Genomic DNA, 55718 nt, shown 5'->3' on the forward strand with positions numbered 1-55718 from the left:
ACAGAACCGGTCATGTTGGAGCCGTCCGGTTAGGCGGAAGATAGTTCCGTTGCGAATATGTTCGCAACACCAGCAGTCAGCTCACCCCAGTGATGGGCGGTTGTGGCGATCGCTGATTCCCGGTCGACGGGGGAGGGCCGCTCGGTGGTGATCCCGCCGAACACCCGGTGCAGCTCGCCGGCCAGGAACGCCGGCCGACAGTGCGCCATACCCATCGCCTGGGTGTCGGTGGAGCGCAGCTGCCCGGCCCATGGGTAGACGTCGTGGAGAATCCATCCGTGGATGTCGCGCAGGGTGTCGAACGTGAAGTCACCGGCGGCGATGGCGGTATCTTGTTCGAGCTCGGCCACCCGGACGTAGGCCATGCGGCGCTCGAACTCCTCGAGGTCGGTGACAGACGAGAGGCCGGGCAGGTTGTCGCGAACCTGCCCGGCCTCGTCGCCGGATGATGAGGACGTGGTCACTAAGAGTGGCGTGACCGAATTTCAGCGAGGACCGCGGCGGCTTCCTGCTCGGGGGTGGTCTCGCCGTGCAGCACACGCAGCGCGGCGGCCCGGTCGGCGTCGGTGGCCACCATGCCGGCCATCTCGTGGCCTGCGTCGGCGGCGGCGAGCATCTGCTCGTCAGTGCGTGTGGTGGTGGTAGCCATCAGCGATCACCTTCCTGTGGTGGTTCATGGTCGATTCTACCTGCTCACCGGTGTTACCGGGGCCTGCGGCGTTGCTGTTGTTGCCGGGGCCAGGTACCGGGGAGCTGCTGATAGAGGCCCTGACTGGGCCCGCCGATGTGTGGTGCTTCGGACCGGTCGCAGTGGGCCGGGTGGCCTGATTGCCCACCGGACTCGACGACGGGGTCCAGGATCTCGCCACCCAGGGCGATGGTGCCCGGGGGGTAGACGTAGCCGCAGTCCGGGCACGTGATCATCGGGGCGTCCTTCGGTTGTGTGCTCATGATGCTCGGCACTGTGTGTCGTGGTGGGTCAAGCGTCGTCGTTCGGCGGGAGAGAGGCCACCCCAGACTCCGAACCGCTCGTCGGTGGCCAGTGCCCAGTCCAAGCACTTCTCGGTGACGGGGCAGTGCGCGCAGATGCGTTTGGCGGCGGTGTCGCGTTCACCGATGTCGGGGAACCACAGGTCCGGGTCGACCTGGCGGCACAGTCCGTCGGTCTCCCACCCACTTTCGGTGTCGGTCGGATCGAACGGTGTGGTCATGGTGGTGCTCTCACTCGAACAGCGGTGGTTGCGTGGCGGCGACCGCGGCGTTGCTGCGGGCGATGTAGGCGGCGATCCAGTTCTGGATCTCGGGCAGCGACACGTTGAATTCGTCGGCGATCGCGGCCAGGGGCAGGCCGTCGATCTTGTGGAGGTCGTGGGCGAGGCGCTGACGGTATTCGTCTGTCTCGTGGCCATATTCGGTGTCGGTCATGGTCATTGTCATCACTCCACTTCGGTGAGGGCTTGGCGGCGGGTGAGCCATTCGGATTCGGCGCGTTGCTGGTATCGGGTGAGCTGTGCCCAGTGCCCGGACAGTTCCTCGATCGGTGCTTCTTGGCGGCGCTGGTCCATCGCGGTGAGCAGTGCGGTGTAGCCGCGGCGGTACCACCCGTCGATGACGGCGATGGCGAGGTAGGGCACCTGGCCGGCAACAGCGACCGGCCGGTGCGTGGGAGCGACCAGGGTGAGCATGGTTTGCTGCGCGCTTCGGGTGCTGAACTCACCCTGTCCACCGGTCGCCAGCAACTGCGCATTGACCAGAGCGGGAGAGGGTGCGGCGTTCGTAGCGACGACGGTGACGATCGCTGCGAAGATGCGTGCATGTTGGGGAACCCAGAAGTGTTTGGTGTCGAGCTGGGCGGCGACGGCGCGTGCGATGGCCGGCGGGGCCCACATCAGCGCGGACAGTAGTTCCTGCTCGAGGTCGGTGGCGACGGCGACCTCCGCTTCGGGGTCGTTTCCGAGTGATCCGACTGAGGTGTAGGCGTCGTCCTCGACGAGGTTGTCGACGTCGGCCGGCGGGATCTCCTCGACGGGTAGCTCGCTCAGTGAGGCGGTCATGTCGTCGTCACTCCTGTCGGGGTCCGGGTCGATGTCGGTGGGGTCCATGAGGGGAATTGTCAGGCAGCTAGGGCGCCTGGACGCCGGTGAGGTCTTCGTGTGCCCACGCGTCGCAGTGGGCGGCGATGTCGGCCAGCTCCTGGGTGAGTTGGGGATCCCCGGCTGCGTGAGCGTGCTCGGATTGTGCCCAGTACCGAATGGCGCGAGCGGAGTAGTCGATTGCCATGGTCGTCCTGTTCAGGTGGGGGTGTCTCTTCACGCTGCCGCACTGTGGGCGAGTGCCTTGATGCGGTCCAGCCGGAAACCTCCCCAGTGATGGTCTCCGGCGACGACGACTGGGGCCTGGAGGTAGCCGAGTGAGAGGACGTAGTCACGGGCGTCGAAGTCCTGGGTGACGTCGACCACGCGGTAGGTCAATCCTTGCTTGTCGAGGGCTTTGTAGGTCGCATTACATTGCACACATGCGGGCTTGGAGTAAACGGTGATGTCGGGGTTCTCATTCATTTTCGGTGACCTTCTTCCCGGGAGCGCGGACGTCTGCGATACACATTCTATTATAGAGCGTATTGTGTTGCGGCACAACATGTATTGACCATTTCGTGATGCCGTATTGTGCCTTTTCCTGTTGGCTGCCTATCATGTGCGAGTTGTGTTTCTGTCCATGTAATGGAGCCGGGTAATTGGCGCGAAATAAGCGGTATTGAGCGGTAGCGAAATAGAGCGCGTGCCAATTATTTGGTGGAATGTAATTGACAGGGGCGCGGCTCGTGCTTGTGATAATCCGGCGGTCAGGAAGGGGCGTCCGCGCTAGGCGAGGTGACCACAGGTGACTGCTGGCGCGGGCTCGATGCCCGCGCCAGCAGCCCCGGCCCGGCCACCTGGGAGGGGTGACCGGGCGTGGCTGGGCTAGAGGGCGTCTGTCGTGTCGTCGTTGTTGTCGGTGTGTGGTGGGCGGTGGCCTTGGATTTCCTGGTAGGGGATCGTGCGGCGGATGAGGCGGCCGCCGTAGGGTGCTGGGGTTTCGACGCTGACAGTTTTGGCGTTGGCGCGCAAGACGGGTACCCAGCCGTGGAAGCGGATCTCGCTCTGGTCGCCTTTGGCGATGGTGTCGCGGCTGTAGTCGCCGGTGTGGCCGGCGGCGATCTGGTCGGCGCGCACGGCGCGCCAGTAGGCGATGTCGTCGGCGCGTTGGGCCATGCGCTCGGTGATGGCCTGGCGGTAGTCGCCGGTAGCTGCGGTGGTGGTCTCGGTGAGTTTCTGACCTCCGGGGAGGTTGGCGACGGTGCGGGTGTGGCCGTCTAGTGTCCTGAGTCATTAATTCGTGTGCAGTAGTGGGCGATGGAGTCGAGGATCTGGTCAGCGGTCTTGACCCACACGTAGGGGCGGGGGTTGTCGTTCCAGGTCTCGATCCATGCTCTGATGTCGGCATTGAGTGCTCGTACGGTGCGGTGGGTGGAGCGTTGGAGTTTCTTGGCGGTCAGTTCGGCGAACCAGCGTTCGACGAGGTTCATCCAGGATGAGCTCGTCGGGGTGAAGTGGACAACAATCCGTGGGTGCGCGGTCAGCCATCGTTTGACCGCGGGTGTCTTGTGGGTGGAGGCGTTGTCCATGACCAGGTGGACGTCGAGCTCGTCGGGTACTTCGGCGTCGATCTTGCGGAGGAATCCGATGAATTCTGTTGCGCGATGCCGTGAGTGAAGCGAACCGATGACTTTTCCCGACGCGATGTCCAACGCCGCGTACAGGCTGGAGGTGCCGTTGCGCACGTAGTCGTGGCTGGCCCGTTGCGGGGTGCCCGGGAGCATGGGAAAGATCGGCTGGGTGCGATCGAGAGCTTGGATCTGGGTCTTCTCGTCAACGCAAAGCACCAGGGCACGTTCGGGTGGGTTCATGTAGAGCCCGACGACGTCGCGGACTTTCTCGGTGAACAGGGGATCTTTCGACAGCTTCCACGACTCCTGTTTGTGTGGAGCCAATCCGAACGCCCGCCACACACGCGAAACAGTTGACTGCGACATGCCGAGATGCTCAGCCATCGACCGAGTCGACCAGTGTGTCGCATTCTTCGGAGTGGTCTCGAGAGTTGCGGTGATCAGGTCTTTGATCTGCTCGTCGCCGACGGTTCGAGGTCGCCCAGGCCGGGGTTCGTCGAGCAACCCCTCGCAGCGGTGCTCGACGAACCGGCCTCGCCATCGCCGCACGGTACCTCGGTTGAGGCCGAGTCGTTGTGCCACTTCAGTATTCGACCCGCCATCAGCGGCAGCGAGAACGATTCGTGATCGCATCGCCAAACCCGAGGCCGTCGTTCGCCGACGCGCCCACCCTTCGAGCTCACGGCGCTCATCATCAGTCAGAACAACATCCACTGCTCGCGGACCCCGGGTTGCCATTCCCCAGTCTATCAACCGAATGACAATTAATGACTCAGGACACTAGTCGGCGTTGGTCGGCACGTTGTTCGGCTTCGAGTTTGTCGATGCGGTTGGCGACGGTAACCGGGTTGTAGCGGTGTTCGGTGGTGCGGCTGGCTACCTGGGCGCGGCGGTCGGCTTCGTCGGCGTCGTTCTGGGCGTGCACGGCGGTGCCGATGCTGTTCCATGCTTTGTCGAGCGCGTTGCGGTGGCGTCGTTCGCTGTGGTGGCCGATTTTGACGGGTTCGCCGAACGGTGGGAGTGCGGCGGTGGCGTCGTGGTGGAGTTGCCATGCGGCGTCGGCCTGGTCGTGGCGGCGTGCTGCCTTGGCGTCGAGGGCGTCGGCGCGGTCTTGTTGGCGTTGGGCGCGGTCGGCTTCGACGGTGGCGGTGTCGCGGTGGGTGTTGTCGATGTCGAGGGTGACGGTGTGGCCTGCTTGTTCGAGGGCGGTGCGGGCGCGGTCGATGATGTGGGTCTTCGGCTGGCGGTCGCGGCTGTGGGGGATTCCCCACGTGCCGAGGTTGCGAAACCACCGCCACCCGGCGCTTTTCAGGATCGCGTTGGTGCCGTCGCCTTTGCTGGTGCCGTCGATGAGGGTTCCGTCAGTGTGGGTGTGGGTGATGGTGAGGTCAGCCATGTCGGGGTGTCCTTTCGGTGCTGGGGTTAGTCGTCGGTGGCGTCGATCGCTGCGCGGAGTCGGCGCAGGGTGACGTCAGTCATGGGGCGCGCTTAGCGTGCGCTGGTGTGGCCGTGGTGGCACATGAACGGGTCGGCGCAGGTCTCGCCGCTGACGGTGTGTATCCATCCGCTGTCGGTGGTGGTCTCGACGTCGGCTGCGGTGGGGGTGTAGTCGTCGAGTGCTTGGGTGATTTGGCGGACGAACGCGCGGATCTGTGCGGGGGTGCCGGTGATGGCCAGGCCGTCGCGGTCGTGGCGGTTGTCGAGGACGAGAACCGGGGTGGTGTGGGGGTCGTCGGTGCTGAGGTGTTTGTCGGCTGCTGCGGGGGTGGGGTAGTAGGTCGCGGCGGCGTTCTCGGTGTCTAGGTAGATGAAAGTCATTGGCTCAGTGTCCTTTTCGTGAGTGGTCAGCGGTCGCGGCTGGTCTGGGCGCGGGCGTCGAGGATGGCGTCGTGGTAGCCGTGGGCGTAGTCGTTGGCGTCGCGGCTGAATCCGTCTGCTGTTTCGGCGGGTTGGCCGGTGTAGCGGCTGGGGATGCTGACTGCACCGGCGGTGATGGTGTGGGGGTCGCGGTGGTCGGCGGCTGCGCGTCCGGTGGCGTAGCCGTGCCGGTAGGCGTCGGTGTCGACGATGGTGACGGCGGTCAGAGTGGTTGCGCCGTTGTCGTTGTGCAGCATCCAGTGGGTGTGACCGTGCATCCATGCGGCGCCGGGGTCAGCGAGCTCGGCGCGGGGGCCTGCGTAGTTGTGTGCTCGTTTGCGGTCGTACTCGCGGCGGGTGATCTGCATGGGGTTTGTCCTCTCGTGTGTGGTGGGCTGGTGGCCGGTCAGGATTCGATGCGGTCGTGAACGGGAACGATGTAGTGGCGATACCCGGTCAGTTGCTCGGTGAGTTGACCAAATCGGGTGTCTCCGACGCCGCTGTAGTTGCCGCCGAACATGGCGTGTCGTCCGGCTGGGAGGTCGGCAGGAATGAGGTGAATTGCACGGCCGACGCCGTTCGGGTAGAGCGATGCGGAGTAACGCACGAGAACGGCGGGGGCGTCGTCGGTGGGTGTGAACACTCGGCACTCTCGCGGCAGCATGGTCGCGGCGCGCTGCGGTAGTACGTCCTCACGCAGTGATTCGCGGGTGGTGCTCTCGTCGCCGTCGGTGATGTAGCCGACGAGGGTCACGTCGGTGTGGGTAGCGGTGATGCCGCCCAGGGTGCAGTCGGTGCCGGCGGCGTTGCGATAGACGCTCAGGCGCAAGCCTTTGGGGGTGTCGGTGGTGGTGCTCACGGGTGGTCTCCTGGGGGCGTTGGGTCTGGTGGATTGCTTTGGTACCTGCCGTCTCGTAGCCGACCGTGGGAGTGGGCAAGGGTGTTCACAGCGGAAAAGTTGTTCGGGCCGGAGGCCTGTAACCCCTTGGGGCGAACTAGTTTTTTGCGGCCCTTGCGTGCGACGAGGGAGGTTCGATGATGGAAGGTCCAAAGCAATCCGCGGAGCGGAAATGGGTGCGGCGTAGCCGCTCGTTGGGTGCGGGTATCCGCGCCCATGGCCGGGTGGAGCGCAGCGGAGTCCGGACACCTCATCAACTGCTGGACGGTGCGTGGTTGCCGGTCAGTGACCGATGTCGACGTGACCCCGCAGTCGGGATCTCAATGCGAGAACGCAAGCCTGAGTGTCGGTGGGCCTAGTTATCCTGCGGACATGCACGCACATGTCAGTCATCGCGGCGCGATCTTGTCGGCAGAGGCTATGCACGACGGTCCTGCTATCGATCGATTAACCGCTTGGATCAAGGAAAACTGCACAAACACAGGCCAGCGTTTGACGATCCTGCCCCGGCGTGACACCCCGACCGACAACCATCCGTTCGTGAGACGTTGTGTGCGGCAGGGCGATGTGGGCATTCTCCGTAATCGCCCACATAGCCGTGGGGGCCCGGTATTTGCGATCTGGCCTTCGATCGAGCACATGGCGCACGCTGTCGCCGCCACGCCCAGCGACCAGGTCCTGGTTTGCCTTGAGTGGTCGGAGTCGTTCGCCGGTTGGGCGTCGGCAGTGGGAGCCTATGACGCTGCGGCTGACTCGGTCGTCCCGGCGCTAGATAGTGAGGTAGTTAGCGATTTCGAGTATCTGCTGATGTGGGATACGGAGATATTCGAAGGCGCAAAGCGTGGGTGGGGTCGGGAACGGATTCATCCTACTCTCCGGAAGCTGAAGACCGCAGGGTTGGATGAGCAGTTTGTAATGACGTATGCCCTGGGCCTAGGTGCGAGCGCGAACCTTGCGAGGCATCTCGCGAAGCACTACGGCGTGGTCTAGCTCAAGCGCTAGTTGTGCGTCGAGCTGCCCAGCGGATCAGTCGCCGGCGTTGCTCAGCTGTGCGCTCAGGGTGCCGTTCTGCCTCTCGTTCGGCAGCGATAGCTTTTGCCCATGCCCGTCTCATGTCGGGGTCATCAAACAACGGTGCCGGTTCGAGATTCTCCACCTGGGTCACACCACCTTTCATGCCTACTCCCTCGAACACTAGCGATGGCCACTGACAGTCACCGCGAATCCAGCTGATTGCGAATCTTGTTGATCTTGCCGGTCGACAGTGCGGTGGCCTCAGCCGTAGCTAGTAGCTGCGCAAGTACTTGCATCATGCCGATATCAGAGTCGGTGAACCCGTCGGTCTCCATGGTGTTCGCAGTCAGCATGCCGAAAGCTAGGCCGTCCGCACGTACCGCAACTGAGACGAACGACCGGTACTGCCTGTTGGCGTTGGTGTCCCATGTATCGGGGACGCTGGACCTAGTGTCGTTGCTCATGAAGACCTCGCCGGTGTCGATGAGTTCCCATACCGCCTGGTCAGGATGGCCGACCCCTTCGACGAACTCGGTAGTGAAGGAGTCTTCTCGCTTGCGCGAGTGGGTATAGGTTCCGGTGCGCATGACCCTGTTAGCCGCTGTCAGGTCGACCACTCGAAAGTAGCCGGCCCGTGGCGCTTCGCTCTGAACCAAATCGCACACCTTGCAGACGATCGAGGCACGAAGTCCGCTGATCAGCTCGTCTTTCGTGGGTTGATCGGCTACTGCCAGCTCGCGTAGCTGCACAGCAGTCCCTAGCATGGCGCCGTTGACTATCAGCATCGTGCGGCGCGCCTCGGCCTTCAGAGTCTCGGTGAGAGACGCCTTCTCCTGCTCCTGCTGGTTTTTGAACGCGCGCTCGTTACGGAACTTGAGAAATCCAACGAATGCGGTCAGAACACCAAGAAGAAGAGCAGCGGCACGCGCCGCGTTCTGAGCAGTGTCAGACGTGACACTGATGCAGAAAGCTGTGAGCGCGGTGAGGGCTGCGAGCACGCTGACTGCGGCCGTGTAGATCACCGCACGGTCTTTTACCTGCTTCCTCTCGACGTCCCCCACTAATCAGTCGCTGTCCGAACTATTAGGCAGGGGAAGGTCGCGGCGCTCTCGGCGTTCCCGGACTCGCACGTGGTACGAGATGGGCGTGACAGACAGCAGGTGGTCGATCATCTCGGTGAAGAAGCTCGCTGGGCTGATGTCATTGGGTACCAATTCTGGATATGCGGTGACGCGAGGGTCGGTAGTCGACCCATCCCAGTCGACCAGCAACAGGGCAGTTGCGGTGTAGCCGTTAATATCTCCTCGGTGTCGGAGCTTTCGGACCATGTCGATGGTGCGCTCGAACGCGTCTGGTTCATCACGGATGATCGTTGCTCGCTGAACGAAGAAGTAGCCGACGGAGGCGAGGGGATAGCGTCCGCGGAGATTGCTGGCGTCGCCGTAGGATTCCTCAAAACGGTTGGGCAGGTTCTTACCGAAGCTCGAGAGTTGCGCTTTGGTTGAGACGAGCAGTTCTGGTCCCCGGTCCCATCGCGCGATCACAACATCGACCTGTTTGGGGTAGGCCTGACCAAGTACACGAGCATCGACGGGCGCGACGGCGGCGATCGACGGTAGCCGCTCAGCCACCTGTTCCCTGAGTAGTGCCGGGAGTTTCTCGAGCAGCACGCTGATGTCCCGCGGAAGCACACGCGGTCTGGATGCCCTGGGCCACACTTCATCTCGCTCGAATCCTGCTCGGCGAAACTCGTGGGCGATCCATGCATCGATTCCATTGGCGAACTTGCCGCTCTCCGAGGCCGCGCCTTCTACCACGGGTATTCCGAGTAGCTGCTCGAGCAGCCGGTAGTCGGGGGTGTAGGCAGGAGTTTCACCGCGGTGGTGCGACCAGGGGTCGGTTGGTTCGTCTCCGAAGAGGTGATCGAACTGGCTGAACGAGTCGGTGCGCGCCATCAGCTACTGCGCCGGGGGTTGGCGGCTCGAGCCAGGCGGCGTGCAGACATGCGGGCATGCGCAGCAACGAGTTCAGCGTGTTGGTTGTCCGATATGCCCATCCCGTCGCGAAGGACAGCATGGTCGACGAGCCTGACGGCGCCGAGTAGATCGCCGCTGCGGAGCGCTTCGCGGACCGGAGCTCGCAGATGCCGTAGGTCCGGCTCCAACCGCTCTACTAGCTGGGGCGAGGGGAGCGGTAGATGGTCGGCCTCTCGCGGCTCGATCTTGAGCATGCCGCCACCGTAGGCACGTCCGACGAGCTCGGCCCCGAGAAGAGTCACGGTGTTGAGCGACGCTATGGGCAGTAGCGCGGCCCCAAGAGGTCGATGCTCGGGTTTCAGGTAGATCCCATGAACGCTGTTGAGGTGCACCGCCCTACTGGAGTTGGTGGTCATGCGCGGCGTGTCAGCGTTCATGTAGGTGAGCAGGAGGTCAGCGGGTTCGCTGATCGGCACCTGCCACCACGGCGAGCGGACGCGGCACTTGTAGGCTTCGTGCACTCCGGACTGTTCACCCTCGTCCAGGTAGCGCCGGGCCCCTGGCGACATCGCGGAACGCTTGACCCCGGGGCGGAAGAGTAGTGTCTGCGCTCCTTCGGCACCCAGCCTGTTCAGCGCTTCAGTCGACAGCGACAGACCACGTAGGTGACGACTCCCCGGAGGGGACAATCGCACTGTCTCTGAGTCGCGGAGGCGCAGTTGCCGTGCTTGCGCAGGTGACAGGGCGAAATACTGGTTGCGACCGGTGACCGCGCCGAGAGTGGTCTCTCCCCACTCGTGTAGCACCTCGAACCCGGTGCTGTCGGCGAGATTTGAGTACGCCTCGAATGCGGTGGCGGGCAACAGTGCAGGCGTCCACTTCGCCCGCGCGTGTGCGGGTCGCCACCGGTGCTGTGCCGCACCGGTTGACAGTTCATCGTCGAGGTCGTCGATCGACCGGACTTGGTGGAGTTCGCAATGGTCCGTGCCGCCCTCTGCGAGGGCGTCCTCGGCGAGGAGAAGCACGACCTCTTCCTGGACGCCAGGGAATACCCGTTCTGTGAACATGATGAGACGCACCCGCCCAAACCGCTCCATCAGGTATCGGCGGACCTCTGCGGCGTAGTTCACCGACAGCAGTTCGGCAGGCACAACGAGGCCGAGACGTCCGCCGGGGCGTAGGAACTCGGCCGCGTGCACTGTTGCAGCCGCCCACATAGAGGCGAGGCCGGTCAGACCAACACCACCACGAAGAGCCGCACGCCGGCTCGCGAGGCGAGCTGCGCCAGAATGATCCTGGTACCGAACGTAGGGCGGATTACCAATAACAACATCGAATCTGCGCTCGCTGGGGACTTCGAAGAAGTCGCCTACCCGGATACTGGCTGAGCGTCCGGTCGCTTTCACCAGACTGGCCGCAGCCCGAGCGCTTGGCTCGTGAATCTCGATCCCCTCGAGCTGGGCGTGCGTACGTGACGCCCCGAGCTCGTCCAGTCGACCCGCCGCCGATGTCAGGAACGCAGCTTCGCCACACGAGGGCTCCAAGACGCTGTCGAGAGGATCACGGACTGCCCAACGAGAGACGAAGTCGGCGAGCGCCGGCGGTGTGAAGAACGCACCACGGGCCTTCCGCAGCGCGAGGGTGTCCTTAACCTCGGTGGCGGCGGTCTGTACAACTTGAGTCACGCTACTGACCCTTCGCGCAGTGCTTCTGCAAGGATCGCGGCAGCGCACTCACTGACAGACGTGCCGCGACTCGAGGCTTCCGCGGCGAGTTGCTCGGCGAGCCCGACTGGCACTCGGACCAACACAGCCTTGCGCTCACCGCGCCAGTGGCGTCGACGCTCTGACGCAGCCACCTCATGTTTCGATTGCACCCGAAAGTTGTATCAACTTCCGCCGACAGCTTTCGTGAGGCGCGCTCGAAAAGAGTGACCTACGCGGCGACCGGTGAGGTCGTTGGCGGAGCGACGGGTTGGGAGGTCCACAACCGTCCATCTCGAATAAGTGCCCACACGACGTCGACGAGGCGTCGGGCGAGTGCGATGAGCGCGTGGACGTGGGAACGTTTCTCGCGTCGTTTGCGCTGGTAGAACTCGCGGGATGGCCCGTCGCGTTGCGAGCTGTTGAGTGCTGCCATGTAGAACACCTTGCGTAGTCTGCGGTGGTAGCGCTGTGGTCTGCGCAGGGTGCCGTGGCGGTTGCCTGAATCATGCGGGACAGGTGCAAGTCCGGCGTAGGCGGCGAGTTTGGCGGCCGAGCCGAATGAGGTGAGATCACCGCCGGTGATCGCGACGAGCTCGGCCCCGCTTCGGGTGCCGATGCCGGGCACGGATTCAAGAATCCGTGCGTGACGGTGTCTGCGGAACACCTCAGTGATCTGCTTATCCAGGACGGCGATCTGGCGAGTGAGCGCCATCAGGGAGGCCGCTGCCTGCTGAACCAGCATTGCCGTGGTCGCCTCGCCAGGCAAGGTGACGGTCTGCGCGGCCGCGGCGGCACGAGCTCTGTCGATCATCTTCGGGATCGTGGGTCGGCGGACGCCGTGCCCGCGTAGATGATCGAAAATCTCGCCGTCGGAGGCCGCAGCGATCGATGACGGTGTCGTGAACTGGATGAGGAAAGCCAGGCCGGTCAGTGTTGAGTAGTCGAAGCACCGTTCCAGTGCAGGGAAGATGCGGGTCAGTAGGCCGCGTAGGCGGTTGATGCCTCGTGTGCGTTCAGCGACGAGGTCGTTGCGGTGGCCGGTCAGCAGATCGAGTTCAATCGCGACGTCGTCGGGCACCGAGACGGTGGCGAGATCGCCACGTAGGCGGGCTGTCTGGGCGATCACCACCGCGTCGCGGGCATCGGTCTTACCTTCGCCAGCGAAGGCGCCGGTCATGCTGTGCACGACGCGACCGGGCACATAGCGGATGTGCTGGCGCCGTACGGCCAGCACACCCCGCAGCAGCGCCGATTCCGGCGCGGTCATGTCGATCGCCCACACCACGGTTTCGACACCAGCGACCCGGTCCACGAGCGCCTCGATCGCCGGTTGATCGTTGGGAATCCGCCGAGACCACAGCACCGTGCCCGCCCCGTTGACCGCGGCGGCGTGGTGCGCATGCCGACCGACATCGATTCCTACCCAGACGGTTTCGTCCATACTGCCACCTTCCGTAGCGTCTGGCTCGTCAGGGCGGTTTCGCCGGCACACCTTTACACAGCGACAAGTTCGCGAACACATCTCAATCAGCGGCCGAAACGACCCGTCACGGTCCGGGGTGGCCTTCCCACGCCAAGCCACCAAGGCAACAGGTGATTGTCGAGCCACGCCCCGAACCGCGGACGAGCACCCGAGGCAACTGCCCCGGACGTCCTCCAACGTAAAGGTGATTGTGCGGGAGCGACGCGGGTCCGGGAGGGCGTGGTGTCGCGGCAGCGCAGAATATCCGCCAGCAGGGTGACGAATCACATGCGACGCAACATTTTTCGCCGATAACTACGTTACGTCATCACTGCGGCTACCAGGACAGCCGAATGGCGGGGCCTTCGATGGCCGTCCCCGCCCATGGCGATCTGACAGAGGGGGTGCCCGGGCAACCTAGCGGTTGTCGCGAGGAGTGGGTGAGATCTAAAACGCTCTTCCGGATCTCAGTCGCCTCCTTCCTTCGTTGCTCCCCACGAGTCCGTTAGCTGAGCGTGTATAGCGATTGCCCATTTGCGGCGTATGCAGTTTCGGCGTCTCTGGCGACCAGCGCGGTGACACTGCTGATGGTGCTGCGTTGTTCCCAGTGTGTGCCGTCTGGGCTGCGCCAGACGGTGTTGGCGGTGTCAATGCCCCAGAGCGTGCCATCGGGTGCGGCCGCCAGGAGGGCTAGGGCTGGCGCATCGGGGACGATTGTGAAGGTCTGGGCGTCGTCGGTGCTGTGTTGCAGCCCTGCAGGGGTGGTCGCCCAGACGCCGTGGTCGGTGATCGTGAGTGCTGCTGCGGCCAGGGACGCGCCGGTGGTCCAGCTTGTCCCGTCGTCGGTCGATACGAGCAGGCGGTTGATTCCGTCGAAGCCTACGAGTAGTTGTCCGTTGGTGGCGAGCGCGTGGAAGTCGATTTGGCCGGCCACCGATCTCGGTGTCCATGTCTGCCAGCCATCTTCGCTGGCGACGAGTCCCAGCGGGTTGGGTGCCGAGCTCGTTGGACCTGGATGGCCGGAGGCGAAGAGCCGGTCAGAGCCGGGTACCCCGGTCAGTCCCATGAAGTCGTTGTCGGAGGCGCCGACCCGGCTGGTGGTTCCGTCAGCGGTGAGAGCGACTACGCCGGTGTGAGTTCCGGCCAGGATGGTGCCGTCGGCGCGGATGTGCAGGGCGTGGAGGTGGTCGAGTTCTGGGGTCAGTGTTGTGGCTGTCTCTGCTGAGATTGCCGGCGGTGGTAGAGATGTGGGTTGTTCCTGGGTGGCACAACCGGTCAGCACAGTCAGCGTGGCGATGACTACGACCGCAACAGTGCGGATGGACAGGCTCGAGGCAGGCAAGCGGCTAGGACTTTCGTGTGGATAGGGCCGTGTTCGGTGGTGGCGGCGCTGGATGGTGTGCTCGGTGTGGCGGCGAGACCGGGATAGAGGGTCGGTAGAGAGCCACCCTGGCCCTCTGGGGCGTCGTGGTCGTGGTCACGACTTCTGGATGGGGATGGAAGCCTGCGAAGGTTGTTGGCCGCAATGTCTTTGGAGGACGAGGGAGGCAAGGACGGTACCGAGGTGGTGACGCGCCCCGGCGAGGTCGCCGATCGCAGCGAGGTGGCGGACGAGACCGATGTGTGCGGCGAGGTGGCGGCGTCGGTTCGAGGTGACGCTGAGGTGATGGGCGCGGTGGAAGAACTGGTGGGCCGAGTATGGCGTGGGTGCCCGGTAGACGTCGCGCATGGCATGCAGATACTGACGACGGTGGTCGTCCGGGGGCGAGTGCGTCCCCCTCGGGTTCTCGGTCACAGCGCATCCCTCGAACTAGTACGCGCAGGCTGGGTCAACCCGCGTCATCTAACTACTATAGAGCCTAGTAATTGGCGGCGCGGTGGGTGCTGGAGTTGCGGCGTCACGGACGAGCCCCTGGGGCATACTGGCTGGTGGTGCAGGTGGCGGACCGCCGGGAAGGTGTATTGAGCGTGGGTCTCAGCGAGCACGACGGCGGGCGTCGAGGATCGAGGCGAACGATGGGTGAGCATCCATGAGTGCAGCGGTGGTGTTAGTTGTTGCCGCAGGTGTGCTGGGCTGGCTGTGGCCTCGATGGATGGTCCGGGTGCAGGGCCGTATCGATGCTCGTTGGGTGTTGGTGGCCTGGCCGGCCGCGCAGGTCGTGTTTGCGTTGTTGTGGGTGGGAGCTGTTGTGACGCTGGCGGTTCCCGGTCATTTCGGCATCCATTCGTTGTCTGAGGTGGTGTCGTGTCTGCGGGTGTTGTCACACGGCGCATCCCCGCGGGTGGAAGCGATCTCTGGTGGCGTGCTGGCGGTGGTGACCGTGGCAGCGATTGTCCGAGCGGTGACGATCGCGGTGCGATCGGCGGTGCGGATGCGTGGTGCTCGTGAGGAGTATCTTCAGTCGTTGCGGTTGGTGGGCGCCCGCAGTGAGCGTTATCCCGATGTGTGGTGGCTCGCCGACGGGCGGCCGATGGCGTTTTGTCTGCCGGGCAAGGATGCCGGCATTGCCGCCACGACCGGGTTGCAGGCGGCGTTGTCCGGTGAGGAACTCGATGCCGTCGTTGCTCATGAGCGCGCACACCGGCGGCAACGTCATCACACCGTGGTGTTGGCGGCCCGCGCTCTCGGGCGTGCGTTCCCGCTGATTCCGTTGTTCAGCCGCGCGGGCCGTGAGGTCGCCGGCTTGGTCGAGCAAGCCGCCGATGCCCGCGCGGCCCAGCTGGTGGGTGCGTGGGCGGTCTGCTCGGCGTTGGGAACGTTGGCCCGTTCGGGACCTGTAGCGGGCCCGGTGGGTGTGTTGTCGATCAGCGATTCGTCGTCGGTGGGGCCTCGGTTGAGCCGCTTGGACTCCGGTCACCGGTGCCGGTCGCGACGTCATCATGTGGGTGCTGCCGCGGCGGTGGCTGGTGTGGTGGCGGTGCCGACCACGCTGGCGGTGTCCGGTGTCGTCTCGGCGATGGTGATCGCGATGTGTGTGTAGCCGAGACCGACCCGGGCAGGTCCGACCGCTAGGGGTTGTTGAGAAGCTGCTGCATCCTCGCGATTTCGCTCTCCTGATCAGTGACGATCTGACGTGCCAGAGCGATCGCCTCGGGCGATTGGCCGTCTTGAATCTCGGTCTTGGCCATGGCGATGGCGCCGCGATGGTGTTCGATCATCTGCGTCAGGAACAGGCGCGACGCCTCGGCTCCTTGCGCGTCGCGTAGCTGCTGCATCTGTTCTGGCGACATCATGCCCATCATCGACGGCATCGGGGAGGAACCCGGCGCCATCGACGTACCCATGTCCATGTTGTGTCCCTGGCCCTCGAGTGGGGCTCCCCATTGCTTCAGCCACGACTGCATCTGCTCGATCTCGGGCTGCTGAGCGTCTTTGATCTGCTGGGCCAGACTGACGACCTGGGGGTTGATGTTGTCCTTCTCCAACAGGATGTCGCTCATCATGATCGCCTGGGTGTGGTGCGGGATCATCTGCTGGGCGAACGAGATGTCCGCGCTGTTGTGTTCGGCAGAGGCCGCCGCTGACGATTCGGTACTGACCGTGCTGGTACCCATCCCCGACATCGAGGAATGATCCTCAGTCGAGGTGTCCGAACACGCGGCCACCACTGTCAGAACAGCCGCCGCGGCAGCAACGACGACACCGGTTCGTGTGACTCTCATCGATCTCCTCCTCAAGAGTGATACTTCGCTACCGCCCGGCAGCGCTTCGATAACAATTCTACTAACACCGATAGTAGTTAGTCGCCTGCCCGGCACCCACAAAACGGGCGGTGAACTGCGCAAACAAAGCCGCTAATGCCTGATTAGTTCGCTTCGTAGTGGAGCCGCGTGTGACTGGTGGGGCACAAGTGACTTGTGGTGTGATCTCGCGGGTACACGCATGGCACTCGTGCGTGGGTCTACGACGTCCGCGGGAAAGGTCCGACCGCATGCAGATGGTGTTGACATCGCTACGGGTCAAGGCGGGGCAGCAGTGGGGCCCCAAAGCGCTGGGGGTGGCAGCGGCGGTGTGCGTGGGCGTTGCGCCTGTGATTGCCACCGCACCGGCGGCGGCCTCGACCGATGGACATGTGGCCGGGGAGCTGATCGCGATCGTGCAGGACTCGGTGAAGGCCGCTTTGGGTGGTGCCGCGGCGGCGAATTTGGGGAAGCCGATCACGCAGACGGCGTCCTGCCTGGGCGCTCAGGCCCAGTCGGGCAGCGTCGGCGATGCGGGCAGTGCAGCCGCACTGCAGTGCTTCGGCACGTTTTCGCTCATTGATCCGATAGACGGGTTCCGGATCATCGACGCGTTACCGCTGGCTCGGCTGGTAGCCACCCTGATCGCCGCAATCGTGCCGCACGATCCGAACGAGCCGCATGGCCCCCAGCCGCAGGAACCCGGAACGCCGACACCGCTGCTGCCCGGTAGTGGCGGTGCGGTGGCGCCGACTGCGGGCGAGATCACGTCCACCTTCGGTGACGGACGGGGCCATCAGGGCATTGATATCGGCAATGATCTGGGCGCGCCCATTGTCGCGGTAGCTGACGGGGAGGTCATCACCTCCGGACCTGCCGAGGGGTTCGGGTTGTGGATGCGGATCCGGCACGATGACGGCACGATCACCACCTACGGCCACAACGACGAGAATCTGCTCGAGCAGGGCGCGCGAGTACGGATGGGCCAATCGATCGCCACAGTGGGCAACCGTGGGGTCTCGACCGGCCCGCATCTGCATTTCGAGGTTCTCGACCCGACGGGAGTCAACGTCGATCCGGCACAGTGGCTGGCCGATCGCGGGGTGGTTCTGGCGATGGCCGCTGATGCAGACGCCCGCGCGCCGGGGCCGGTGGTGCCGCAGTGGGTCGGCGAACCACGCCTGTGACGAACCCGGCGTGGTGGGTGGCTCAGGAACGAACGAGGCGAGCGATGGCCGCCGAGGCTTCAGCGATCTTCTCCTGCGCCTCGTCCCCGCCGGCGTGGGCGGCATCGAGCACACAGTGGGTGAGATGGTCGTCGAGCAAACCCAGCGCGACCCCCTCCAGCGCCTTGGTCAGCGCCGAAATCTGGGTCAGGATGTCGATGCAGTACTGCTCCTCATCGACCATCCGATAGATACCTCGGGATTGCCCCTCGATGCGCTTGAGACGGGCCAGGTATTTGCCCTTATCGCTGATGTAACCGTGGGAAGAGTGTTCCGAGGCAGAGGATTCTTCCGGGGTGGAGGATTGTCCCGGTGCGGACGCAGCGGTCATGGACTCACCTTCTCAATGGATCTCGGCCGGTTGTGCTGCAGTCCACGCACTGTACTCGCGCCTGGCTGCAGGTCGAGTCGGCGTAACAGTTGCGCGTTGAGTGCGACCACGACCGTCGAGGCTGACATCAGAATCGCTCCGACCGACATCGGCAGGACGAACCCGATGGGCGCGAGAATTCCGGCGGCCAGCGGTACAGAGATCAGGTTGTATCCCGCTGCCCACCACAGGTTCTGCTTCATTTTTCGGTAGCTGGCGTCCGACAGCTCGATGACCGACAGCACCGAGCGGGGGTCGTCGCTGGCGAGGATGACCCCGGCCGAGGCGATCGCGACGTCGGTGCCGGCCCCGATCGCGATGCCCACATCGGCCTGGGCCAGGGCGGGGGCGTCGTTGACGCCGTCGCCCACCATCGCCACCTTGCGGCCTTCGTGCTGCAGTTCGGCCACCTTGCTGGCTTTGTCTTCCGGCCGTACACCGGCGAACACCCGATCGATACCGAGGTCGTGAGCGACGGTGTGCGCCACTGCTTCGGCGTCGCCGGTAATCATCACAACCTCGACCCCGCGGGCGTGCAGCACCTCGACGGCTTGGCGGGATTCCCCGCGCACCTCATCAGCAAGTTTGAGAGCTCCAATCAGCTCAGTGTCGCGGGTGACATGCAGGATGATTGCGCCGTCGGCGCGCCAGCGATCAGCGATGGCCAGTTCCTGATGGCCCTGTTCCTCGAGCATGCGGGGCCCGCCCACCCGCACTGTGGCGCCCTCGACGCGAGCGGTCACACCGACCGCCGGTGACGAGGTGAAGTCGGTGGCCGCCGGCACCGGCCGCGCGCGGTCTCCGGCAGCTGCGACAATCGCTCGCGCCAACGGGTGCTCACTGTCGGCTTCGGCGCTGGCGGCCAGGGCGAGCACGGTGTCCTCATCGACGCCGTCGGCGGCCGCGATCTCGATGACCGTGGGCTCACCCTTGGTCAGGGTTCCGGTCTTGTCGAACAGCACCGCATCCACAGTGCGCATGGCCTCAAGTGCCAACCGGTCTTTAACCAGCACGCCGCCGCGGGCGGCGCGTTCGGTGGCAATGGCCACCACCAGGGGGATAGCCAAGCCGAGTGCGTGCGGGCAGGCGATGACCAGCACGGTGATGGTTCGAATCACCGCCTGGTCGGGTTGGCCGATGACCGTCCACACGATGGCGGTGATGATCGCTGAGCCGAGCGCGAACCAGAACAGCAGCGCTGCAGCGGAATCGGCCAGCCGCTGGGCGCGGGAGGTGGAGTTCTGCGCGTCTGCCACCAGGCGCTGAATCCCGGCCAGCGCCGTGTCATCGCCGGTGGCGGTGATCTGGACCCGCAGCCCCGAGTCGGTGGCCACCGTGCCGGCCACCACCTGATCGCCGATGCCGCGGCGCACCGTGCGCGATTCTCCGGTGACCATGGATTCATCGAGCTCGGCCGAGCCGTCTACGACGCGACCGTCGGCCGGCACGCTGGCCCCCGGGCGCACGATCACCACATCTCCGACCTGCAGCTCACTGGGAGCAACCGTGGTGATCTGGTCGCCATCGACGCGTTCGGCCTCATCGGGCAACAGCGCGGCCAGCGAGTCCAGGGCCGAGGTCGTCTGGGCCAGCGACCGCATCTCGATCCAATGCCCCAACAGCATGATCACGATGAGCAGCGCCAGTTCCCACCAGAAGTCCAGTTCGTGATGCAACACACCGATGCTCGCACCCCAGGACGCCACGAAGGCCACCGTGATCGCCAAGGCGATCAACAGCATCATTCCCGGTGCACGCGACCGCAGTTCTGAATAGGCGCCTACCAGGAACGGCCGCCCACCCCAGCAGTACATCACCGTACCCAGCACCGGTGAGACCCACTTCAACACTTCACCATCGGGTAGGTCATAGCCGATGAGCATCGCGAACATGGGCGAAAAGGCCACGACCGGCACAGCCAGGGCCAGCATGATCCAGAACAGCCGCCGGAACTGCCCGACGTGATCACCATGCCCCCCATGCCCAGCGTGATCATGGTCTGCGCGGGCGCGCTCAGCATGGTGATCGTGGTGGTTGTGTGACGCTGCGGCGAGTTGGCCGTGGTGGCGTTCATCGGCGGCGTCGTGACCGACGTGCTCAGGGGAAGAGTGCTCGTTCATGCCGCTACCTTATACCCCTGGGGGGTATACGTCGAGGGGTTGGTGGGTGGAACTGTGGACGATGAGTGGGGCGGGCTGGTGAAGGCGCGCAGCCGCAGGCTGTTGCTGACGACGAACACGCTGGACAACGCCATGGCGGCCCCAGCCAGCATGGGGTTGAGCAGTCCCAGCGCGGCCAGCGGTATCGCGGCGACGTTGTAGGCGAATGCCCAGAACAGGTTCATTTTGATCGTTTTCAGAGTGGTGCGTGCCAAGGCGATCGCGTCGGCGGCAGCGTTGAGGTCGCCGCGGACCAGGGTGATGTCAGCGGCATGCATGGCGGCGTCGGTGCCGGTGCCCATCGCCAGCCCGAGATCGGCGTGGGCCAGGGCAGCGGCGTCGTTGACGCCGTCGCCGATCATGGCCACAACCTTGCCGTCGGATTGCAGGTCGGTGATGACGGCGGCTTTGTCGGCCGGCAAGACGTTAGCGATGACGGTGTCGATACCGACCTCAGCGGCCACGGCATCGGCGACGGTCTGGTTGTCGCCGGTCAACAGGATGGGCGTCATACCCAGTGCGGCGAGCCGGGCGATGGCGTGTGCGCTGGTGGGTTTGATCGCATCGGCGACCGCCAGGACCGCATGGGCGCGGCCGTCCCAGGCGACGAGTACGGCGGTCTGTCCGGCTTCTTCGGCGGCGGTCTGCGCCTCGTTGAGGTGAGGGTCATCCACGGCGATGCCGTGTTCGGCCAGCAGCGTCGGACGCCCGACGGTGACCACACGTCCCTGGACCAGACCGCGCACGCCTCGACCTTCGAAGTTGCGGAAGTCGTCGACCTCGTCGAGCGGCCCGACTTCGGCGGCTGCACCAGCAGCGAGGGCGGCCGCGACGGGGTGCTCGGAGGCATTCTCCACCGCCCCCGCGAGGGCGAGCACGTCTTCGCGAGTGGTGGAGGGAGCAGTGGTGACCTGGACGAGTGTCATCTGTCCCGTGGTGACCGTGCCGGTTTTGTCGAGGACAACGGTGTCGACGGTTCGGGTGGATTCCAGGACTTCGGGGCCTTTGATCACGATGCCGAGTTGGGCTCCGCGGCCGGTACCGACCAGAAGTGCGGTCGGGGTGGCCAGTCCCAGAGCGCAGGGGCAGGCGATGATCAGCACAGCGACCGCGGCGGTGAACGCCGCTTGCAGGGGATAGCCGGCGCCGATCCACGCGCCGAGGACAGCGATGGCGACGGCGATGACCACCGGCACGAAGACACTTGAGATCCGGTCGGCCAGTCGCTGGGCGTGGGCTTTGCCGGTCTGGGCGCGTTCGACCATCGCGGCCATTTGCGCGAGTTGGGTGTCCGCTCCCACGCGGGTCGCCCGCACCCGCAGGTGCCCGCCGGCGTTGACCGTTCCGCCGGTCACGGTGTCGGCGGGGGCGACCTGGACTGGCATCGACTCGCCGGTGACCATGCTGGCATCGACTGCCGAGGTGCCGGACACCACCACACCGTCGCTGGCGATCTTCTCGCCGGGGCGCACATTGAACTCGTCGTCAATGGCGAGCTCGCCGATCGGGATCCGATGCTGGTGGCCGTCCCTGATCACTGTGACGTCTTTGGCGCCCAGCTCCAACAAGGCCCGCAACGCCGCACCGGCGCGCCGTTTGGACCGCTTCTCGAAGTATCGGCCGGCCAGGACGAACATCGTGACCCCCGCGGCTACCTCAAGGTAGATGTTGCCTGCACCGTCAGAAGCGCTGACCGTCAGGGTGAATCCGTGGGTCATGCCTGGTTGTCCGGCGGTGCCGAAGAACAACGCATACAACGACCACAACAGCGCCGCGGTGGTGCCGACCGAGATGAGGGTGTCCATGGTGGCCGCACCGTGGCGCAGGTTGAGCAACGCGGCGCGATGAAACGGCCATGCCGCCCACACGATCACTGGCGCGGCCAACGTCAACGACGCCCACTGCCAGTAGGTGAACTGCAACGCCGGGACCATTGCCAGCGCGATCACCGGTACCGAGAGAACCACCGCACCGATCAGTCGGTGACGCAAGGCCACGAGCTCCCCGTCGTCGTCCGAAGGGTCATCGTCGGGGGCGGCACCTTTGGTGGGAGTGGCGGGCAGCGCAGCGTGGTATCCGGCCTGTTCGATGGTCTCGATCAGCAGGTGTGGGTCGACACCGGCGGGTGCGCTGACGTGAGCTTTTTCGGTGGCGTAGTTCACCGAGGCGCTCACTCCGTCGAGTTTGTTCAGTGTGCGTTCGATGCGTGCCGCGCACGATGCACACGTCATGCCCGACACGGCGAGTTCGACATCGACGGCGCCTGTCTGCTCGGCGGTGGCCGCAGGTGGGTGGATCGGAGCTGAGGTGGTCATGGGGGAGTTCCTCGTGGGTGAATGCCTCGGCGCAATGCCCCGGGTGGCGCTGGTCAGCGAGTTAGTGTCCGGCGTGCGGATCGGCCGAGGGGGCCGTGGAGTCAGGTGTCGGGGCAGGGGTGCCGGTGGGGGCATCGAGAACGAAGGTGGCGGTGTGCACAGCGCCGTCGACCTGGAAGTCGAGGTAGAGCAGATAGCGGCCCGGGGTGGGGGCGGTGGTGGCGAAGCGGACCTGTGGTCCCGCTAGTTGACCGGCGGTCGGTGCCACGCCCTCAGGGTGAACATGCAGGTAGGCCAGGTCGCCTTGACGCAGGGCCACCAAGTGACCGAAAGCGCCCAGATACGGCTGCAGGGTGGTAACCGGTTGTCCTGCTCGGCGCACGGTGACGGTCAGTTCGGACTCGGCGCCCGCGCGCAGATGACCGGCCAGCTCGATGTCGAACCCGTCGACGGATGACTGTCGTGATTCGGCGGTGGGTGGGGCCGGCTGGTAGTCACCGCTGACTTCGACGGTGCTGGTGAGGGTGAGGGGTTGGCCGGTGGCGGCGGGCACGAAGTCGGCGTAGATCCGGTAGCTGCCTCCCGTCGCCCACTGCCAGGGCAGCGTCCAGCGCCCTTCGGGCGAGAGGGTGGGGTGCACGTGTCGGAAGTGGGTGCCATCCGCGCGGACGACGATCAGGTGCAGCTGCTTGTCGTGCTCGGTGGCGAAGTCGGTGACCGCGGTCCCGGCGGCATCGAGGATCTCAAAGCTCAATGGAGCCTGCACCCCGGACGCATGGGGTGCCACCACATTCCCCAGGATGAAGCCGGCTGCTGCCATCGAAACTCCGCGAACCTGATCGGCCCCCGGAGACGAGGCGGATGTTCGCGACTGTGGTGCAGCATTGTGATCGGCATGGGCGGACTCAGCCGGGGAGGTCGACGCCCTGTCGGGAGCGACACCAGCGGCGATGGCGTACGCCGCAGCGAAAACTATCAGCAGGGCCGCGGCGAAGACGCCGAGCTTGGTTGGAACATTCATCGCTGGATTCCTGTCATCGGTGGTGGCGACACCCACGCCGCCCGGGAGAGGCTGAAGTCGCCAGTGGGGCAGACACTTCAGCCCCTCGTCGGCTACTGCGCCAGGTGGTAGCCGGCCTCTTCGATCGCGCCGCGGATCGCGTCGGCCTCGATCGGGGCCGAGCTAGAGATGGTGACTCGCCCGCTGGCCACGTCGACGTCGACGTCAGTTACGCCGGCCAGTGCGCCGACTTCTTCACGCACCGACGCCGCGCAGTGCCCACACGTCATTCCGGAGACGATCACTGTCGATGTGCTCATGAGATGTGCCCTTTCGGTACAGCAGTGGTGCCAACGACCCTCAGGGGGTCTGTCGCTGTGGCGTCTCGCCACACCACCGTTATACCTTACCCCCCTAGGGTAATCAATGGGTTGTGGTGGGCTGAGCTTCGGTGGGGGCGGCGACACTGAGCCATCCGCGGCGGTGCAACAGCAACAGGGCAGACGCCGCCGCCATGCCGGTGAGGACTAGAGCGATCCACACCAGTTCGGGCATGTCGCGGGTGGTGGCCGCGCTGAACAGCCACCCGGTCGCGGCGTTGCCGAGCAGAATCCCGATCCCGACGATGGTGTTGTAGAGCCCGTAGTGGGTGGCGACAAGCGTGCCGCGGGCCAGTCCCACCACCGTGTCCATTTCGAATGGGAACACTGCTGCGGTGGCGGCGGCGAGCAGAGCTGCGGTGAGTAGCAGGGCGGCGATGTTGAGGGCGATGTTGCGCTGATGCGTTGCGGTGCTGGCGACTAGGGGCAGGAAAGCTGCAGCCATCAGCGTCATTCCCACGCTCAGGCTGCCGGTGCTGCCCCAGCGGTTGCCGAACCATGTGGTGATGCGTAGCTGGCCGGCGATGGCCACCAGACCGGTCACCACGAACATTGCGGTGACAACACTGGTGGCGAGGGTGGGGTTGTCTGCTATGCGGTCGGCATGTAGGGGCAGGGCGAGGTAGACCTGGAAGGACAGCACGTAAGAGCTGGCCATCGCCGCAGCGAACAGCAGGAATCGCCGGTTACGGACGACGCTGCGCCAGTCCTGAATGATTGAGGTGCTGCTCGGCGCCGGTGTTGTTGCGGGTAGCGCTTTGATCTGCACGAGGGTCAGGACCGCGAAAACTGCTGCCGCACAGAGAGAGGTGAGCCGGAAGTCCAGGGCGGTCAGGGCTAGTCCGACCAGCGGCCCGAGCAGGATCCCGGCCTGGTAGAACACGTTGAACACGGCGAATGCTTCGATGCGGCGCTCACCGGCGTCGGCGGCCAGGTAGGCCCGTACGGCGGGGTTGAACAGCGCCCCGGCGAATCCCGTTGCCGCCGAGGCGATCAGGATCGCCGGCAACTACCGCACGCGCGTACCCGATCGCCAGCTCGGCACCGAGTTCACCCAGCTCAGCCGAGCTATCAACCAACTTGCACAACGGCTGGATTCACAAGACGACATCCGTAAGCGGATGCTGTCAGACCTTGCCCACGAACTGCGCACCCCACTGACCACCATCGGCGCGATCACCGACGCCATCGAAGACGGAATCCGGGCTCCCGACTCACAGACCTTTGACGTCGTGCGCACCGCCACCACCCGCCTGCAGCGTCTCGCCGAGGACATCGCGACCGTATCCAGCGCCGACGAGCATCAGATGCCCCTCCACCCGGCGACGATCACTGTCAACGAACTGCTCATCGCGACCTACGAAGAAGCCGCCGACCTGTTCACCGACGCCAAAGTCACGCTAGGCATCGTCACCACCGCCGCGCGCGTACACATCCATGTCGACGCCGAACGAATGAGCCAAGTACTGCTCAATCTGCTCACCAACGCGCTGCGACACAGCTCCCCGGGCCAGCGAGTCGTAGTGAAAGCCGACACCGCCCCGGCACACGCGGTGCGCATCAGCGTCGTCGACTGCGGTGACGGCATTCCCCCTCAACACCTTCCACACATCTTCGACCGCTTCTACCGCACCGACTCCTCACGCACCAGAGACGCCGGCGGCAGCGGAATCGGCCTCACCATCGCCCGCTCTATCGTCGAAGACCATGGGGGCACCTTGCTCGCCGAAAGCCTGGGAGCCGGACACGGAGCCACCTTCACCATCACGTTGCCGACCACCACCCGACGTCACATCCACCGCAGCACCCCTGGAACCGAATTCTCCGTGGCCTTCAAACACCGCCCGCGTCGCGGCGCTGCCGATGCGCTCCAACGGGACCAAGCTACTAACTGAGGTAGTCCGTCGTAAGATTGACCCGCATCTAGAGATGGTGGGTGAAAATGACTGGGCTGGGTTCACTGGAACGCGCAGTGATGGACGTGCTGTGGTCAGCCGGTGCGGCGATGTCGGTGCACGACCTAGTCGAGGAACTCCACGACCGCGAACCGGCCTACACCACAGTGCTCACCGTCGTCACCAACCTGCACAAAAAAGGGTTCGTCGGTCGAGAAAAAGTCAGCCGCGCCTACCGGTACTTCCCCATGCAGACCCGTGAAGAGGCCACCTCACGCACCTTGCGTCAAGTCCTCGACGCCAGCGGGGACTCCGCGGCAGTACTGATGCACTTCGCCCAGACCGTGACACCCGCCGAGCGTGAAGTGCTCAGCGAATACCTCACCCTTAAACCTCGCCACACCCGCGGCGGCGGCACCAAAGCCTAAGCCATAGAAACCCTCCGACAAGGGAAACTCCGGCGAGGCCCAGGCCCGACTACTCAACCGGTCGCGCGCCCCTTGACTGCTGGGAGTAGACGCGCCACCAGCGCACCGGCCACACCCGCAGCGAAGGCCGCAGCACTCAGAGCCGACACCCAGTCGTGCACATCCACAGCGGTCAGCACCCGCAGCTCAACCGGATCACCGCGCCCGACTCCTGAGCGGGGGTCGGATGGCACGAGATCCGACGTTCGGAGCAGCATCACCAGCCAGAACGCGGCCACCGCCTCAAACATCACCACAGCAAGACCCACCGCACGGGAGATCGTACGGGCAGGACCGCGCGGGCCGAACCGACCCGCACGCCGCACCGCGACACCGTCAGTCATGCCTCACCACCTCCCCGCACACCCGCATCACACCCCACTTCTACTAACCACCTTCGTATTTTGTGGCCATCGGGCGTGGGCGCCGGGAACGAGGGTCTCGAAGCAATCACCACAGGAGGCCGGCCGGGCCAGGCGGAAGACTATCGCGGCCACCAGACCGAAAATCGCGATCACACTGCCAGTACGGACCCACCTCGGGGGTCGATTGAGCTCGGCCCTCAACGCCAGTTCGGCAATCGGATCAGCAGGCACCACACCACCCTCGATCGGCCCGCCCGTGGCGGCGAACACGATGAACACCCACATCGCCGAGGCCATCCACACGAGCGAGTCCACCATCACCGCCAACGACGCGCCGTGCAGACGAGCAGAAAACAGCATGAACGCCCCAACACAGAGCAGCGCCAACACGATCGCCGCCGCGAAAAAGCCCTGGGGAGCAACCACCATCACGCCGCCGGCCGCACTCACAGCAAGCGCACTCGAAACGAGCGCCCGCCAAGCCTCCCCACCTCGACCCGGCCGACGGGCAGCGGCGACACCACACGCTACGACCGCACCGAACAGCCCCAAGAGTGCCCCTTGGGCCACAACGCTTGCGATCACCGCACCTCCAACAGCCATCTTGAAACTATTCCAAATAGTAGTTCAGATGAGCCGGAGGACGCTGAGCGGAGGGGGAGCAGCTCTACCCCATGGATGGACCGAGGCCTCCCGAGGCGAGGAACCCTGGGCCGCTCGCTCGGGGTCGCAGTCCTCGGCAGCGTCGGAACAGCGGCCTATCGCAGCAGCATCGAGTCCTCCCTTCCCGACAATCTGCCCGCCGACGCAGCAGCCGCGGCCTCCGACAGCATCGACGGCGCGCCCACCTACGCCGACGAACTGCCCGGAGCGCTCGGGCAACAACTGTGGCGCATCGTTTCGTCACTGGTGACGAATCATGCAGCGCGGCAACATGTTTCGCCGATAACGATGATTATGTCAAGTAAACCACTGCATATTGCAGCAGATGAATCGCAGCTAGACCACCGCCCGCCCTGTCCGATGAGTGAAACGGCGATACGTTGTGGTTGCAAAGTCTATCGAGAGGATCGAGCCATGACGGCCGCACCTCCTGGAAGACCCAAGCTTCCGAACCGTCTGTCTCAAGGAGTGCTTCACATCGATCTGGACTTCTTCCTCGTCCCAGAATGCCGCGACAGTTTCGACGAAATCCTGCTCGTCCCCGTCGGCGTCGGACTGAGCGTCGAGAACCTGACTGGGCGTGGGCTTGCGAGGCGAACGCTTGCGTACACACGTCAGAAACCCAGACTTGCAACGGTCCCAAATCGCCCTCACGCATCCGGTGTCGGTACTCGCCGAACCCTGTCCCTCGCTGCCGCGCCTCGCTATTGAATACAACGCTGCCGCGCGGCCAGGCTGTGCACCTGGGTGCGAATATGCAGCGATCGAATACGCAGGATTACCAGTAAGCCACTGCATACTGCATCAGATGCATCAACTCGCCACTCCTCCTGATCCTGACCGCGGTCACGAACACCATTGTTTCGCAGCGGCATTCGAGCAAGCGACACAACTTTGACGCGAGGCCCAGCGCTTGAGGCCGGGCCGCGTTGCCACGGAGTTCAACCCGATGACCTGCGGAGTGGCGTCGGATGCACCGATCTTGCCAGTTGTGTAGGACAGCCCGGACTGTCCACGCGATCTGCGTGTCGAATGCTGGGGCCCACCCGCGATGGGCGGGATAGCCGAAGCCATCCCGCCCATCGCGGGGGCTACCCAATGGGTAGATGCCAGGGGCCTAGCTCGCAGCTGTTCGGGGTCCGCGGCGGGCTTCGACCTGCGCCTTGCGGCGGTTCAGGCGCCGGCGGATGCTCTCCCCGAGTTCGGTGGGCTGACCGCACAGGGTCGCGGCCGAGGCCCAGGTGCACCCACCGTCGGCATGCACCTCGATGATGGCGATCTCGATGTCGGTGAAGTGGCTCAGAACGTCCCGGAGCCAAGGGTCGGTGTAGGTCTCGGCGAGCTTCGTATCCGGGGCCGGGGTGATATCCAGGAGGCTGGGCCCATCGGCGGTCACCCGCGCGTCGAAGGGCTGCACGAGCCGGCCACCGATCTGGGTCTCGTCGCTCGGGCGCCACAGGTTGTGGTTGGCCTTGCTGCGCGCACGCAGATGCTTGATCAGCGTGTCGTCGTCCATCGGCGTCGTATCCCAGCCCGGCTCGAGCAGAGCGGCGATGACCGCCTCGAGCATCGTCGCGGGCAGCCGCGCGAACTCCAACCAATCCCGGGCGAAGGCCTTCACCGCCTCGGTGTCACCGTGCAGGACCGCGTTACGGGCGCCGCGCGCTGCCCACAGTGCGAGCCGTGCGAGACGGTGACCGGCCCAGGCCAGGGTGTGCCAGTCCCGGAACAACGAACCGATGCTCTCCTGCAACCCGGCCAGCACGCCGCCGCCGAGGAGCCCCGCCGACAAGTCCGGGATCACGAGGTGACCGCTGACCATCTCCGACACCGACCGCGCGACCGCGGCGACCTGGGCCTGGTGCGGCAACCCGATCTTGGGCAGCAACGAGTTGATCTTCATCGCACCGACAGCGTGCACCTGCGGAGAGACGTCGTTGAACAGCTTCTGCACGTCCACCTGCGGCAACACCACATCCGGCAACATCTTCGGCATCGGCGGGAGCAGCTTGGGCACCACGACATCCGGGAACACCTTCGGCACCACCACATCGGGCAGCAGCTTCGGGGTCTCGGGCATCGCGTGCCGGCGGATCGTTCGCAGGACGTCGTCGTAGGCCGGGCTCGCGATGAACTGGCGAAGGAGGCCACGGGTCGCGGCATCCATGCCCGGCGTGATCGGACTTCGCGACGCAGCCCGGTAATCAGGGCGGGTCGTAGGCGGGTCGGCAGGCCCTTCGGTCTCGGCAGCACCCTGGCCGAGGTTCTGGTCCGGGTCCTGTGTGCCGTCGTCGCTGGGTTCGATGTGGTCGGTCATCTCGCGGGTTCTCCTTCGTGTCTCGAGGGAGGTCGCTTCGGTTTGTGTCGACCTCCTACCTCTTAGGTGGGAGAACCTGCGATTTCGACCACCACTCGCATGTGTTCTACATCACAGTTTGGGGTCCTGTATTCCCTGGCCCGAGTGTCGCGGCCGCCGTCGTCACTCCGACCACTCCTCCAGCTCGGCTGTGAGGTCGTAGTCGGCGGCACCACGGACAAGCGTCTCTGCGTTGGCACGGGACACGCTGTGCCCGTCGGGCCCGTAGTAGCTGGCGATGACGTCGGGCGGGGTGAAGCGCCCACCGAGCGGGTCGCCTCCGTCGCGGCGCACCTGCCACCATCGATCCAAGGCACGATCCTGCGCGACATGTTCGGGCACCTCAACCAGGATCACCCGGACGTGGGTGTAGCCGGCGTCCTGGAGCTCGGTGAGCAGAATGTCCCCCAGCCCGGACCACGTCAGGGTGCCCTCGATGATGATCGGCTCGCCGTTCGTGAGGACGTGGCGGCGCACCGCATCGGAGATCTGGGTCGACTCGACGTGCACCAGCGCCGCCAGCTCGCGCGGCGCCACGGGCTTACCGTCAGCGAGCCGTTTTCCCAGCAGGTCCGCATAGAGATCGCTGATGACCGCGTGCTCGAGCAGTGTGTCTTTGATCTTGTCGGCGTCCACGCGACGGTACTGCGATGCCTCCGGTCCCAGGATCGCGTTGACCGCCGTCGACTTGCCCGCGCCCGGAACGCCGGCGGTGATCACCGCCTCACGCACGCCCCCGCCAGGCGCCAGCTCGTCGGCGAGGTAGTCAGTGATGATCTCCTTGCGCACCCGGGCGCGGTTCGGATCGTCCGCGAATTGCTCATAGGTGGCGCGGGGACTCTTGGTACCCGCGGGGCCGCCGTTTGCAGTCAGGGCAGCAAGTTCGGCGGCTACCGCGTCACGCAGCTCATCAGCAGCACTCACCCGTCGTCAGATGCAGCGTTGCGCTGCCGGTCGCGGCGAGCTGCGAACAACTCGGAGTACTCCTCGAAGGTGAGCCGGTCGCGCTGGAAAGCGAACTCGATGTCGTCCCAGCTACCCCGCACATAGGCGTCGGTGGCGACACCATTGACCTCAGGGACATGCCCGTCGGTGTAGTCGAGTTCCTTGAGTGTCTGCATCATCTGTTCGTCACTGATATCGCCGGCGTCACGCTCATCGATGATGTCCAAGGCCGTGGGCGGGATCTCTCGCAACGTCCCGGCGTTCTCCCGCTTGGCCGCTTTCAGCGTGCGGCTGATGTGCGGCTGCGACACGTCCAGAGAGTCCGCGATGAGTTTCTGGTTCAAACCACCCAGGGCCGCGTTAATGATGGCCTGGCGCTCCTGGCGGACGGCAAGCCGTCGCCGCGCGCCGATCCTCCGCAGCTCAGCGATCTTCGGAGGCTTGATCTTCGTCGCCATCGCGTTCCCCATTCTCGTGCAAACCGCGATTCAAAGCTTATGCAATCAGTATACTCCCACGTAGACCCCGATCTCTAGGCTCCCGGCTCGGTCCTCAGCACGTGGCGCGCAGGCCGGTGTAGGCCAGGAGCACTTCGTTGGTGGTGGTGGTAAGTTCACCGCGTGCGCCCGCGGGTGGGCTACGTCGGGCTCGGCGCCGAGCAACCGGACCGGCATCAACAGATGCCGCACCCCATCGAACTCGACGCGGCCGCAACGTCGTCGAGGCGGCCGTCGAGTGGACCCCCGCATAGACCGACCTGAAACAGGCTGTCCCGCAACGCCGAAAGAGCATCAGTCTCGCTCGACCAGCCGCGGTAATGCCTACGACCGTCTCTTCGACACCGGGATCGCCCACCTGCACCGCTACGCCGCTGAGCATGGATCGAGCTCGCCACTGCGCGACGCGACGATCGACGGGTTCGCGATCGGTCAGTGGGTCGTCAACCGCCGTGCCGAGTACCGGCGGGGCCATCTGTCGGCCGAGCGGATCGTCGCATCGAAACCGAGTTCCCGGACTGGCGGTGGACGGTACGGCCCGCCGCCACGAAGAGCAGGCGGTGACCTCGTGCCCAGCGAGCACGACTCCCCGACCGCTGGCCGCCGTCGTGCGGACAATCGGCGGTTCGACGCCGGGATCGCACACCTGCACCGCTACGTCGCTGCGCATGGATCGAGTTCGCCGGCTCGCCACGCAACGATCGGCGACTTTCGGATCGGCGCCTGGGTCGACAGCCGCCGCACCGACTACCGGCTGGGCAGGCTATCGTCCGAGCGGATCCACCGTCTACATCGCCGGCGCCGGCCCCGTCGGGCGCTGCGGAGCCGCGGCGGCACGACTGCTCGGGGCCTCGTGCATCATCGTCGGCGACTACCATCAAGACCGGTTGGACCTGGTCAAAAGCAACGGCTGCGAGACAATTGATCTCAGTCAAGACATCCCCCTCACCGACCAGATCGAGGCAATCCTCGGCGAACCCATGGTCGATTGCGCCGTCGACTATGTCGGCACCGAAGCCCACGGTATCGGTGCCGACGCGCAGTCCATGGACCCCGCAAACGCGATCAACCAGGTCCTCGACGCCACCAGGGCCGGCGGAGCTACCGGCGTTATCGGCGTCTATGGACCCGACCCACTTGCCGCGTCGAAGGATGAGCAACAGGGCACCTATCCGATCGACTTCGGTAAGGCCTGGATCAAGTCGCCACGCGTGACGGCAGGGCAGGCACCGATCATGCACTACAACCGCGAACTGATGATGGCCATCCTCTGGGACCGCATGCCCTACCTCAGCGCAATGCTCAACACCCAGGTCATCAGCCTCGACGAGGCGCCCGCCGCCTACGAGACCTTCGACCAGGGCTCGCCGAACAAATTCATCATCGACCCCCACGGGATGCTCTCAGCCTGAGCGCTACCAGCTACCTAGACGTGGTCGGCCCTGTGTCTGCACAGAAGCGCAGACACAGGGCCGATGGTTTACTAAAGCGAGAACCTAACCCACTGGCGGTGATCACGAGATGGTCGATACACACGACATTGAACTCCCAGTGTTCGAACATTGGTCTACGGCCGACACCACCGACGACACTATCGGCGACCGATGGGCGCAGATCCGTCGACACAGTTACACCGACGTCGCTACCGATCCCGTTCTTCCAGGCTTCTACGGCGACGTTGCTCTTGGCCGATACACCAATTTCACGTTGTCGACCAAGCGCGCCAACGCCGAGGACGCCCGTCGCTCGGCAACCCGCATCGCGCGGGGACATGACGCCGATGAGTATCTCTTCGCAACGTTCCAGATCCGTGGTAGCTGCCTGATCGAGCAGGCCGACCACACCCACCTCGCCGCACCCGGATCGCTGTTCATCTACGACAGCTCCCTGCCGTTCCGCATGCGCGCCGATGGACCCTACGAGCAGGTGGTCGTCCAGGTGAGCGCCGATCGCGCCTTCGCACTGGCCGGCATGGACCGCACCACCGATATCCTCGCCACACCCATGGAGTGTTCCGGAGTTCTCTCCGCTGTGTCTGCATTCTTCACCCAACTGGCCCACTACCAGGCCGACGACCCCGTCGCAGCAGCCCGACTCGAACCGCACGCAGCCTCATTAGCCGTGTCTTTGCTACGGCTGACTAGCCCCCTACGCCCGCCGGCCGAGATACCCGCGCTCCTTCGTCGCGATCAAGTAATCGCCTACATTCATGCACACCTCACCGACCCCGACCTCGACGCCGACCGCATCGCCGATGCGGTGAGATTGTCCCGCAGAAGCCTCTACCGACTCTTTCACGACACCGACTACACGCTCATGGACTACCTGCGCAGGGCCCGCGTTGAAGCCGCACAGAACCTGCTCCGCAACCACCCCACAAAGTCTATTTCTCACATCTCGCGGGAAGCGGGCTTCAACGACGAACGCTCGTTCTACCGCACCTTCCGAACCATCACAGGCATGACGCCGAACGACTACCGCGAACAGTTCCATTAGCCGCCCGGCCACGCAGTCGTCTCCCCCGCTCGCCTAACCGAACCAGCATGCACGCCGCCTGGTTTCCCGACGTGAGCGCGCCCCAAAGCGAGCTTGCATCAGGGTCGCGCCGACGGAATCCCGGGTGTTGACACCGGCTTTGGCCAAGGCGTGAGCGTGTCCCGTTTCAGTTACGGTGACACTGGACCGTAGCGGGATCGTCCCCGTCAAGGCGCGGGTAGACCCATTCGATGCGAGTCATCTCGGTATCGGGGCTCACGCCGCGATGGGTGGCGCAGAAGAACTCGACAAACTGCGCTCGCGTCAGCTCCGGAAACCCTTCGGCGACGACATCGGAGGCCGTTGCTCGCCCTGGCCGCAATCGACGACGGCCTGCCGACGAGATCTCGTACCGCTGTGGCGATCGCGTCTCTACTTGGGGCATCGGTGGGGTTGCCCGCGTACCTGCTGCTGCGTGAGCGCGCCCAACCGCTGGGCGCGACGAGGGCAGGTGAGCCGAAGTCGAGCACATCGAGGGCGTCGGTGACTATCTTTCGTCTGTGGTCAGGCAGCTCGACGTGTACCTATTTGCGGAGCTGCTCGACGACGCCACCTGTCGTCGCCGCGTAGTCATCGGCGTTGGCCCGCTCGTCGTCTGTGAACGCCTGCACATCTCCAGGCCGGCCGTATGGTCGCACAATCAACGTCAGCTCAGAAAGTTGCACGCGGGCGCGGATCGGTGATCGACGATCGGCGGCCAGCCCTGCCGCTGCGACGTTGGGTTCAGCCACTATGCTCCTACTCCCCTGTATTCGGATTAGTGAGCCACGTGACGTGACCGCATTCTTTGCATGACCAGCACAAGGTTGGCGCTGGTACTCGGTTATCCCATCCGACAAGCGCTCCCCCATGATCCAGGGAATGCCCGTTCGCGCATCGGACTGGCGCAGCGAGTGACCACCCTTGACGGGTTCGTCGCAGCGATGCTGGAAAGACGGTGGGATGAGGCACCGACGGTCTTCCCGTAGGCAACTCGCCTAACCCGTGTGGCGCCTCATCCACGCCTAGATCATATCGCACACACGTTCGCATAGGAACCGCCGCTCCCCCAGCAAGCCCTCGCGACGATTGCGCGTAGACATCTACGTTTCGTCACAGTGACATAAATCATTGGCACGGGTTCCAGTGCGGAGTTCAGGATGTCGGATGAATGAAGACGGTCTGTGTTGTTTACCGCGGTAAACAACACAGACCGTTAGGGCTTATGGACGTCGCGCCCGGGCGTTACTCTCCACTGAGCTCGAGCTGGAGTGCAGCGACGAGTGCGCGGAGCTCGGACTCATCGAGAGCTGCTCGTGCTGCCTCGGCGAACGCTTTAGGTCCGGCCGCATAGCATTTGGTGACAGATTTGGTGATGGTGTCGACGGACGGCACTCCCCTGTCCTGTTTGCTCTCGGTTCGGTTGGGATCTTGTTTTTTGTCGAGGGCAGCTTGCCATGCTTTGACTTGCGCCTCACGCGGGACGTTGGCCAGTGCTCTAGCTTCCCGTACTGCATACTCCCCCGCTCTTAGTGATTGCTGTATCTGCGGGTCGAGCTTCAGTAGGGCTAGTCTTTGCGATACCCAACCTTTCGTCTTTCCGAGTAGCGCTGCGGCGTCGGCGCTTTTGCCGGTCTCTTCGACCAGCAGTTGAACGGCTCGGGCTTCCTCGATCACGTCGAGGTCGCGTCGGCCGATGTTCTCGATTACGGCAGTTCTGATGACTTCGGCCGATGTGCTTGCCAGTGAGTCGCGGATAACGATGTCCAGGCCTGGGCGACCATACTCGTGGGCAGCGGCAAGTCGCCTGTTGCCCATGACGACGACGTACTTGGCGTCGCCTAGCTGGGGCTCGTCGTCGGGCCAGAGGCGCAGGTGTGCTGCGCGACTGATTGCCGTTGCCGGTTGCAGCTGCCGATCTTTAATGCTTGCGAGATCGTCGAGGGAACCGACAGAGTCGCGTGGGTTTCTCGGGTTGGGCGCGAGTTGGTCCAGAGGGACGTTTGCCCTGAATAGTCCGTCAGTGCCTATGTCGCCGTCGACGGGCGACTTCTCACCAACTGTTTCCACAAGATCGGCAAGGCTGACTCTACTTCGTGCCATGTCAGGCCTCCGCCATTTGAAGCTCAAGGCACAGATCCTTGATATCTTCGCGTGCTTGTAGGGCTACTCTGTTCGCTGGATACTCGGTCACGACCAGCCCCTCGGCGCTTGCGCGTGCGTGGATTTTGTAGTGCCGCACTACGGTCTTTGCGCTCGGCCAACCCTGTGCGTCGATGAACTCTCGGGTTTGGTCGAGGTCAGTGTGTCCGTCGCGGGGATCCCAATCGTTGATAACGACGACATAGGGGACATCGCGCGGCTCTACAACCTTGCTGATGGTTCGAGCGGTGGGATCGAAGGAGAGAGGCAGAGGCGTGATGGGGACGACTACGAGTGTCGATACTCCAAGAACGGCGTCGAACATCTCGCCGAGTCCGGTATCTGCTGCGCCGGGAGTGTCGCCAATCCAGCCAGGCGTGTCGATGGAGATGTGTTTGACACCCCCTCCAATCTTTCGGAGCGAGCGCAGGACGGCCGGGTTGGATTCTTGCGCGATCCGGAAGGGCAGGTCGGAAACGCGATCAGCCCACCATAGAGCGGAGCCTTGAGGGTCGGCACTGACCGCGAGGACCGGGGATTCGTCCTGGGTCTCCGGGCGGGGGAGGAGTGCGGCTTTGCTTGCCGCGAGGTTGACGGCGAGCGTCGTCTTGCCGACGCCACCTTTCTGATTGAGAAATGTCCACACTGCTGCACCCATGACGGGGTACGTCCTTTCCGTATGCTTCACCTCCACACTGAGTGGCCGGCTACTTCGGGGGATTGTGCTCGCGTGTGGTTTACCGCGGTAAACCACCAACCTGCTCACTATGAAGCAGGTAATCGAACGCTAGAAGTTTACCGCGGTAAACCCTCCCGAACCGTCAGGCCGCACCGACGCAACCCAAGAACCGAAAGGCTGCGCGGCAAACCTTGATGTATCTTATAGTCTACAGTTACGTAGACTATAGTCAACAACTGTGTCGACTAAGAGTGAGCGAATTCGAACGGTAGGGGCCCGCGTCCGCGCCGCTCGAGTCGCAAGCGGCCAGACTCAGACCGGTCTAGCCAGCAAGGTCGGCATTCATCGGACCCGACTGTCTGCGATCGAAGCAGGCCGCGCCAACATGACAGTCGCGACACTCTATGGCCTTGCGGACAGTCTGGGCGTACCGATCACTGACCTGTTAGCTCCGTAGCGTCTTTGCTCGTGTTACCAAAGGGCACCATCGAACGTTCACGGAGGCTGTCGTCCGGGGCCACTACGTGCAGTCCGGCTATGCCCTCTCACTCGCGCTGCGCGGTGGCTAAATGCCGCAGCGAAAGGTAGCTCGGGATGGCCGCCAGCAGCCTCAAAGGCCCGGGTGGGGCTTGACGGTGTGGGGGATCGGCGAGTGCGCCGACGTAGCCGTTCCCTGATGACAAGGCTGCGGCGCACTGTCGGCGCGTGCCACGCCTCGCGCTCAGCCGTGATCACCCGCGACCGCTCTGTGCAGATCTCGGTGGCACCGCTTGCATCGGCTGCCGCTGCGAGCGTCTGAGGCCCGCGCAGCCACCTGGTACCGCGGCCCTGGCCCTGCCGTATAGCAAGGCCCAGCTTTTCAAGCACCGCTAGGAGTCGTCGGACACCGTGGGAGAGGGTGCCAGCGGGCAGGCCGGTGAGTGTGCTGAGGGTGGACGTGCTGGCTCCTGCGCCGGAGGCGGGTAGATGCGTCCAGACGGACCAGCAGGGGTGGCCTAGCTCGCCCCACAGGGCGTGGAGGATGGGGTGACGGGTTATACCCTCATTTGTGACGTCATGGCGCACATCCGTGCGGTAAATCTCAGCGGGTCGTTGGAGGCTGTAGCAGGTAGCTGAGTGCGGCGATGTGCTGCGGTCATGGGGAAGCGTGACTCTGAGGAGCCCCCGGTCGACAAGTGCGCGTAGTCTTCTGCCGGCCGTGTCGTGGCTGACGTTGAGCCATAAAGCCATATCGCGCCAGGCGATAGGACGGCTGTCGGTTCCGTGTCCGTCCGCGAAACGTTTTGTCACGCATGCGTAAGCGGCCGCGACCAGCGCAGGATCATCCCATGTAGCTATCTCGGTGAGCACGGTCCGGATCAAGTCGTCGGCCGCTGGGTCGGCGGGACGGTAGGTGGTGGCGCGTGACTTAATTGATTCCCAGTGTGCGCGGCCGCCGTCGTCTCGGGAGGCAAACTTCTCGAACGCGGGACAGCTGCGGTACCAACCTGCCGCACGTCGCCATCCACGGATTCCGTGACGCCACAACACCCACGCACCTGCTGTTGCAGCGTGTGATCGGTATCCTTCCGTCGCCGTGCGATGCAGCGTTGCCCATTCCGCCGACGTGAACGGACGCTGCGGGCGCCAGGCGCGCGGTTGATCGAGGTCTCCGTCTAACGTGGCATCGTTGCTGTCGTCAACGTTGTCGTAGCGACGCAGTGGTGCGGGTTGGGCGACGGTGCCGAGAGTGCGGCTCCGACGACCACCGGTGCTGCGGCCAGATACAGGTACCAGCACGGCGGGCAGCTCTCGGATGGCGCGATCGGCCCGCATGATCGCTGCGGTAACGGTGATCCGATTCCCGCCCTCGTCGATGGGATAGCACCAGCTCCCACCCGGCTTCAACGGTGCCGACCCCGGAAGGCGCAGAAACTGGTCTCTAGTGCGGAGGTCGAGCTCCGTAGGGGAGAGACACTCCCATGTGCGGATAGTGGTGATGCGCTCGATCAAATAGTCACGTGACGCTCGACTGGGGCAAGCGATCGCGATATGCACCGAATCCGGTGACCCCGATGCGGCGAGGTAAGCAAGTTGGGCGGCCGCGTCGTCGATGCTGTCCAGGATCGAGGTCAGCACCCGATCAGCGCAGCGGTCGACGTCGACCACGACAAGGTCGGGGCGCAAAGGCGCAACGATCGCCCACACCGCCCGGCCGCCACCCGCGTGCTCCGCTTGGGTGATGAGGTCCGTCGGATCACCCGATGCCTCACGTACTGGGGCACTGCCAGATATCGGGCGTAGGGCGTACCCTTCGGCGTCCGGGGCAAGGAGGAGCCGATAGAGCTCAACCCATCGACTACCCGACGCTGAGGCGTCTGTATCGAATTCGTGATCCGACACGCATTCAGAAGTAGCGCGGCCAGTAGGGTGCGCGCTACCCTGAGACCAGTCCGCCAAGACTGTCCCTTCGGGGATATGAGAGTCAGCTGACCACTGGCTCTCGGAACTTCACGAACGCCCTCGGTGACCTCCGGGGGCGTTCGTCGTATTTAGTTACGCGGAATCTTGCAGATCAAGCACCTCCTGTAGCGGCGGAACACCGGGGAACTCGCACCCAGAATCGGCCGCGGCGAGCGCGCAGATGTAGTCGACGATCGACATACCGCGTTCTGCGGCGCGCCTTCTGATCGCCGTATCCGCGACGCCCGTGACAGCGATGCTGATAGGCACCAAGCTAGCGCCGCTGGGGTCCTTCCTGGGTCTTCCCGCCACAGCGACCATTGTTTCCTTAAAAAATTCGCATGCAGGTTAGACACGCCGTACAGGGCGCAAGTTTTCACCGCCCGCCCCTCGGCGCGACTCTCGCCGTAGGTCTGCCACCCTGGAACACATGGTGAAATCACTGACCGATCTGCCGTTCCCTAATGGCAGGATTCCTTTCCTGGGCGATGTCAGATCGGTCGACCGCAAGAATCCAACACAGCACGAGATGCAGCTCGTCGACCAGCTCGGCCCGATTTATCAGCGACTCTTGCTACGAGACCGACTGATTGTGGTCGGCGGCGGTGAACTTGCCCGTCAGTGTCTCGATGAGAGGAACTGGGCACGTGCTCTCATCGGGCCAGGGGCGAAGCTCAGAAGCGTAGCAGGGTCCGGCCTGTTCACGGCGCGGTCGAGCGACCCGTTGTGGGGGCAGGCTCGGCGGATTCTGACCCCAGGGTTCTCGCAAGAAGCGATGCGCGTCTACCACCGCGCGATGCAGTCTGTCTCTGACGATCTGACGGCAAAGTGGAATGACCTAAGCGACGTCTCAGTGCATGAGGACATGACCGCCGCGACTCTGGAGGTAATCTCGCGGGCGGGATTCTCTCAGTCGATGGGGCTACTCGGAGAGCCTGCACAAGCATCCGAGACCAAAGAGTTCCTGTCCGCGTTAGAAAGGACCCTTGATTGGGCAAGTCAATCCAGCAACGATCTTCCTATAGTCGGGTGGGTGCGTGGCCGGCACGCAAAACCGCAGCTGAGCAGAGATGTGGCATTTGCCCAGAACTATGTCGATGATCTGATCAAGGTGCGTCGGCGAACTGGTGTAGCTAGAGCCAACGGCGGAGAAGAAGGTCCCGACCTGTTGGACCTCATGATGAACAGCGAAGATCCCGAGACGGGGCAGACTCTCCCCGACGAGAATATTCGAGACCAGGTGTTAACCTTCCTGGTCGCTGGCCATGAGACGACTGCCGCTCTGCTGGAAGTCGCCCTGCATTACCTCGCTTCCGCTCCCACAGTGGCCACGACGCTGCGATCGTCACTAGATGCTGGGAGTACCACGTACGAGTCGATAGCCAAGAACCGCGTCCTAAGAGCGTTCCTCAGCGAGTGTCTACGTCTGTGGCCACCAGTTCCTGGCTTCTTTCGTGTCGCACGGACAGATCAGAACCTTGGGGGATTCGAAATTCCTGCAGGCCGTGCTGTCTTCGTTCTCGCGTTAGCTGCCCAACGGGATCACAAGGTTTGGGGGACCGACGCCTCCGAGTTTCGGGCGTCGCGCTTCATCGACACACGGATCACCGCCCGATCGGGCGAGTTCTTTGCTCCGTGGGGAGCAGGCCCTCGTTCATGCATCGGTCGACAATTCGCGCTCCATGAGGCCGCCGTGCTTTTGAGCGGTATAGTGGCGAACTTCGATGTCGACCTGGTCGACCGACACGAGCCGATCCGCATGCGCGAGCGGGGCACACTGCGTCCGGAACCGTTCACGATAGGGGTATCACGAGTAGCAATGGAAGGGTAAAGAAAATGGGTTCCTGGTATCTCATAGAGGCGCTCGCCCCTCCAGCACTGTCGGTAGTCTTTAAGGACGGCGATAGCCGTGAGTGGACGTCGATACGCTCGCTCCGCCGCCAAGACGGTGTTGAGCCGATCGAAGACCTTTGCACCGAGGTCGTCCATAATCGCGATCGACTCGACCGGACAGTTGTCGGCAGGCTGGGTCCGCGAAGGATCGTCATGGTGCCAGTGCTTGGTCCCGAAGGCGATGTCTACGGCATCAAAACGTGGATCGGTGAGAGCGGCGAGCAGCCCACGCAAGAACGCGCGGTGGCCGCAGTTTCCTGGTCAATCGAAACACTCACTGTGACACATACCCTCGAGTCGTACATGATGAGTTCGACCAGTCCAGAGGGTTTTGGCAGCACTCGCGATCCCGGTGAGTTCCTTCGCAAAGTAGTCCAGTTCGATGCTCTGAATGAACTAGCCGCGTTATGTATGAATGACGGGACGCGCACCCAATTTCAGGGAGCACTGACTGTCCTCCACGACGACGGGCACCTCATGGCATGGCGAGGAATTTCTCGAGCGGGTACTGGAATCAATGGCTCAGAGATTCGGGGACTCATGCACGACGTGTCCGACACTGAGAAGCCGTCGATTGGACCTCTCACCGCACTGCGGTTAAGTGACCTGGAACGTCATTCCGATGCCCCACCTGCTGTGCTCATCGCGTATCGAACCAACGACGAAGCCACGCCACCTGTGATTCCAGCGATCATGTACTGGATTTCACCGAAGCCTAACTACGTCGCGGATTCCGCAGTGACGGACTTGCCGGATATGGAGACGCCCGGTACCCCGCCTAACCTGATCCATCCAGAGGATTGGGACGAGTTTGCGAGGGCACAGAAGGTCCTCAAAGCCCGCACGCAAAACGAATTAGAAATACCCGTTATTGCGCGAATACTAAACAAGGACCGAGAATGGACCCTGGTCCGTTTTCTGCTTACAGGGTACCCCGGGGCAGTGGGGAAGAGGCTACACGTTGGACGTTTCAGCCCAATTGAGATCGAGCATCTCGCGACCGAGCGCGCGAGCGAAACGAACGCCGCCGAATAGTTGCGCTACTTAACTGCGGCGGCGGCGCGCCGCTTGCCGCTCAGCAAGGTGTCTCACACGTGCGCTTCGTGTATTTTCCCAAGCAGAGTCCACGACACCTCGCGACACGCCGTAGAGCTCTGCCATCGCGTCGGCAACCGAATCGGGTAGCTCCCGACGTTGCCCGCGTTCAAACTCGCCCAAGCTGGTTCTACTGATAGACAGTGCGCCTGCTGCCGCCGACTGCGATTTACCACCACGAGCGCGTAAATCAGCAATCTGGATCGCCTCTTCATCCAACCCAGGGGTCAACTCCTCAACGTTGACTCCTAGCGCAGAAGCGACAGCAGCCAGACTGGGCGCGCTCGGAACTGTCGTGCTGTTCAACCACGCCGACACGCTCTGCCGCGAAACTCCAACAGATTCTGCGAGTTCATCGGGCTGCACCCCGAGGCGGGACATAATGCGTCGGAGGGTAGCCGATGAGAACCCATAGACGCCCGCTCGCGGCACTCTCTCGCCTCCCTCGGTGGCCGAAATCATCCCGACTGCACTTCAGCCCTTCCCATCATTGTGACTTGCACGCACCAAAACATCCTCTCCGATCCGCCGATTACCTGCGCCCAATACTTGCACGCGAGAGGCGTTGACGGTACGGTAGGACGCGTAATAGCTATCACTTGACCGCCGTTACGGAGGTGTTACTATCTCTCTCACAACGCGCACTCATGTGGAAGTTCCCGCGCTCTGGTTTTCCGAGTGTGGTCGCGACAAATCGAACGCAGGGCATCGCTATATCGCGATGCTCAAATCGTTGGATACCCCGCACCACAGAGGAGAAACCGCACTCAATGACCACTCAAATCGGATGCCTTGGCGGGCTCTGCTTAGTATCCAGAGCTACCGAATTGGGGGAGTCTGTGACCTGACGTAATTCAGCCCTCACAGTTCCAGACGAGCCTCGATTGGCGTCAATACTCGCCTGGAACTGCAAGAGATACCCATCCGATCCGATGCGGTAGGTGAGGCATCGGTCTGGACGTGAACATTCTAGCGCCGTTGGCGTGGAACCATGCGCATGTCTTGACCCTCGCTTCTCTCTGCACGCCCAGAGCGCAGATTGCGAGGCTAACAAGATGAGTGTTCTGAATATCAGTACTGCCAGTGATGTGGCGAGTGCTGTAGACGCCGTGGTGGAGGAGTGGTCAGGCCAGCAGCAGCTAACCGACCTGGACGCGTGCTTGACGGATCGGTGCGGTGCGCGCCGCGTTGGTTGGTTGTGTGTGGTCGGGCTGCGGGTATCGGATTTCGCGCTGCCGCACTGCAATTCCGGCCATTACACGATTCGTTACACGACTCATCACGCATTTGAGGGTGACGCGCGATGAGTCGTCGTATGCGCCGCTTTGTCATCGCCGGGTTGTGTTCCGTTGTCACCGCGGCGTCTGTGTCGGGGGCGGTAGCCGTCTCCGCGGACGCGGCACCGTCGACGATCGCGTGCAAGGACGTGTTCGTTTTGGCGGTGCCGGGGACGTGGGAGACGAACGCGAAGGCGAATCCGGCGGTGGTGCCGGGGATGTTGGCCAGTGTTACGAACCCGTTGAAGGCTGCGGTGGAGAAGGGCACGCCGATCTCGGCGCCGGGTGTTGTGCCTGCGCAGATCGGCGCGGCGCCGACCGTGGGTATGGGCCAGGGTGCGGGGGATTCGTCGGGCTTGGGGTCGTTCCTTGGTGACGCCGCGACGTCGGCGCTGAATAGTGCAGCGGGGAGCGGGACTGCGGGATCGACTCCTAGCGCGGGCAGTGTGCCGCTGCCCGATGAGGGCGGTCCGACCGCTGGCGGTTCCAACGATTATCTGACCAACGACGGACGGGGTGGCACGGGTGCTGCTGCACCCACCACGACGTCGACGCCGACCACTACGGATGCCCCGACGACATCGGCGTCGAGTGGGGGACTGTGGGATGCAGTCGCACCGTCTACCGAGACCAGCTCGGCCGTCACGACCACACCGACGCCCGGTGCGGCTGCTCCTGCACCCACCGATGGTGGTGAATCGATCGGCAAGTCCGTGAGCTTCGAACAGGTCCCGTATGTGGCGCAGGTGGGCGGCCCACTGGCCGGGGTGATCAAGGGCAATCCGCTCACTCTGGGTCAGTCTCGCAAGGCCGGCACCGACGCCCTGAACGCCCGGATGAAGGCGATTGCGTCGCAGTGTCCGACGGCCAAGCAAGTCCTGCTCGGTTACTCGCAGGGCGCGCTCATCGCCGGCGATGTGCTGTCGGCGATCGGAAACGGCAAGGGCCCGGTCCCGGACTCGACTGTGATCGCCGGCGGTTTGTTGTCGGACCCTGCCCGCACCCAAACCACGTCGAACCTCGACTCGGATCAGCCGACAGCACAGCCGGTGAGCCTGCCGGGCGCGGAGAGCTTCGTGGGCCCGAATGTGGTGGGGCAGGGCGTCGTTGGTGCCCGCCCGGACGGCTTCGGCACGTTGGCCGACAAGGTCACGTCGTTTTGCGGTGCGCAGGACAGTATCTGCGCTCTGTCGGGAAAGTCCAAGGCGATCGCCGCGGTTGTCCCGCTGCTGAACCTGCGCAGCGAGGACATCGGCCCGTACGTGACCGGCCGCGCGCTGACGCTGCTGGAGCATGTCGCTAACGCAAACCCGGCCGACATTCAACAGGCGGTGACGTCGGTCATCAGCGCGGTCACCCGGGTCTCGATGGCTGCGGCGGTCAATCCGGCGTCGCTTCCTTTGGAGCTGGCCCAGATTGTGTTCGCGTCGTCGATGCTCTCCGACATCGGGAAGGTCGTCGACATGCCCGAGTATGACGCGTTCCTGTCACTGACCAAGCCCGATGAGTTGGCCACGCAGGCAGTGCAAGTGGCGTCTTACGCGCTCTTGGGAGCGCACCAGGCGTACGCCCACACCACGGTCGACAGCCGCGGTGACTCGGCCACGCAGTGGCTCGCGAAATGGCTTCTCGGCCGGATTGAAAGCAGCTAACCAAACAAACAACACCCCGCCTGGCGGGGACCTGACGGGGCGTATGGGAGTGCGCCGCAAAGGGTCGCCACCAGAGCGGATGGAAATCCTCGCAGGGATAACAGGCGACGGCACACAGGCCGCGTCACCGGCGAGACGCAAGCTGGGGAAGGTGTAGGCGGTGAAGAAAACCTCACTGGCGCTGGTGCTAGGAATCGTGTTCCTGGTCCCGGTGATCATCGTGACGGTCATCGCTGCACCGTTCAGTAAACCCTCCGACGAGATCGGTGGAGGATCGGCGCAGGCCGGTCTCAAGACCGGCACTGTCCCACCGGAGTTTGAGTCGTGGGTGATCAAGGCTGGCAAGGTCTGCTCGGACATCTCCGCCCCGGTCATCGCCGCGCAGATCGAGGTCGAGTCCGGGTGGAACCCGACCGCGGTCTCGCCGGCCGGGGCGCAGGGACTGTCGCAGTTCATGCCCTACACCTGGCCGTCGTACGGCGAGGACGCCAACCACAACGGCACGGTGTCCCCGTTCGATCCGCCGGACGCGATCATGGCGCAAACCAACTTTGACTGCAAAACAGCCGCCCAGGCACGCAAGGACATCGCGTCGGGGCGGATCAAGGGCGATCTGCTCGACATCGTCCTCAACGCCTACAACTGCGGGTACGGGTGTGTACTCGCCAACGGTGGCCCGAACATCAACAACGGCGAGACCGAGTCCTACGCACCCAAGATCAAGCGCCTGATCCCGAAGTACGCGGCTATCGGTGCCGGTGGCGGCAACACTCGACTGTCGGGGCCGATTAACCGGAAGATCATCCAGGCGGCGATGCGGTGGCTGGGAACTCCGTACGCCTGGGCCGGTGGCACGAAGGATGGACCGTCGGCGGGTTCAGCACCTGATGTCGGGGTCACCGGCTTCGACTGCTCGGGGCTCACGCTCTACGCGGTCGCGCAGGCCACCGCCGGCAAGATCGTCCTTCCGCACTTCACCGGTGACCACTCCAACCCGGGCCAGCTCTACGACCCGCGCGGTAAAGAGATCCCGTTCGACCAAAAGGCCCCGGGAGACGAAATCTATTTCGGCAGTGGAGGAAACACCCACCACGTCGGCATCTACTACGGCAAGCAAAACGGCGTCGACATGCTACTCAACGCCCCCCAGTCGGGGGAGACGGTGTCGATCATGCCGCTGTCGGGATGGAACGGAGAGGAGATGTATGTCCGCCGATTCGGATCGTAAGACGACCCGCATTCACGTTCTCAGTGCAGTGGTGGGGGTGGCGGCTGCGGCCGCCGTTCTCACCGCGTGCTCGGGTGCTGACGACACCACGAGCTCGACGACCTCACCGTCGGTGGCGACGGTATCGCTGCCACCGTTTACTGCGCCGTCGGTGCAGTCCTGGCCGGGACGGTCGGCGACCTACCCGACCCCGCCGCCGATTCCGCCGACGCTGCCGAACGGGGTCGCCGCCAACCGCGCCGATCCGACATCGGTGGCCTTGGCCGCAGCCCGGATCTGGTTCGGCTGGGACACCGTCACCGACCGCAGCCCGTATGACGCCGCAGTGCGGTCGACACCGCTGATGACGCAACGGTGTGCGCAGCGAATCACCGCGACACCGCCGATCGGCTCGCCCGACGCGGACTGGACATCGCTGGCCCGTGTCCACGCTCGCGCGCAGACCACCGTGGCGATCGGGAGCGAGGAACGCCCCGCCGACACCGCCTCCTTCGCGGTGCGGGTGGTCACGGTCACCCAGACATTCACCGCCGACAGGGCGGTGCCAGACCGGCATCCGGTCGCCGTGGTGACGATGACCCGCGACAGCGCGGGGTGGTCGGTCACCGACGACGGCCAGCACGGATGCGGGGTGGTGACCCGATGACCCGCATGCGCCCACCAGTGATTGCCGGCGTGGCCGGGGGCGTAGGGACCACTGTCGTCGCCGGACTGCTCGGCGTTCCCGACGCCGGTGTGTGGGTACCCGGGATGCCCGCCGACGTCCTGGTCTGCCGTTCGGTCGCCCACCAGCTCGCCGCGGTGACCCGCGCCGCGGCAACCCTCGACCCGCCGCCGGTCGTGGTGATCGTCGCCGACTGCGCCGAGAAGGCACCCGCCGCGGTCCGCGACCGCGCGCACATGCTCGAACCGAATGTCGCAGCCGTGGTGTGGATTCCGTGGCTCGCACCGCTGCGCGAAGTGGCCGATCCGGCCGCCGCCGCCCGCGACGCCGTGCTGGGCGATGCCCCGCCTCGCTGGGCGATGGCCGCTCGTGTGCGTCGGGAGGACCTGCTCGCCGCGGTGACCACCGTGTTGAGCGCCGAACCGAACAACGGCGACGACGCCACTCATCCGGTGGACACCGCGCCGAGCGCCCCGGAGGCGCCCGCCGAGGTGGCTGCGGCACCCACGTCGGTGCAGTCAGCCGCGCCTAGCGCCCCTGCCGCGTCGCGGGCACCAAGTTTCCCGCCGCCGCCGGCGACGGGCGCCGACCACTGGTCGGTGGCGCCTGACGCGCCCCCGTCGCGGTCGGCATCACACGGGCCGCCTCCCCAGGCCCGCTACACCGCACTCGACTCGACCGGCGCAGATGGTCTGCGCCGGACCTCCTGAAAAGACAAGGAACACGCATGTCCATCGCACTGGAAACCCTTACCCACGCCGCCACCCTGTGGGAGGCCCACCGACCCCACAGCGGTATCACCGTGGCCGACGGCAACTTCCCCGACCCCAAGCCAGTCCCGCTGCCAGAGAAGGCCCAGCGCGGCGTCGATCAGATCCTCGGCATGGTCAAGACTTTCATCTACGTCCTCGCCGTGGGCGCTGGACTGTTCGTCTTCGCCGGAATGATCATCGGCGCACGCGGCCGGTCAAATTTCGCCAAAGACGCTGTGAGCCACTTCCCGTGGATCTTCGGCGGCATTATCGGCGTTGGCTGCCTCACCGGCCTGCTCGACATGTTCAGCTGATGGGCGGCTTCCGACGGTGGGCCGCGGCAGCGATCGCGGTCTGGTTCACGGCATGTCTACTCGCCACGCCGTGTGTCGGGGTGGCCTGGGCCGACCCCGCCGCACCGAGCGTCCCCGGTCCGTCGACCGGCCCGGCCCCGTCATCGGGTGCCACGGCCCCCGATCCGTCGACCGACCCGGACTCCTCTGGTGGGGACAACGAGATCAAGTTCGGCACTCCTGAGCAGGGCCAGATCCACTGGGAGAAGTTCGGCGGCTCGGAAAAGGACTCGGCGAGAAACCTCGACCAGTTCTCCACCCAGATCGTCGGCTACTGCCTGACGGGGTTCGGTATCGCCGCCGTCCTCGGCGGGATGGTTGTGATGGGTCTGATGATCGTCGGGTTCAAGGGCCGCTCGACGGTCGCGAAAACCGCTTTGGAATCCAGCATTTGGATATGGGCCGCGTGCCTGCTTGTCGGATCTGCCTCCACGATCGGCGGGCTCCTGCTTTCCGCAGGCATCCCCGACTGACCACCCAACACCTGTGATGACGAAGGAAGGACACCGCTGATGGCGATGACAACGAAAGAGTTCCGCCGCCACCGCCTCGACGGCCGGGGGAAGGTGATCATCGCCGCACTGGTCGTAGCCGGGGTGGTGATGGCTGCGCTGCTGCACTCGTGCAGCTCCGACACCACCCCGGGCAGTGGAGCGCTCGGCCAGTCGTCAGGGGCGCCGACGACGGCGAAGGGGTCGCTGGTGCCGCAGATCCCGCACCGCACCCGTACACCGGCCGACCCGGACTATCTGACCGCTGCACCGCAAGGCATTTCGTGGCAACGGGTCGATGGGGTACCCCTACCGTTTTCGGCGACCGACGGCCCGACGCGGATCAACGGCGCGGTCACCGGCGGGTACTCCAACTCCCCGCAGGGCGCGGTCCTCGCGGCGGCGCAGATCGCGTTCCGGCTGGCGTTCTCCCCGGACTACCAGGCAGTCGTCGACGCACAGACCGACGTCAGCGACGCCACTCGCAGCCAGCTCGTCGCCGCCCGCGCAGCGGGCCCGCAACCCGACCCGTCGGTCATCGCGCAGTTCGCCTCAGCACCAGTGGCGTTTCGGGTGTCGGCGTTCGCCGACAACCACGCCACGGTCTACCTGGCCTATCCGCGCACACCCGGTGACCAGGTGCGGTTTTCCCGGTCGGCACTGATCTGGGAGGGCGGCGACTGGCGCTACAGCGACCAGTTCGACTCCCACAGCCCGCCGCTGCCAGACGCCCCGCTGCCCGCCACGTTCACCCGCTTCTGATCAAGGACGACCCGCTATGAGTTTCACCAGCCCCGAATTCCGGCAGCCCCCCGACACTGGTCACCGCCGTGGCCACCGAGCCGCCGTCATCGCGATCGTCGTCGTCGTGCTGGCCCTCATCGCGGTGGTGGTCGTCGTGGCCACCCGCGGCGTCGGCCGCAACGCTGCGCCTGGTGGGGGACCGGTGCCCGCACCAGACGCAGCTCCCTCGACATCGACGGTGACCTCCAGGCCGATCACGTGGTTGCAGGTCGGCCCGGTCCAGCTGCCGTTTTCCGACACCGCCGGCCCACGAGTGCAGGAAGGTGTCCTCGCCCGCGGCTTCGCCCACACCGCCGACGGTGCGCTCATCGCGGCGCTGCAAATCCCGTTTCGGGTGTATTCCCTGTCGGGCACCGAGCAGATCATCGCCGACCAGGTCCTCGGCGACGACAGCGACCGCGACGAGGTCCGGGCGCAAGCATCACGGCTGCAAGCCAGCCTCGACACCAACCAGGTGCTGCCTCGTGCGTTCGCGTGGCGGGCCTACGAACCGTACGACGACCAGGCCGCCACTTATGACATCGCGACCCCGACCGCCGACGGCCAGTACAACGTCTTCCGTCTCACCGTGGTCTGGATCTCCGGTGACTGGAAGTACCAGCCCAACTACTACGAAAGCCCCGCCGACCCGATCCCCGCCGCCACAATCACCGGCGACCCGGCCTGGCACCAGTTCACCGACCGGAGCCTGCGATGACCGGCCGCGCATCCCGTCTCAGTACCTCCCTGGCCGCTGTATTGGGTGCCATGGCGGTCCTCCTGTCGGCGTTCGCTGGGTCTGCGGCCGCCGACCCAGCGACCACCAAGGGCTGGGTGCCCGCCGATCCCGGCCCACTGACCAGCGAGCAGAAGTCATGGTTGACGCCGATCGACGGCCATCCCGGGTTCAGTTCAATCCAGTGCGCGACGCACCCCGATTTCGGTGACTGCGCAACCCATGGCGGGGCCGATGACTCCAAGGGGTTCACCAGCTACATCTACGACTCCACCGGCAAGCTCGCCGGCGTCGCGGCGACCGCGCCGGGCTCGCTCGACGCCGACCACAAGGGCCTGCTCAACAGCGACGGTGTGCTCGACTGCGCGACTGCCAAGAACAAGATCCCGGTCTGCGACAAACCCGAGGGGTGGGAGCAGTCCAAGCCGATGCAGTACGACAGCAATGGCCGGTTCCAACGCCTCACCCAGGGCGGGACGGTCACCCCCGGTGCCGGTGACGTCACTAGGAAGGTGGACTGGGACAAGCTGAATCCCGTTTCCGCGGCCAAGAAGGAACTCGACAACTGGTTCGCGCAGGCGTGTGAGTCGATCGGGAAGTTCGCCGGTGACCTGCTGACACTGTCGATGACGTGGTGGCTCAAGGTCGGCTCGATCGACGTCACCTCTGGGCTGGCGCTCACCGGCAGCCGCGCTGTGCAGACGGTGGTCATGATGATCATCGCGCTCGGCATCATCGGCTCGGCGATCACGATGGTGCTCACCCGCCGCCCCGGCCCCGCCGCAGAGCTGGGCATGGGGGCGATCAAGTTCGTGCTGATTGCGTCGCTGTCGACGACGATCCTCGCCGGTGCCATGCACGCCGGTGACGACTTCGCCCGACAGGTCACCGCCGACGGTGCTGACCAGTTCGGCCCGCAGATGCAGCAGATGCTGGGTATCGCCACCCTGCACAACCCCGGCGGAGTGTTGTTGCTCGGCATCGTCGCCGCCGTCCTCGCCGGTATCCAGTGGCTGTTCGGCTTCGCCCGCCAGGCCGGAATCGTCGTCCTCTACGCGATGCTGATCTTCGCTGCCGCCGGCCAACTGTCGTCGTGGGGGCGCCAGTGGTTCCCCCGGATCTGTGCGATGCTCATCGCCCTGGTGCTCTACAAGCCCGCCGCGGCGATCATGTACTCCCTCGGATGGAAGCTAATGGGCACCGAGCACTCGCTGTCGGCGGTGATGGTCGGCTTGATGGTCATAGCCCTGACCATGCTCGCGCTACCGGCGATGCTCAAATTCTTCGCGTTCATCTCCCCAGCCATTGCCGGCGGCGGGTCCGCGGGTACAGCGCTTGCCGGCATCACCGGCGGCATGGGGCTCGCCGCGCAGCTCGGCGGGGACATGCTCAGCTCGTTCAGCTCGTCGGGTGGGGATGGCCAATCCAACTACATGGACGCCACCGGCCCGCAGTCGTCGACGACCGGCCCCGAGGCCGACCCGAGCCCCGGCAACAGCCCCGGAAGCGGTGGCTGCTCCGGGGGGGACGGCTCCGGCGGCGAGTCTGCTGGCGGCGCCGAGGTCGGCGGCGGTGCGGACGTGGCCGATCTCGGCGGCTCCGACGTCGGCCCAGAGTCCCCCGACGCCGCGGGCGGTATCTCCGGCGGCGATGACGGTGGGGTCCCCGTGAGCAGCGGTGCCGGCGGCGAAGGTGCCGCCGCCGGGGGTGTTGGTGGCGGCGAGATGGGCGCTGTCGCAGCGGAATCCGGCGGCAACCCCTACGTCGCGGCGGCAATGGTGGCCAAGGACTCGATCAGCTCGGCCGGGGACTCTGTCACCGGTATGGCCCAAGGCATGGCCGACGGCATGACCGAAACCGCCGACACCACCGGACCGGACATGCAATGACCGACCACCGAGACGACCGCCACACCACCGTGCCCGTGCGCGGCACATCCTTTGCACGACAGGAGATTCAGCGATGACAACCAACCCCGGATATTCCGGTTACCGACGGGCCCGCGGGTTCGGTATCGGCAAGCTCGGCACCCGCGAGACGATCATCGTGCTCATCGCGGTGACGGTGGTGGCGTTCTCGCCGATGCTCGGCAACCTCGCCTTCACCGGAATGCTCGCAGTACTCGCCTTCCTCGTGATCGTGCTCGCCGTGATCCCCGTGACCTCGTCAGGTCGCACCATTGTGGCTGCGACGGCGTTCTATCTCCGTTTCGCCGGGGCGGGGAACGCATCGGCCTACGCCGACGACACCCTCGAGGAATTCCCGCGCGGCGAGAACCTGCCCGGCCCACTGGCCCCGCTATGCCCGATCGAGGTTGAAGACGGCCGCGGCGGCACCCAGGCGCTGATTTGGAACCGCCAGACCGGCCTTCTGACCGCGCCGCTACTCGTTGCGCCGGTCGGATTGACCCTGGCCGACGACGCCGACGCCCTGACGTGGGTGACGAACTTCGGTGGGTTGCTCGCCGAGCTGGGGCACATGCCGCTGGTCGATTCGCTGGCGTTCATCACCGAGACCGCGCCCGCGGGCGGGATGAACCAGCGGGCGTACACCCTCGACCGACTCGAGAAGAACACCAGCGCACCGGAGTTCTGCCGGGGCGTGCTCGAGCGGCTGGTCAACCAGTCCCGGGCCCGCACCGCAGAGGTGACCTGCCTGGTGACGATCAACTTCAATTTGTCTAAGGCGACACCGGTCCCGGAGACGTTGCAGCGCGGCGCGGCCGAGGTCGTCAACATGCTGCCGCGATTCGAGTCGTCGCTGGCCTCGTGCGGGATGACGGTCATGGGGCGGATGACCCGGGCCGGGCTCATCCGGTATCTGCGCGCGGCGTTCGACCCGGCGATCCGGACGACCGAGCTCGACGAGACCGAGGAGCTGTGGCACTGGAAGGACGCTGGTCCGCTGCGCACCGAGGGGTCCAATCCTGATGTGTACGCCCACGATTCGGGCTATTCGGTGTCGTGGGTGTTTACCGCCCCACCCAACGGTGTGGTGCGGTACCGGTCGCTGCTGCCGCTGGTGGCCCCGGGCCGTTATCACCGCCGCCTGTGCATGATCTACCGCCCCTACAGCGCGGCGGAGGCGTCGAAAAAGGTGGAGTCGGAGGTCAACGCCGGTGTGTTCCGCCGGATCTGGGCGCAGAAGACGAAGAAGGACGAAACCCAACGCGAGCACGACGATCGGGTGAAAACCCGTCGGGCGGCGCAGCAGGAGTCGTTGGGCGCGGGCTTGGGCCGGTTCACGTTCTACCTGACCACGACGGTGCGCAACGAAACGACGTTGGCCGCGGCGTGCGCTGACGCCGAGGAACGCCAGGGCCAGAGCAAAGGCCGCTGGCGCCGCGCCCGCAAGGCCCAAGAAGCCACATTCATGGCGTCACTCGGCGTGGGGGTCGATCCCGCATCGGGGTTGTCGCGCAACGCCGCTGACCGGTGGGGAGCATAGGTATGGGAACGCATTCGATTATTGAGGCGGTCGCTGAGCGGCCGTCTCATCTGCCCGACGTCGACGTCGCCGTGGCGGTTGAGGCCGAACGGGTGTCGATGGGCCAGAAGATCCTCCGGGCGATCGGGTTGGGTCCGCATCCCGACGCGGTCGCTGATACGCCCGGCGAGGTGTCGTTCGACGACATCCCCACCGACCTGCCGTTCGACGTCCTCAACGCGGCCCTGGGGCCGCGGCCACCGGCCAAGGGGTTCCGGCGCCCGTTCGGTGGGTGGGCGGCCAACGTCGAGCCCGGCGCGTGGTGGCAGTCGACGACCGCGGAGATGCCCGGGTTCTATCCGTTCCCCGCGCCCAGTGGTGCCCGGGTGCGTGGTGTGCCGATCGGCCGCAACCTGCACACCGCGGAGCCGATCGGCCTCGATCCGGCGCAGTGGCTTGTCGATGGCCTGGTGACCAACACCGGGATCTGGGTTCAGGGCCAGCCCGGTATTGGTAAGTCGTCGTTCCTCAAACGCTTGCTGATGGGGTTGGTCGGGTTCGGGTTCATGGGCATCATCCCCGGTGACCTCAAGGACGAATACACCCCGCTCGTCGGGGCGATCGGCGGTGAGGTGTTCCGCATCGGTCGTGGCCTGCACTCGCTCAATCCGCTCGACCGCGGCCCACTGGTCGCCGTCATCGCCGGTATCACCGGCGCTGAGCGTGACCAGCTCGAATCGCTGGCCAACAGTCGCCGCTTGGCGCTGTTGGAGTCGCTGCTGGCCATCGTCGGTCGAGCGGAGCTGACCCCGACCGAACGGCTGCTGCTGGGCACGGCCACCGCGATCGCCGACGACGCCGCAGGCGACGAGGAACCGACCATCCCGGATGTGTTGCGTGCCCTCGACAATGGCAGTGACGCGCTGCGCAAGATCATGGCCGTCCCGTCGGCGGTTGGCGGTGTCGAGGACATGACGTATCAGCGTGAGATCCGGGAGTTCCGCAATACCTTGCACCTGCTGTGCTCGGACAACGGCCCCATCAAGGGGATGTTCGATCGGCCGTCGACGATCAAGGTCACCAAGGACCTTCCGGCGGTGTCGCTGTCGCTGTCGGCGATCGAGGACGACGGCGACGACGTCGTGGGCGCGGCGATGCTTTGCTCCTGGACGTGGGGTGCGGCGGTCATCGAGGCCCAGCAGGCATCGGGCAACCGGCGCAACATCTTTCAACCCCAAGATGAGCTGTGGCGTGGCCTGCGGGCGGGTCCGGGACTGGTCGAGAAGACCGACCGCATGACCCGCCTCAACCGCCACCGCGGGATTGTGTCGGCGCAGTCGACGCACTCGCTGTCTGACCTGGACGCTCTGGCCACCGTCGAGGACCGCGCGAAGGCCCGCGGTATGGCCGCGCGTAACGCGATCAAGGTCCTCGGCGGCCTCGATGGCGAGGAAATGAAGCGCCTGCACGAGCTGACCCCGTTCACCAGCCGGGAACGGGCCATGGTCACCAGCTGGTCGGCACCCCCGACGTGGGTTCCCGGGCAGCGCCACCCGGGCCGCGGCAAGTACCTCGTGAAATCCGGTGCCCGCATGGGACTTCCGGTGGTCATGGAGTTCGACCCGGCAGAAGCCGCCCTCTACAACACCGACACCGCCTGGAACGGCGTGACCGCGAGCTTCGATACGAAAGGAACGACCCGTGCAGACTCCGACGTCGCTTGATCACCCGACGGTGCTGGTGGCCCCCACCCGCACCGCTCTGGCCGCCCACCTGCGCCTGGCCCCGAACGCAACGGTCATCAGCCCCGACCCCGCCGCGGGGTCGGCCGACCGGCGGGCCTGGTGGCCCCTGCTCGACGTATGCGCCGATCAGTCGATCGCGGCGACCGCGGCCGATCACCTCACCCGCGATCTGCCCTCGGCCCTGCGGTTCGCGATCCCCGACGCCGCCACGGTCCTGACCGGAGCGCTGCACGCCGCCGCTCTCGTCGGGTGGCCACCGGTGACCGTCGCCCACATCCTCGACGCCGGGGCCATCCCAACCATCGTCGAGCTGCTCGGTGCCGACGGCGACGACGACCTCGCCCTGTGCGTCGCGGCCGCCGCCGGTGACCTGGCCCCTGACCGCGATCTCGTGCGCTATGCCGCCGCGCTCGCCGGCCGGACTCTGTTGTCGGTGGCCGCGGCGATCACCGGACCCACCCGACCCACTGGCGGCTACGACGCCGGCGGGAACGGGGTGTGGCGAGAAGTGCGCGGCGCGCGGTCATCGACAGTGATTGTCCACACCGACGACACCGCACTCGGACATGTCATCGCCGACCGTGTGCTCCTGTTGGCGGCCACCGAGGATGCGACCCAGGCGCAGCGGGGGTCGGTGGCATGAGCGACAACTCGTCGACCGACAAGCAGATGCAAGCAATGGGTTTCGCCGGTCTGGCGGTCATGGCCGCGATTGGTGTCGCGATCATCGGCCACAACATGCTGGGGTGGCCGACCTGGCTGCCGGTCACCGTTGTGGTCGTGGTTCTCATCGCCGCCGCGGTGGGGGCATACGTGACCCGCTCGTGGTGGTCGCAAAGCCCCGCCGACCGCAAGCTGCGTGACGCGAGCGACCTCGACGACGTTATGGGTGCCGGGGCGATCGACAA

General features: G+C 64.9%; 63 protein-coding genes and 1 pseudogene (1 of these 64 running past the window's edge). 26 read left to right on the forward strand and 38 right to left on the reverse strand.

Translation table 11 applies throughout. The annotated features are described in order from the left end of the window. Positions 1 to 29: 29 nt before the first annotated feature. From A5788_RS09675 to A5788_RS09740, 14 genes are all read right to left on the reverse strand, one after another. Positions 30 to 464, reverse strand: coding sequence for a hypothetical protein (locus A5788_RS09675; protein WP_197500810.1), 435 nt, complete (start codon positions 462 to 464; stop codon positions 30 to 32). Continuing rightward, positions 464 to 649, reverse strand: coding sequence for a hypothetical protein (locus tag A5788_RS09680; protein WP_064867325.1), 186 nt, complete (start codon positions 647 to 649; stop codon positions 464 to 466). The genes A5788_RS09675 and A5788_RS09680 overlap by 1 nt, the downstream gene beginning before the upstream one ends. 53 nt (positions 650 to 702) lie before the next feature. After that, the gene (locus tag A5788_RS09685; RefSeq protein ID WP_064867327.1) at positions 703 to 951 is read right to left on the reverse strand and encodes a hypothetical protein; all 249 of its coding nucleotides are present in this window, start codon (positions 949 to 951) and stop codon (positions 703 to 705) included. Next, positions 948 to 1211, reverse strand: a complete 264-nt coding sequence (locus A5788_RS23815; protein ID WP_064867329.1) for a WhiB family transcriptional regulator — start codon at positions 1209 to 1211, stop codon at positions 948 to 950. The genes A5788_RS09685 and A5788_RS23815 overlap by 4 nt, the downstream gene beginning before the upstream one ends. Before the next feature lie 10 nt (positions 1212 to 1221). After that, positions 1222 to 1431: a hypothetical protein gene (locus tag A5788_RS23820; RefSeq protein WP_156525478.1), complete on the reverse strand. Its 210-nt coding sequence runs from the start codon at positions 1429 to 1431 to the stop codon at positions 1222 to 1224. 5 nt (positions 1432 to 1436) lie between these two features. Beyond that, complete coding sequence (locus A5788_RS09700; RefSeq protein WP_064867333.1) at positions 1437 to 2102, reverse strand: DnaB-like helicase N-terminal domain-containing protein; 666 nt, start codon at positions 2100 to 2102, stop codon at positions 1437 to 1439. A 19-nt stretch (positions 2103 to 2121) separates the two neighbouring features. Further along, a complete protein-coding gene (locus A5788_RS24055) occupies positions 2122 to 2280 on the reverse strand; it encodes a hypothetical protein (protein WP_197494569.1) in 159 nt (52 codons plus the stop codon). A gap of 29 nt (positions 2281 to 2309) precedes the next feature. After that, positions 2310 to 2558 (reverse strand): glutaredoxin-like protein NrdH, encoded by a 249-nt coding sequence (nrdH, locus tag A5788_RS09710; RefSeq protein ID WP_064867335.1) that lies wholly within the window; start codon positions 2556 to 2558, stop codon positions 2310 to 2312. 402 nt (positions 2559 to 2960) lie between these two features. Beyond that, positions 2961 to 3251 (reverse strand): hypothetical protein, encoded by a 291-nt coding sequence (locus A5788_RS09715; protein ID WP_064870167.1) that lies wholly within the window; start codon positions 3249 to 3251, stop codon positions 2961 to 2963. Between the two features lie 101 nt (positions 3252 to 3352). Next, entirely contained in the window at positions 3353 to 4444 is a 1092-nt protein-coding gene (locus tag A5788_RS09720) for an IS630 family transposase (RefSeq protein ID WP_064870165.1), read from the reverse strand. 34 nt (positions 4445 to 4478) lie between these two features. After that, positions 4479 to 5102 carry a DUF3560 domain-containing protein gene (locus A5788_RS09725; RefSeq protein ID WP_064870163.1) on the reverse strand — a complete coding sequence of 208 codons (624 nt, stop codon included), beginning with the start codon at positions 5100 to 5102 and terminating at the stop codon, positions 4479 to 4481. Positions 5103 to 5194: 92 nt separating this feature from the next. Further along, positions 5195 to 5524: a hypothetical protein gene (locus A5788_RS09730; RefSeq protein ID WP_064867339.1), complete on the reverse strand. Its 330-nt coding sequence runs from the start codon at positions 5522 to 5524 to the stop codon at positions 5195 to 5197. Between the two features lie 26 nt (positions 5525 to 5550). Further along, positions 5551 to 5931: a hypothetical protein gene (locus A5788_RS09735; protein WP_064867341.1), complete on the reverse strand. Its 381-nt coding sequence runs from the start codon at positions 5929 to 5931 to the stop codon at positions 5551 to 5553. 38 nt (positions 5932 to 5969) lie between these two features. Continuing rightward, positions 5970 to 6422 (reverse strand): hypothetical protein, encoded by a 453-nt coding sequence (locus A5788_RS09740; protein ID WP_064867343.1) that lies wholly within the window; start codon positions 6420 to 6422, stop codon positions 5970 to 5972. A gap of 411 nt (positions 6423 to 6833) precedes the next feature. Between A5788_RS09740 and A5788_RS23825 the strand changes: the two genes are divergently transcribed. Continuing rightward, positions 6834 to 7451 carry a hypothetical protein gene (locus tag A5788_RS23825; RefSeq protein ID WP_156525479.1) on the forward strand — a complete coding sequence of 206 codons (618 nt, stop codon included), beginning with the start codon at positions 6834 to 6836 and terminating at the stop codon, positions 7449 to 7451. Positions 7452 to 7675: 224 nt separating this feature from the next. Here the strand turns inward: A5788_RS23825 and A5788_RS09750 are convergent, their stop codons facing one another. From A5788_RS09750 to A5788_RS09775, 6 genes are all read right to left on the reverse strand, one after another. Beyond that, complete coding sequence (locus A5788_RS09750; protein ID WP_231894267.1) at positions 7676 to 8497, reverse strand: GAF domain-containing protein; 822 nt, start codon at positions 8495 to 8497, stop codon at positions 7676 to 7678. 42 nt (positions 8498 to 8539) lie between these two features. Further along, positions 8540 to 9430, reverse strand: a complete 891-nt coding sequence (locus A5788_RS09755; protein ID WP_064870213.1) for a hypothetical protein — start codon at positions 9428 to 9430, stop codon at positions 8540 to 8542. Further along, positions 9430 to 11184: an HsdM family class I SAM-dependent methyltransferase gene (locus tag A5788_RS09760; protein WP_331710815.1), complete on the reverse strand. Its 1755-nt coding sequence runs from the start codon at positions 11182 to 11184 to the stop codon at positions 9430 to 9432. The genes A5788_RS09755 and A5788_RS09760 overlap by 1 nt, the downstream gene beginning before the upstream one ends. 202 nt (positions 11185 to 11386) lie before the next feature. Beyond that, positions 11387 to 12598, reverse strand: a complete 1212-nt coding sequence (locus A5788_RS09765; RefSeq protein ID WP_064907298.1) for an IS110 family transposase — start codon at positions 12596 to 12598, stop codon at positions 11387 to 11389. A 526-nt stretch (positions 12599 to 13124) separates the two neighbouring features. Next, complete coding sequence (locus A5788_RS09770) at positions 13125 to 13961, reverse strand: F510_1955 family glycosylhydrolase (protein ID WP_064864481.1); 837 nt, start codon at positions 13959 to 13961, stop codon at positions 13125 to 13127. A 135-nt stretch (positions 13962 to 14096) separates the two neighbouring features. Continuing rightward, the gene (locus A5788_RS09775) at positions 14097 to 14414 is read right to left on the reverse strand and encodes a hypothetical protein (protein ID WP_039994217.1); all 318 of its coding nucleotides are present in this window, start codon (positions 14412 to 14414) and stop codon (positions 14097 to 14099) included. Positions 14415 to 14649: 235 nt separating this feature from the next. Between A5788_RS09775 and A5788_RS09780 the strand changes: the two genes are divergently transcribed. Then, a complete protein-coding gene (locus tag A5788_RS09780) occupies positions 14650 to 15600 on the forward strand; it encodes a M56 family metallopeptidase (RefSeq protein WP_064864483.1) in 951 nt (316 codons plus the stop codon). A 28-nt stretch (positions 15601 to 15628) separates the two neighbouring features. Here A5788_RS09780 and A5788_RS09785 read toward each other — a convergent pair whose 3' ends face one another. After that, the gene (locus A5788_RS09785) at positions 15629 to 16282 is read right to left on the reverse strand and encodes a DUF305 domain-containing protein (protein ID WP_024499309.1); all 654 of its coding nucleotides are present in this window, start codon (positions 16280 to 16282) and stop codon (positions 15629 to 15631) included. Between the two features lie 269 nt (positions 16283 to 16551). Here A5788_RS09785 and A5788_RS09790 point away from each other — a divergent pair, with 269 nt between their 5' ends. Further along, a complete protein-coding gene (locus tag A5788_RS09790) occupies positions 16552 to 17487 on the forward strand; it encodes a M23 family metallopeptidase (RefSeq protein WP_005179985.1) in 936 nt (311 codons plus the stop codon). 22 nt (positions 17488 to 17509) lie between these two features. Here the strand turns inward: A5788_RS09790 and A5788_RS09795 are convergent, their stop codons facing one another. The 6 genes and pseudogenes from A5788_RS09795 to A5788_RS09820 form a co-directional block, all read right to left on the reverse strand. Further along, positions 17510 to 17857 carry a metal-sensitive transcriptional regulator gene (locus tag A5788_RS09795; RefSeq protein ID WP_005195356.1) on the reverse strand — a complete coding sequence of 116 codons (348 nt, stop codon included), beginning with the start codon at positions 17855 to 17857 and terminating at the stop codon, positions 17510 to 17512. Continuing rightward, positions 17854 to 20016 (reverse strand): copper-translocating P-type ATPase, encoded by a 2163-nt coding sequence (locus A5788_RS09800; protein ID WP_007239617.1) that lies wholly within the window; start codon positions 20014 to 20016, stop codon positions 17854 to 17856. Before A5788_RS09800 ends, A5788_RS09795 begins: the two co-directional genes overlap by 4 nt. Then, complete coding sequence (locus A5788_RS09805) at positions 20013 to 22370, reverse strand: heavy metal translocating P-type ATPase (protein WP_064869727.1); 2358 nt, start codon at positions 22368 to 22370, stop codon at positions 20013 to 20015. Before A5788_RS09805 ends, A5788_RS09800 begins: the two co-directional genes overlap by 4 nt. Before the next feature lie 61 nt (positions 22371 to 22431). Next, positions 22432 to 23391 carry a hypothetical protein gene (locus tag A5788_RS09810; protein WP_007239618.1) on the reverse strand — a complete coding sequence of 320 codons (960 nt, stop codon included), beginning with the start codon at positions 23389 to 23391 and terminating at the stop codon, positions 22432 to 22434. Positions 23392 to 23483: 92 nt separating this feature from the next. Continuing rightward, positions 23484 to 23690 (reverse strand): heavy-metal-associated domain-containing protein, encoded by a 207-nt coding sequence (locus A5788_RS09815; protein WP_005195294.1) that lies wholly within the window; start codon positions 23688 to 23690, stop codon positions 23484 to 23486. 103 nt (positions 23691 to 23793) lie between these two features. Further along, positions 23794 to 24759, reverse strand: a pseudogene (locus A5788_RS09820) (MFS transporter); the annotation flags it as partial. Here A5788_RS09820 and A5788_RS09825 point away from each other — a divergent pair. After that, on the forward strand, positions 24704 to 25645 hold the full coding sequence (locus A5788_RS09825) for a sensor histidine kinase (RefSeq protein ID WP_231894175.1): 942 nt from the start codon (positions 24704 to 24706) through the stop codon (positions 25643 to 25645). The pseudogene A5788_RS09820 and the gene A5788_RS09825 overlap by 56 nt on opposite strands. A gap of 47 nt (positions 25646 to 25692) precedes the next feature. Further along, positions 25693 to 26073 (forward strand): BlaI/MecI/CopY family transcriptional regulator, encoded by a 381-nt coding sequence (locus A5788_RS09830; protein ID WP_005180013.1) that lies wholly within the window; start codon positions 25693 to 25695, stop codon positions 26071 to 26073. 53 nt (positions 26074 to 26126) lie between these two features. Here A5788_RS09830 and A5788_RS09835 read toward each other — a convergent pair whose 3' ends face one another. The 6 genes from A5788_RS09835 to A5788_RS09860 form a co-directional block, all read right to left on the reverse strand. After that, entirely contained in the window at positions 26127 to 26456 is a 330-nt protein-coding gene (locus tag A5788_RS09835; RefSeq protein ID WP_005195283.1) for a hypothetical protein, read from the reverse strand. 27 nt (positions 26457 to 26483) lie between these two features. Next, a complete protein-coding gene (locus tag A5788_RS09840) occupies positions 26484 to 26927 on the reverse strand; it encodes a hypothetical protein (protein ID WP_231894176.1) in 444 nt (147 codons plus the stop codon). Between the two features lie 505 nt (positions 26928 to 27432). After that, positions 27433 to 27798 carry a hypothetical protein gene (locus A5788_RS24580; protein WP_442902926.1) on the reverse strand — a complete coding sequence of 122 codons (366 nt, stop codon included), beginning with the start codon at positions 27796 to 27798 and terminating at the stop codon, positions 27433 to 27435. Between the two features lie 459 nt (positions 27799 to 28257). Continuing rightward, positions 28258 to 29307 (reverse strand): hypothetical protein, encoded by a 1050-nt coding sequence (locus A5788_RS09850; protein ID WP_156525480.1) that lies wholly within the window; start codon positions 29305 to 29307, stop codon positions 28258 to 28260. Between the two features lie 312 nt (positions 29308 to 29619). After that, positions 29620 to 30420, reverse strand: a complete 801-nt coding sequence (locus A5788_RS09855) for a zeta toxin family protein (RefSeq protein ID WP_064865056.1) — start codon at positions 30418 to 30420, stop codon at positions 29620 to 29622. Continuing rightward, positions 30417 to 30899, reverse strand: a complete 483-nt coding sequence (locus A5788_RS09860; protein WP_064865062.1) for a hypothetical protein — start codon at positions 30897 to 30899, stop codon at positions 30417 to 30419. Before A5788_RS09860 ends, A5788_RS09855 begins: the two co-directional genes overlap by 4 nt. Positions 30900 to 31176: 277 nt before the next feature. On the opposite strand from A5788_RS09860, the gene A5788_RS23505 reads away from it, so the two are divergent. The 3 genes from A5788_RS23505 (at position 31177) to A5788_RS09875 (ending at position 33434) form a co-directional block, all read left to right on the forward strand. Next, on the forward strand, positions 31177 to 31863 hold the full coding sequence (locus A5788_RS23505; protein WP_231894074.1) for a helicase associated domain-containing protein: 687 nt from the start codon (positions 31177 to 31179) through the stop codon (positions 31861 to 31863). Beyond that, entirely contained in the window at positions 31826 to 32350 is a 525-nt protein-coding gene (locus A5788_RS09870) for a hypothetical protein (protein ID WP_082937829.1), read from the forward strand. Before A5788_RS23505 ends, A5788_RS09870 begins: the two co-directional genes overlap by 38 nt. Before the next feature lie 139 nt (positions 32351 to 32489). Further along, positions 32490 to 33434, forward strand: a complete 945-nt coding sequence (locus A5788_RS09875) for a helix-turn-helix domain-containing protein (RefSeq protein WP_231894075.1) — start codon at positions 32490 to 32492, stop codon at positions 33432 to 33434. 563 nt (positions 33435 to 33997) lie between these two features. Here the strand turns inward: A5788_RS09875 and A5788_RS09880 are convergent. Continuing rightward, a complete protein-coding gene (locus A5788_RS09880) occupies positions 33998 to 34204 on the reverse strand; it encodes a hypothetical protein (protein WP_064867127.1) in 207 nt (68 codons plus the stop codon). 60 nt (positions 34205 to 34264) lie between these two features. Here A5788_RS09880 and A5788_RS23830 point away from each other — a divergent pair, with 60 nt between their 5' ends. After that, positions 34265 to 34441, forward strand: a complete 177-nt coding sequence (locus A5788_RS23830) for a hypothetical protein (protein ID WP_156525481.1) — start codon at positions 34265 to 34267, stop codon at positions 34439 to 34441. 256 nt (positions 34442 to 34697) lie between these two features. Here the strand turns inward: A5788_RS23830 and A5788_RS09885 are convergent, their stop codons facing one another. Together A5788_RS09885 and A5788_RS09890 are read right to left on the reverse strand one after the other, a co-directional pair. Beyond that, on the reverse strand, positions 34698 to 35582 hold the full coding sequence (locus A5788_RS09885) for a ParB/RepB/Spo0J family partition protein (protein WP_231894076.1): 885 nt from the start codon (positions 35580 to 35582) through the stop codon (positions 34698 to 34700). Continuing rightward, the gene (locus tag A5788_RS09890) at positions 35557 to 36252 is read right to left on the reverse strand and encodes a ParA family protein (RefSeq protein ID WP_064867131.1); all 696 of its coding nucleotides are present in this window, start codon (positions 36250 to 36252) and stop codon (positions 35557 to 35559) included. Before A5788_RS09890 ends, A5788_RS09885 begins: the two co-directional genes overlap by 26 nt. 259 nt (positions 36253 to 36511) lie before the next feature. On the opposite strand from A5788_RS09890, the gene A5788_RS24585 reads away from it, so the two are divergent. Further along, complete coding sequence (locus A5788_RS24585) at positions 36512 to 36730, forward strand: helix-turn-helix transcriptional regulator (protein WP_082937830.1); 219 nt, start codon at positions 36512 to 36514, stop codon at positions 36728 to 36730. A 2078-nt stretch (positions 36731 to 38808) separates the two neighbouring features. Here the strand turns inward: A5788_RS24585 and A5788_RS09895 are convergent. Continuing rightward, positions 38809 to 38985, reverse strand: coding sequence for a hypothetical protein (locus tag A5788_RS09895; RefSeq protein WP_156525482.1), 177 nt, complete (start codon positions 38983 to 38985; stop codon positions 38809 to 38811). 160 nt (positions 38986 to 39145) lie between these two features. On the opposite strand from A5788_RS09895, the gene A5788_RS09900 reads away from it, so the two are divergent. Together A5788_RS09900 and A5788_RS09905 are read left to right on the forward strand one after the other, a co-directional pair. Further along, positions 39146 to 40546, forward strand: coding sequence for a cytochrome P450 (locus A5788_RS09900; protein WP_082937831.1), 1401 nt, complete (start codon positions 39146 to 39148; stop codon positions 40544 to 40546). 5 nt (positions 40547 to 40551) lie between these two features. Beyond that, on the forward strand, positions 40552 to 41643 hold the full coding sequence (locus A5788_RS09905) for a GAF domain-containing protein (protein WP_064865726.1): 1092 nt from the start codon (positions 40552 to 40554) through the stop codon (positions 41641 to 41643). 9 nt (positions 41644 to 41652) lie between these two features. On the opposite strand, the gene A5788_RS23515 is transcribed toward A5788_RS09905, so the two are convergent. Continuing rightward, positions 41653 to 42165, reverse strand: a complete 513-nt coding sequence (locus A5788_RS23515; RefSeq protein WP_269449559.1) for a helix-turn-helix transcriptional regulator — start codon at positions 42163 to 42165, stop codon at positions 41653 to 41655. A gap of 593 nt (positions 42166 to 42758) precedes the next feature. On the opposite strand from A5788_RS23515, the gene A5788_RS23835 reads away from it, so the two are divergent. The 14 genes from A5788_RS23835 to A5788_RS09970 form a co-directional block, all read left to right on the forward strand. Then, positions 42759 to 43010, forward strand: a complete 252-nt coding sequence (locus A5788_RS23835; RefSeq protein ID WP_156525483.1) for a hypothetical protein — start codon at positions 42759 to 42761, stop codon at positions 43008 to 43010. Further along, on the forward strand, positions 43007 to 44632 hold the full coding sequence (locus A5788_RS09910) for a cutinase family protein (RefSeq protein ID WP_231894078.1): 1626 nt from the start codon (positions 43007 to 43009) through the stop codon (positions 44630 to 44632). Before A5788_RS23835 ends, A5788_RS09910 begins: the two co-directional genes overlap by 4 nt. 160 nt (positions 44633 to 44792) lie before the next feature. Continuing rightward, positions 44793 to 45860 (forward strand): C40 family peptidase, encoded by a 1068-nt coding sequence (locus tag A5788_RS09915; protein ID WP_064865723.1) that lies wholly within the window; start codon positions 44793 to 44795, stop codon positions 45858 to 45860. After that, complete coding sequence (locus A5788_RS09920; protein ID WP_064865721.1) at positions 45838 to 46506, forward strand: hypothetical protein; 669 nt, start codon at positions 45838 to 45840, stop codon at positions 46504 to 46506. The genes A5788_RS09915 and A5788_RS09920 overlap by 23 nt, the downstream gene beginning before the upstream one ends. Beyond that, positions 46503 to 47234 carry a hypothetical protein gene (locus A5788_RS09925; RefSeq protein ID WP_064868449.1) on the forward strand — a complete coding sequence of 244 codons (732 nt, stop codon included), beginning with the start codon at positions 46503 to 46505 and terminating at the stop codon, positions 47232 to 47234. The genes A5788_RS09920 and A5788_RS09925 overlap by 4 nt, the downstream gene beginning before the upstream one ends. Before the next feature lie 17 nt (positions 47235 to 47251). Beyond that, complete coding sequence (locus A5788_RS09930; RefSeq protein ID WP_064907300.1) at positions 47252 to 47590, forward strand: hypothetical protein; 339 nt, start codon at positions 47252 to 47254, stop codon at positions 47588 to 47590. After that, positions 47590 to 48102: a hypothetical protein gene (locus A5788_RS09935; protein ID WP_064865714.1), complete on the forward strand. Its 513-nt coding sequence runs from the start codon at positions 47590 to 47592 to the stop codon at positions 48100 to 48102. The genes A5788_RS09930 and A5788_RS09935 overlap by 1 nt, the downstream gene beginning before the upstream one ends. Positions 48103 to 48141: 39 nt before the next feature. Beyond that, a complete protein-coding gene (locus A5788_RS09940) occupies positions 48142 to 48882 on the forward strand; it encodes a hypothetical protein (RefSeq protein WP_064865712.1) in 741 nt (246 codons plus the stop codon). 16 nt (positions 48883 to 48898) lie between these two features. Beyond that, positions 48899 to 49621 carry a hypothetical protein gene (locus A5788_RS09945; RefSeq protein WP_064865710.1) on the forward strand — a complete coding sequence of 241 codons (723 nt, stop codon included), beginning with the start codon at positions 48899 to 48901 and terminating at the stop codon, positions 49619 to 49621. 50 nt (positions 49622 to 49671) lie between these two features. Further along, positions 49672 to 51528 (forward strand): hypothetical protein, encoded by a 1857-nt coding sequence (locus tag A5788_RS09950; RefSeq protein WP_064868452.1) that lies wholly within the window; start codon positions 49672 to 49674, stop codon positions 51526 to 51528. 73 nt (positions 51529 to 51601) lie between these two features. After that, complete coding sequence (locus A5788_RS09955) at positions 51602 to 53086, forward strand: SCO6880 family protein (protein ID WP_064865706.1); 1485 nt, start codon at positions 51602 to 51604, stop codon at positions 53084 to 53086. A gap of 2 nt (positions 53087 to 53088) precedes the next feature. Next, positions 53089 to 54789 carry an ATP-binding protein gene (locus A5788_RS09960; protein ID WP_064865704.1) on the forward strand — a complete coding sequence of 567 codons (1701 nt, stop codon included), beginning with the start codon at positions 53089 to 53091 and terminating at the stop codon, positions 54787 to 54789. Continuing rightward, positions 54767 to 55453: a hypothetical protein gene (locus A5788_RS09965; RefSeq protein WP_064865702.1), complete on the forward strand. Its 687-nt coding sequence runs from the start codon at positions 54767 to 54769 to the stop codon at positions 55451 to 55453. Before A5788_RS09960 ends, A5788_RS09965 begins: the two co-directional genes overlap by 23 nt. Next, positions 55450 to 55718, forward strand: the 5' end (the start) of a protein-coding gene (locus A5788_RS09970) for a type IV secretory system conjugative DNA transfer family protein (RefSeq protein WP_156525484.1). Its footprint extends 1486 nt past the window's final position; the window shows 269 of its 1755 coding nt (coding positions 1-269); its start codon is at positions 55450 to 55452; its stop codon lies beyond the right edge, outside the window. The genes A5788_RS09965 and A5788_RS09970 overlap by 4 nt, the downstream gene beginning before the upstream one ends.

Source organism: Gordonia sp. 852002-50816_SCH5313054-c (genome assembly GCF_001665925.1).
In the GTDB taxonomy this organism is placed as follows: domain Bacteria; phylum Actinomycetota; class Actinomycetes; order Mycobacteriales; family Mycobacteriaceae; genus Gordonia; species Gordonia jacobaea.

Coding starts and splice junctions, on each gene's coding strand:
- A5788_RS09680 (WP_064867325.1), bottom strand. CDS start 649: ATGGCTACCACCACCACACGCACTGACGAGCAGATGCTCGCCGCCGCC.
- A5788_RS09685 (WP_064867327.1), bottom strand. CDS start 951: ATGAGCACACAACCGAAGGACGCCCCGATGATCACGTGCCCGGACTGC.
- A5788_RS23815 (WP_064867329.1), bottom strand. CDS start 1,211: ATGACCACACCGTTCGATCCGACCGACACCGAAAGTGGGTGGGAGACC.
- A5788_RS23820 (WP_156525478.1), bottom strand. CDS start 1,431: ATGACCATGACCGACACCGAATATGGCCACGAGACAGACGAATACCGT.
- A5788_RS09700 (WP_064867333.1), bottom strand. CDS start 2,102: ATGGACCCCACCGACATCGACCCGGACCCCGACAGGAGTGACGACGAC.
- A5788_RS24055 (WP_197494569.1), bottom strand. CDS start 2,280: ATGGCAATCGACTACTCCGCTCGCGCCATTCGGTACTGGGCACAATCC.
- nrdH (WP_064867335.1), bottom strand. CDS start 2,558: ATGAATGAGAACCCCGACATCACCGTTTACTCCAAGCCCGCATGTGTG.
- A5788_RS09715 (WP_064870167.1), bottom strand. CDS start 3,251: ATGGCCCAACGCGCCGACGACATCGCCTACTGGCGCGCCGTGCGCGCC.
- A5788_RS09720 (WP_064870165.1), bottom strand. CDS start 4,444: ATGGCAACCCGGGGTCCGCGAGCAGTGGATGTTGTTCTGACTGATGAT.
- A5788_RS09725 (WP_064870163.1), bottom strand. CDS start 5,102: ATGGCTGACCTCACCATCACCCACACCCACACTGACGGAACCCTCATC.
- A5788_RS09730 (WP_064867339.1), bottom strand. CDS start 5,524: ATGACTTTCATCTACCTAGACACCGAGAACGCCGCCGCGACCTACTAC.
- A5788_RS09735 (WP_064867341.1), bottom strand. CDS start 5,931: ATGCAGATCACCCGCCGCGAGTACGACCGCAAACGAGCACACAACTAC.
- A5788_RS23825 (WP_156525479.1), top strand. CDS start 6,834: ATGCACGCACATGTCAGTCATCGCGGCGCGATCTTGTCGGCAGAGGCT.
- A5788_RS09755 (WP_064870213.1), bottom strand. CDS start 9,430: ATGGCGCGCACCGACTCGTTCAGCCAGTTCGATCACCTCTTCGGAGAC.
- A5788_RS09765 (WP_064907298.1), bottom strand. CDS start 12,598: ATGGACGAAACCGTCTGGGTAGGAATCGATGTCGGTCGGCATGCGCAC.
- A5788_RS09780 (WP_064864483.1), top strand. CDS start 14,650: ATGAGTGCAGCGGTGGTGTTAGTTGTTGCCGCAGGTGTGCTGGGCTGG.
- A5788_RS09785 (WP_024499309.1), bottom strand. CDS start 16,282: ATGAGAGTCACACGAACCGGTGTCGTCGTTGCTGCCGCGGCGGCTGTT.
- A5788_RS09790 (WP_005179985.1), top strand. CDS start 16,552: ATGCAGATGGTGTTGACATCGCTACGGGTCAAGGCGGGGCAGCAGTGG.
- A5788_RS09795 (WP_005195356.1), bottom strand. CDS start 17,857: ATGACCGCTGCGTCCGCACCGGGACAATCCTCCACCCCGGAAGAATCC.
- A5788_RS09800 (WP_007239617.1), bottom strand. CDS start 20,016: ATGAACGAGCACTCTTCCCCTGAGCACGTCGGTCACGACGCCGCCGAT.
- A5788_RS09805 (WP_064869727.1), bottom strand. CDS start 22,370: ATGACCACCTCAGCTCCGATCCACCCACCTGCGGCCACCGCCGAGCAG.
- A5788_RS09810 (WP_007239618.1), bottom strand. CDS start 23,391: ATGAATGTTCCAACCAAGCTCGGCGTCTTCGCCGCGGCCCTGCTGATA.
- A5788_RS09815 (WP_005195294.1), bottom strand. CDS start 23,690: ATGAGCACATCGACAGTGATCGTCTCCGGAATGACGTGTGGGCACTGC.
- A5788_RS09830 (WP_005180013.1), top strand. CDS start 25,693: ATGACTGGGCTGGGTTCACTGGAACGCGCAGTGATGGACGTGCTGTGG.
- A5788_RS09835 (WP_005195283.1), bottom strand. CDS start 26,456: ATGACTGACGGTGTCGCGGTGCGGCGTGCGGGTCGGTTCGGCCCGCGC.
- A5788_RS24580 (WP_442902926.1), bottom strand. CDS start 27,798: ATGCGTGAGGGCGATTTGGGACCGTTGCAAGTCTGGGTTTCTGACGTG.
- A5788_RS09850 (WP_156525480.1), bottom strand. CDS start 29,307: ATGGATGCCGCGACCCGTGGCCTCCTTCGCCAGTTCATCGCGAGCCCG.
- A5788_RS09860 (WP_064865062.1), bottom strand. CDS start 30,899: ATGGCGACGAAGATCAAGCCTCCGAAGATCGCTGAGCTGCGGAGGATC.
- A5788_RS23830 (WP_156525481.1), top strand. CDS start 34,265: ATGACCAGCACAAGGTTGGCGCTGGTACTCGGTTATCCCATCCGACAA.
- A5788_RS09890 (WP_064867131.1), bottom strand. CDS start 36,252: ATGGGTGCAGCAGTGTGGACATTTCTCAATCAGAAAGGTGGCGTCGGC.
- A5788_RS09900 (WP_082937831.1), top strand. CDS start 39,146: ATGGTGAAATCACTGACCGATCTGCCGTTCCCTAATGGCAGGATTCCT.
- A5788_RS09905 (WP_064865726.1), top strand. CDS start 40,552: ATGGGTTCCTGGTATCTCATAGAGGCGCTCGCCCCTCCAGCACTGTCG.
- A5788_RS23515 (WP_269449559.1), bottom strand. CDS start 42,165: ATGATTTCGGCCACCGAGGGAGGCGAGAGAGTGCCGCGAGCGGGCGTC.
- A5788_RS23835 (WP_156525483.1), top strand. CDS start 42,759: ATGAGTGTTCTGAATATCAGTACTGCCAGTGATGTGGCGAGTGCTGTA.
- A5788_RS09910 (WP_231894078.1), top strand. CDS start 43,007: ATGAGTCGTCGTATGCGCCGCTTTGTCATCGCCGGGTTGTGTTCCGTT.
- A5788_RS09920 (WP_064865721.1), top strand. CDS start 45,838: ATGTCCGCCGATTCGGATCGTAAGACGACCCGCATTCACGTTCTCAGT.
- A5788_RS09925 (WP_064868449.1), top strand. CDS start 46,503: ATGACCCGCATGCGCCCACCAGTGATTGCCGGCGTGGCCGGGGGCGTA.
- A5788_RS09930 (WP_064907300.1), top strand. CDS start 47,252: ATGTCCATCGCACTGGAAACCCTTACCCACGCCGCCACCCTGTGGGAG.
- A5788_RS09935 (WP_064865714.1), top strand. CDS start 47,590: ATGGGCGGCTTCCGACGGTGGGCCGCGGCAGCGATCGCGGTCTGGTTC.
- A5788_RS09940 (WP_064865712.1), top strand. CDS start 48,142: ATGGCGATGACAACGAAAGAGTTCCGCCGCCACCGCCTCGACGGCCGG.
- A5788_RS09945 (WP_064865710.1), top strand. CDS start 48,899: ATGAGTTTCACCAGCCCCGAATTCCGGCAGCCCCCCGACACTGGTCAC.
- A5788_RS09950 (WP_064868452.1), top strand. CDS start 49,672: ATGGCGGTCCTCCTGTCGGCGTTCGCTGGGTCTGCGGCCGCCGACCCA.
- A5788_RS09955 (WP_064865706.1), top strand. CDS start 51,602: ATGACAACCAACCCCGGATATTCCGGTTACCGACGGGCCCGCGGGTTC.
- A5788_RS09960 (WP_064865704.1), top strand. CDS start 53,089: ATGGGAACGCATTCGATTATTGAGGCGGTCGCTGAGCGGCCGTCTCAT.